This is a genomic window from Pseudomonas sp. BF-R-30 (assembly GCF_019956175.1).
Lineage (GTDB): Bacteria > Pseudomonadota > Gammaproteobacteria > Pseudomonadales > Pseudomonadaceae > Aquipseudomonas > Aquipseudomonas jessenii.
In genome coordinates this window covers 1-55,808 of the sequence record NZ_JAHBDE010000020.1, presented here as the reverse complement: position 1 = coordinate 55,808, position 55,808 = coordinate 1, and the positions used below count along the sequence as shown (strand labels likewise).

At 60.0% G+C, this 55,808-nt stretch carries 55 protein-coding genes, 2 pseudogenes and 1 riboswitch (1 of these 58 running past the window's edge); of the genes and pseudogenes, 14 read left to right on the top strand and 43 right to left on the bottom strand.

From position 1 onward, the window contains the following. Window positions 1-359: the final stretch of an OmpP1/FadL family transporter gene (locus KGB20_RS12305; protein ID WP_057715795.1), read on the top strand. 922 nt of this gene lie to the left of the window's left edge; 359 of the gene's 1,281 nt are visible here — the last part of the coding sequence; its start codon lies beyond the left edge, outside the window; it ends in the stop codon at window positions 357-359. 180 nt (window positions 360-539) lie between these two features. Here KGB20_RS12305 and KGB20_RS12300 read toward each other — a convergent pair whose 3' ends face one another. The 14 genes from KGB20_RS12300 to cobO all read right to left on the bottom strand — a co-directional run bounded on the left by KGB20_RS12300 (window position 540) and on the right by cobO (window position 12,097). Beyond that, a complete protein-coding gene (locus tag KGB20_RS12300) occupies window positions 540-1,106 on the bottom strand; it encodes a glutathione peroxidase (RefSeq protein WP_090453930.1) in 567 nt (188 codons plus the stop codon). A gap of 55 nt (window positions 1,107-1,161) precedes the next feature. Then, the gene (locus tag KGB20_RS29025; RefSeq protein WP_008051054.1) at window positions 1,162-1,284 is read right to left on the bottom strand and encodes a hypothetical protein; all 123 of its coding nucleotides are present in this window, start codon (window positions 1,282-1,284) and stop codon (window positions 1,162-1,164) included. Beyond that, a complete protein-coding gene (locus tag KGB20_RS12295; protein WP_057715797.1) occupies window positions 1,281-2,489 on the bottom strand; it encodes an MFS transporter in 1,209 nt (402 codons plus the stop codon). The genes KGB20_RS29025 and KGB20_RS12295 overlap by 4 nt, the downstream gene beginning before the upstream one ends. 52 nt (window positions 2,490-2,541) lie before the next feature. After that, window positions 2,542-2,946, bottom strand: coding sequence for a MarR family winged helix-turn-helix transcriptional regulator (locus KGB20_RS12290; protein WP_154860820.1), 405 nt, complete (start codon window positions 2,944-2,946; stop codon window positions 2,542-2,544). A gap of 173 nt (window positions 2,947-3,119) precedes the next feature. Next, a complete protein-coding gene (locus KGB20_RS12285; protein WP_154860729.1) occupies window positions 3,120-3,851 on the bottom strand; it encodes an adenosylcobinamide-GDP ribazoletransferase in 732 nt (243 codons plus the stop codon). 2 nt (window positions 3,852-3,853) lie between these two features. Further along, window positions 3,854-4,429, bottom strand: coding sequence for an alpha-ribazole phosphatase family protein (cobC, locus tag KGB20_RS12280; protein WP_154860730.1), 576 nt, complete (start codon window positions 4,427-4,429; stop codon window positions 3,854-3,856). Further along, complete coding sequence (gene cobT / locus KGB20_RS12275; protein WP_154860731.1) at window positions 4,426-5,481, bottom strand: nicotinate-nucleotide--dimethylbenzimidazole phosphoribosyltransferase; 1,056 nt, start codon at window positions 5,479-5,481, stop codon at window positions 4,426-4,428. Before cobT ends, cobC begins: the two co-directional genes overlap by 4 nt. Then, window positions 5,481-5,999, bottom strand: a complete 519-nt coding sequence (gene cobU / locus KGB20_RS12270; protein WP_154860732.1) for a bifunctional adenosylcobinamide kinase/adenosylcobinamide-phosphate guanylyltransferase — start codon at window positions 5,997-5,999, stop codon at window positions 5,481-5,483. Before cobU ends, cobT begins: the two co-directional genes overlap by 1 nt. A gap of 122 nt (window positions 6,000-6,121) precedes the next feature. Next, the gene (locus tag KGB20_RS12265; protein ID WP_154860733.1) at window positions 6,122-7,573 is read right to left on the bottom strand and encodes a cobyric acid synthase; all 1,452 of its coding nucleotides are present in this window, start codon (window positions 7,571-7,573) and stop codon (window positions 6,122-6,124) included. Then, complete coding sequence (gene cobD, locus KGB20_RS12260; protein WP_057715804.1) at window positions 7,570-8,562, bottom strand: threonine-phosphate decarboxylase CobD; 993 nt, start codon at window positions 8,560-8,562, stop codon at window positions 7,570-7,572. Before cobD ends, KGB20_RS12265 begins: the two co-directional genes overlap by 4 nt. Then, window positions 8,555-9,463, bottom strand: coding sequence for an adenosylcobinamide-phosphate synthase CbiB (gene cbiB, locus KGB20_RS12255; RefSeq protein WP_154909977.1), 909 nt, complete (start codon window positions 9,461-9,463; stop codon window positions 8,555-8,557). The genes cobD and cbiB overlap by 8 nt, the downstream gene beginning before the upstream one ends. Then, the gene (gene bluB / locus KGB20_RS12250) at window positions 9,460-10,110 is read right to left on the bottom strand and encodes a 5,6-dimethylbenzimidazole synthase (protein ID WP_154860735.1); all 651 of its coding nucleotides are present in this window, start codon (window positions 10,108-10,110) and stop codon (window positions 9,460-9,462) included. Before bluB ends, cbiB begins: the two co-directional genes overlap by 4 nt. Continuing rightward, window positions 10,107-11,489 (bottom strand): cobyrinate a,c-diamide synthase, encoded by a 1,383-nt coding sequence (locus tag KGB20_RS12245; RefSeq protein WP_154860736.1) that lies wholly within the window; start codon window positions 11,487-11,489, stop codon window positions 10,107-10,109. The genes bluB and KGB20_RS12245 overlap by 4 nt, the downstream gene beginning before the upstream one ends. Continuing rightward, complete coding sequence (gene cobO / locus KGB20_RS12240) at window positions 11,486-12,097, bottom strand: cob(I)yrinic acid a,c-diamide adenosyltransferase (protein WP_057715808.1); 612 nt, start codon at window positions 12,095-12,097, stop codon at window positions 11,486-11,488. The genes KGB20_RS12245 and cobO overlap by 4 nt, the downstream gene beginning before the upstream one ends. An 81-nt stretch (window positions 12,098-12,178) precedes the next feature. Further along, window positions 12,179-12,413, bottom strand: a riboswitch (cobalamin riboswitch). A gap of 153 nt (window positions 12,414-12,566) precedes the next feature. On the opposite strand from cobO, the gene KGB20_RS12235 reads away from it, so the two are divergent. Beyond that, complete coding sequence (locus tag KGB20_RS12235) at window positions 12,567-13,151, top strand: hypothetical protein (protein ID WP_154860737.1); 585 nt, start codon at window positions 12,567-12,569, stop codon at window positions 13,149-13,151. Between the two features lie 66 nt (window positions 13,152-13,217). After that, window positions 13,218-14,531, top strand: a complete 1,314-nt coding sequence (locus KGB20_RS12230) for a PQQ-dependent sugar dehydrogenase (RefSeq protein ID WP_154860738.1) — start codon at window positions 13,218-13,220, stop codon at window positions 14,529-14,531. Window positions 14,532-14,657: 126 nt separating this feature from the next. On the opposite strand, the gene KGB20_RS12225 is transcribed toward KGB20_RS12230, so the two are convergent. The 6 genes from KGB20_RS12225 to KGB20_RS12200 all read right to left on the bottom strand — a co-directional run bounded on the left by KGB20_RS12225 (window position 14,658) and on the right by KGB20_RS12200 (window position 19,990). After that, window positions 14,658-15,311, bottom strand: a complete 654-nt coding sequence (locus KGB20_RS12225; RefSeq protein WP_154860739.1) for an O-methyltransferase — start codon at window positions 15,309-15,311, stop codon at window positions 14,658-14,660. A gap of 18 nt (window positions 15,312-15,329) precedes the next feature. After that, window positions 15,330-15,866, bottom strand: coding sequence for a C40 family peptidase (locus KGB20_RS12220; protein ID WP_057715812.1), 537 nt, complete (start codon window positions 15,864-15,866; stop codon window positions 15,330-15,332). A 165-nt stretch (window positions 15,867-16,031) separates the two neighbouring features. Further along, a complete protein-coding gene (locus tag KGB20_RS12215) occupies window positions 16,032-16,664 on the bottom strand; it encodes a C40 family peptidase (RefSeq protein ID WP_057715813.1) in 633 nt (210 codons plus the stop codon). A 222-nt stretch (window positions 16,665-16,886) separates the two neighbouring features. Further along, a complete protein-coding gene (gene hda, locus KGB20_RS12210) occupies window positions 16,887-17,591 on the bottom strand; it encodes a DnaA regulatory inactivator Hda (RefSeq protein WP_007984552.1) in 705 nt (234 codons plus the stop codon). Between the two features lie 230 nt (window positions 17,592-17,821). Further along, window positions 17,822-18,895: an AI-2E family transporter gene (locus KGB20_RS12205; RefSeq protein ID WP_150814156.1), complete on the bottom strand. Its 1,074-nt coding sequence runs from the start codon at window positions 18,893-18,895 to the stop codon at window positions 17,822-17,824. A 36-nt stretch (window positions 18,896-18,931) separates the two neighbouring features. Then, complete coding sequence (locus KGB20_RS12200; RefSeq protein WP_154860740.1) at window positions 18,932-19,990, bottom strand: DUF2066 domain-containing protein; 1,059 nt, start codon at window positions 19,988-19,990, stop codon at window positions 18,932-18,934. Between the two features lie 383 nt (window positions 19,991-20,373). Here KGB20_RS12200 and purM point away from each other — a divergent pair, with 383 nt between their 5' ends. The 5 genes from purM to KGB20_RS12175 all read left to right on the top strand — a co-directional run bounded on the left by purM (window position 20,374) and on the right by KGB20_RS12175 (window position 24,345). Continuing rightward, window positions 20,374-21,432, top strand: a complete 1,059-nt coding sequence (gene purM, locus KGB20_RS12195; protein WP_090457782.1) for a phosphoribosylformylglycinamidine cyclo-ligase — start codon at window positions 20,374-20,376, stop codon at window positions 21,430-21,432. Further along, entirely contained in the window at window positions 21,432-22,082 is a 651-nt protein-coding gene (gene purN / locus KGB20_RS12190) for a phosphoribosylglycinamide formyltransferase (protein ID WP_102671757.1), read from the top strand. The genes purM and purN overlap by 1 nt, the downstream gene beginning before the upstream one ends. 8 nt (window positions 22,083-22,090) lie before the next feature. Beyond that, window positions 22,091-22,804, top strand: coding sequence for a DUF3108 domain-containing protein (locus tag KGB20_RS12185; protein ID WP_057715817.1), 714 nt, complete (start codon window positions 22,091-22,093; stop codon window positions 22,802-22,804). Between the two features lie 201 nt (window positions 22,805-23,005). Further along, the gene (locus tag KGB20_RS12180) at window positions 23,006-23,422 is read left to right on the top strand and encodes an OsmC family protein (RefSeq protein WP_154860741.1); all 417 of its coding nucleotides are present in this window, start codon (window positions 23,006-23,008) and stop codon (window positions 23,420-23,422) included. A 62-nt stretch (window positions 23,423-23,484) separates the two neighbouring features. Further along, the gene (locus KGB20_RS12175) at window positions 23,485-24,345 is read left to right on the top strand and encodes a pirin family protein (protein ID WP_057715819.1); all 861 of its coding nucleotides are present in this window, start codon (window positions 23,485-23,487) and stop codon (window positions 24,343-24,345) included. Window positions 24,346-24,477: 132 nt separating this feature from the next. On the opposite strand, the gene KGB20_RS12170 is transcribed toward KGB20_RS12175, so the two are convergent. From KGB20_RS12170 to KGB20_RS12155, 4 genes are all read right to left on the bottom strand, one after another. Beyond that, window positions 24,478-25,206, bottom strand: a complete 729-nt coding sequence (locus tag KGB20_RS12170) for a dienelactone hydrolase family protein (RefSeq protein ID WP_154860742.1) — start codon at window positions 25,204-25,206, stop codon at window positions 24,478-24,480. Between the two features lie 67 nt (window positions 25,207-25,273). Beyond that, window positions 25,274-27,178 (bottom strand): molecular chaperone HtpG, encoded by a 1,905-nt coding sequence (htpG, locus tag KGB20_RS12165; RefSeq protein WP_057716650.1) that lies wholly within the window; start codon window positions 27,176-27,178, stop codon window positions 25,274-25,276. An 81-nt stretch (window positions 27,179-27,259) separates the two neighbouring features. Beyond that, window positions 27,260-27,712, bottom strand: coding sequence for a PaaI family thioesterase (locus KGB20_RS12160; protein WP_090453899.1), 453 nt, complete (start codon window positions 27,710-27,712; stop codon window positions 27,260-27,262). Then, a complete protein-coding gene (locus KGB20_RS12155) occupies window positions 27,709-28,185 on the bottom strand; it encodes a PaaI family thioesterase (RefSeq protein WP_057715822.1) in 477 nt (158 codons plus the stop codon). Before KGB20_RS12155 ends, KGB20_RS12160 begins: the two co-directional genes overlap by 4 nt. A gap of 158 nt (window positions 28,186-28,343) precedes the next feature. Between KGB20_RS12155 and KGB20_RS12150 the strand changes: the two genes are divergently transcribed. Further along, the gene (locus KGB20_RS12150) at window positions 28,344-28,616 is read left to right on the top strand and encodes a hypothetical protein (protein ID WP_150814887.1); all 273 of its coding nucleotides are present in this window, start codon (window positions 28,344-28,346) and stop codon (window positions 28,614-28,616) included. A 67-nt stretch (window positions 28,617-28,683) separates the two neighbouring features. Here KGB20_RS12150 and KGB20_RS12145 read toward each other — a convergent pair whose 3' ends face one another. The 12 genes from KGB20_RS12145 to sdhC all read right to left on the bottom strand — a co-directional run bounded on the left by KGB20_RS12145 (window position 28,684) and on the right by sdhC (window position 43,155). Beyond that, window positions 28,684-29,085 carry an MAPEG family protein gene (locus tag KGB20_RS12145; RefSeq protein WP_150814888.1) on the bottom strand — a complete coding sequence of 134 codons (402 nt, stop codon included), beginning with the start codon at window positions 29,083-29,085 and terminating at the stop codon, window positions 28,684-28,686. Then, the gene (locus KGB20_RS12140) at window positions 29,085-29,822 is read right to left on the bottom strand and encodes a DUF599 domain-containing protein (protein ID WP_223532354.1); all 738 of its coding nucleotides are present in this window, start codon (window positions 29,820-29,822) and stop codon (window positions 29,085-29,087) included. Before KGB20_RS12140 ends, KGB20_RS12145 begins: the two co-directional genes overlap by 1 nt. A 272-nt stretch (window positions 29,823-30,094) precedes the next feature. Then, on the bottom strand, window positions 30,095-31,408 hold the full coding sequence (gene brnQ, locus KGB20_RS12135; protein WP_154860743.1) for a branched-chain amino acid transport system II carrier protein: 1,314 nt from the start codon (window positions 31,406-31,408) through the stop codon (window positions 30,095-30,097). 403 nt (window positions 31,409-31,811) lie between these two features. After that, a complete protein-coding gene (sucD, locus tag KGB20_RS12130; RefSeq protein ID WP_007919877.1) occupies window positions 31,812-32,693 on the bottom strand; it encodes a succinate--CoA ligase subunit alpha in 882 nt (293 codons plus the stop codon). Beyond that, window positions 32,693-33,859, bottom strand: a complete 1,167-nt coding sequence (sucC, locus tag KGB20_RS12125) for an ADP-forming succinate--CoA ligase subunit beta (RefSeq protein ID WP_007919879.1) — start codon at window positions 33,857-33,859, stop codon at window positions 32,693-32,695. Before sucC ends, sucD begins: the two co-directional genes overlap by 1 nt. A 196-nt stretch (window positions 33,860-34,055) precedes the next feature. Further along, complete coding sequence (gene lpdA / locus KGB20_RS12120; protein ID WP_007998079.1) at window positions 34,056-35,492, bottom strand: dihydrolipoyl dehydrogenase; 1,437 nt, start codon at window positions 35,490-35,492, stop codon at window positions 34,056-34,058. 98 nt (window positions 35,493-35,590) lie between these two features. After that, the gene (gene odhB / locus KGB20_RS12115) at window positions 35,591-36,799 is read right to left on the bottom strand and encodes a 2-oxoglutarate dehydrogenase complex dihydrolipoyllysine-residue succinyltransferase (protein ID WP_223532352.1); all 1,209 of its coding nucleotides are present in this window, start codon (window positions 36,797-36,799) and stop codon (window positions 35,591-35,593) included. Between the two features lie 42 nt (window positions 36,800-36,841). Beyond that, window positions 36,842-39,673 carry a 2-oxoglutarate dehydrogenase E1 component gene (locus KGB20_RS12110; protein ID WP_154860745.1) on the bottom strand — a complete coding sequence of 944 codons (2,832 nt, stop codon included), beginning with the start codon at window positions 39,671-39,673 and terminating at the stop codon, window positions 36,842-36,844. Between the two features lie 253 nt (window positions 39,674-39,926). Beyond that, window positions 39,927-40,631, bottom strand: coding sequence for a succinate dehydrogenase iron-sulfur subunit (locus KGB20_RS12105; RefSeq protein ID WP_008063297.1), 705 nt, complete (start codon window positions 40,629-40,631; stop codon window positions 39,927-39,929). Between the two features lie 11 nt (window positions 40,632-40,642). Further along, entirely contained in the window at window positions 40,643-42,415 is a 1,773-nt protein-coding gene (sdhA, locus tag KGB20_RS12100; protein WP_057715828.1) for a succinate dehydrogenase flavoprotein subunit, read from the bottom strand. Between the two features lie 3 nt (window positions 42,416-42,418). Next, on the bottom strand, window positions 42,419-42,787 hold the full coding sequence (gene sdhD, locus KGB20_RS12095; protein WP_008049683.1) for a succinate dehydrogenase, hydrophobic membrane anchor protein: 369 nt from the start codon (window positions 42,785-42,787) through the stop codon (window positions 42,419-42,421). Beyond that, on the bottom strand, window positions 42,781-43,155 hold the full coding sequence (gene sdhC, locus KGB20_RS12090; protein WP_057715829.1) for a succinate dehydrogenase, cytochrome b556 subunit: 375 nt from the start codon (window positions 43,153-43,155) through the stop codon (window positions 42,781-42,783). Before sdhC ends, sdhD begins: the two co-directional genes overlap by 7 nt. 364 nt (window positions 43,156-43,519) lie before the next feature. On the opposite strand from sdhC, the gene gltA reads away from it, so the two are divergent. After that, the gene (gene gltA / locus KGB20_RS12085) at window positions 43,520-44,809 is read left to right on the top strand and encodes a citrate synthase (protein ID WP_007977501.1); all 1,290 of its coding nucleotides are present in this window, start codon (window positions 43,520-43,522) and stop codon (window positions 44,807-44,809) included. 927 nt (window positions 44,810-45,736) lie between these two features. Here the strand turns inward: gltA and KGB20_RS12080 are convergent. The 3 genes from KGB20_RS12080 to KGB20_RS12070 form a co-directional block, all read right to left on the bottom strand. After that, window positions 45,737-47,395 carry a cation acetate symporter gene (locus KGB20_RS12080; protein ID WP_154909967.1) on the bottom strand — a complete coding sequence of 553 codons (1,659 nt, stop codon included), beginning with the start codon at window positions 47,393-47,395 and terminating at the stop codon, window positions 45,737-45,739. Continuing rightward, on the bottom strand, window positions 47,392-47,703 hold the full coding sequence (locus tag KGB20_RS12075; RefSeq protein WP_102669691.1) for a DUF485 domain-containing protein: 312 nt from the start codon (window positions 47,701-47,703) through the stop codon (window positions 47,392-47,394). The genes KGB20_RS12080 and KGB20_RS12075 overlap by 4 nt, the downstream gene beginning before the upstream one ends. 241 nt (window positions 47,704-47,944) lie before the next feature. Next, window positions 47,945-48,796, bottom strand: coding sequence for a glycine betaine ABC transporter substrate-binding protein (locus KGB20_RS12070; RefSeq protein WP_057715833.1), 852 nt, complete (start codon window positions 48,794-48,796; stop codon window positions 47,945-47,947). A gap of 287 nt (window positions 48,797-49,083) precedes the next feature. Here KGB20_RS12070 and KGB20_RS12065 point away from each other — a divergent pair, with 287 nt between their 5' ends. Next, complete coding sequence (locus tag KGB20_RS12065; RefSeq protein WP_223532350.1) at window positions 49,084-50,679, top strand: beta (1-6) glucans synthase; 1,596 nt, start codon at window positions 49,084-49,086, stop codon at window positions 50,677-50,679. 126 nt (window positions 50,680-50,805) lie between these two features. Here KGB20_RS12065 and KGB20_RS12060 read toward each other — a convergent pair whose 3' ends face one another. Continuing rightward, window positions 50,806-51,174, bottom strand: coding sequence for a hypothetical protein (locus tag KGB20_RS12060; RefSeq protein ID WP_057715835.1), 369 nt, complete (start codon window positions 51,172-51,174; stop codon window positions 50,806-50,808). A gap of 225 nt (window positions 51,175-51,399) precedes the next feature. Here KGB20_RS12060 and KGB20_RS12055 point away from each other — a divergent pair, with 225 nt between their 5' ends. Together KGB20_RS12055 and KGB20_RS12050 are read left to right on the top strand one after the other, a co-directional pair. Further along, on the top strand, window positions 51,400-52,698 hold the full coding sequence (locus tag KGB20_RS12055; protein ID WP_057715836.1) for a serine/threonine protein kinase: 1,299 nt from the start codon (window positions 51,400-51,402) through the stop codon (window positions 52,696-52,698). After that, the gene (locus tag KGB20_RS12050) at window positions 52,691-53,479 is read left to right on the top strand and encodes a VacJ family lipoprotein (RefSeq protein WP_057715837.1); all 789 of its coding nucleotides are present in this window, start codon (window positions 52,691-52,693) and stop codon (window positions 53,477-53,479) included. Before KGB20_RS12055 ends, KGB20_RS12050 begins: the two co-directional genes overlap by 8 nt. Window positions 53,480-53,606: 127 nt before the next feature. Here KGB20_RS12050 and KGB20_RS12045 read toward each other — a convergent pair whose 3' ends face one another. Next, window positions 53,607-54,521: a DUF808 domain-containing protein gene (locus KGB20_RS12045; protein ID WP_150814895.1), complete on the bottom strand. Its 915-nt coding sequence runs from the start codon at window positions 54,519-54,521 to the stop codon at window positions 53,607-53,609. A 134-nt stretch (window positions 54,522-54,655) separates the two neighbouring features. On the opposite strand from KGB20_RS12045, the gene KGB20_RS12040 reads away from it, so the two are divergent. Beyond that, on the top strand, window positions 54,656-55,264 hold the full coding sequence (locus KGB20_RS12040) for a TetR/AcrR family transcriptional regulator (protein WP_150814896.1): 609 nt from the start codon (window positions 54,656-54,658) through the stop codon (window positions 55,262-55,264). Between the two features lie 110 nt (window positions 55,265-55,374). Here the strand turns inward: KGB20_RS12040 and KGB20_RS12035 are convergent. Together KGB20_RS12035 and KGB20_RS12030 are read right to left on the bottom strand one after the other, a co-directional pair. Then, a pseudogene (locus KGB20_RS12035) lies at window positions 55,375-55,692 on the bottom strand (REP-associated tyrosine transposase); the annotation flags it as partial. Continuing rightward, a pseudogene (locus KGB20_RS12030) lies at window positions 55,681-55,808 on the bottom strand (ion transporter); the annotation flags it as partial. The pseudogenes KGB20_RS12035 and KGB20_RS12030, both read right to left, overlap by 12 nt.

Sequence of the window (55,808 nt, the reverse complement as noted above, 5' to 3'; positions counted from 1 at the left end):
TTCTGAACGGCCAGTTCGGCACCATCACCGAAGAACAGAACTGGCACGATACCTGGGCTCACGCCATCGGCGCGTCCTACCAGTTGAACAAGCAATGGGTACTGCGTACCGGCCTGTCCGTTGACCAGGCACCGACCAACAACGTCGACCGTTCCCCACGCATCCCGACTGGCGATCGCACGATTTTCAGCGTGGGCGCCGGCTGGAGCCCAACCGACGACCTGACCATCGACCTGGCGTACTCGTACCTGCGCGAGGAGTCGGTGAAGGTCAACGGCGACGACCATGGCCAGACCTACAACGCCAAGTATGACAACTACGCGAACGGCTTCGGTCTCGGTGCGACCTACCGCTTCTGATGATTCCCGGCGAGCCTGAACCGCTCGCCATCGGAATCAAAAAAGCCCCGCTCTCCTCACGGAGGCGGGGCTTTTCATTTGTAGGAACGAGCCTGCTGGCGATGAACGCGAACGATGACGCGTACTTTCAGGATTTACGAGACGCCTTGAGGTTTTCGCGAGCAAGCTCGCTCCTACAGGTCAGGGGGTCGAAACAAGTGGTGGCGAAGCCAGGGCCTTTTCCACCGCCGCAATGAACTCGGGATCGTCCGGCTTGGTCAGGCTGGAGAAATTGGCGACCACCTTGCCTTGGCGGTCCACCACATACTTGTAGAAATTCCACTTCGGCGCGCTGCTTTGACTGGCGAGGACCTTGAACAAGTGCGTCGCATCGTCGCCGCGAACCCTTTGCGGCTCGGTCATGGTGAAGGTCACACCATAGTTGACGTAGCAGACCTTGGCAGTCTCGGCGCCATCCTTCGACTCCTGCTTGAAGTCATTGGACGGAACGCCAATTACCTCCAGCCCTTGATCCTTGAAGCGCTGGTTCAGCGCCTCAAGGCCTTTGAACTGCGGAGCAAAGCCACAGAAGCTTGCGGTATTGACCACCACCAACGGTTTACCGGCGAAGCGCTGGCACAAATCGATGGATTCCTTGGCGCGCAGCTTTTGCAGTGATCCTTGCAACAGCTCCGGGCACTCGGCCGCGTAGGCCAGCCCGGTAAACGCCACCAGCAACGCGGGAACTGCAATCCAGCGCATCAGCATGTCGGTGCACCCTTGATAATTCGTCAAAAGCGACGTTACTCGCCCTCGCCGCTCGCTAGCAAGCACCCATGCCCAACTGCATCAGCGCCAGCCCGCCCTGATGCCAGCCCCACCACGACAACGCCAGCAATAAGGCGCAGACGGCGGCTACAGCGATCCGTGGCCAAAGGTTGTTCATATCGCACTCATTTGTGATTGCAGACGCTCTACCGGCCGCTCACGCACCGGCCAGTTGAGGGCAGCGGCCAACAGGCTCAAGAGAATCGCCACTTGCCAGATCAAGTCATAACTCCCGGTTCGGTCATACACCACGCCACCCAACCAGCCGCCCAGGAACGAACCGAGTTGGTGAAACAGGAAAACAATCCCGCCGAGCATGGACAGGTTTCGCACACCAAACAAGGTCGCCACCGTACCGTTGGTCAATGGCACCGTCGACAGCCACAAAAAACCCATGGCCATGCCGAACAGATAAGCCGTGGTGGTGGTCACCGGTGCCCACAGGAACAACGCAATGACCACCGCCCGCAGCAAGTACAACCCGGTGAGTAAACGCGGCTTGGACATGCGCCCGCCGAGCCATCCCGCGGTATAGGTGCCGAAGATGTTGAACAGGCCGATCAGTGCCAGCACCGTGGTGCCGACCGTCGCCGGAAGGTGTTGATCCACCAGATAGGCCGGCAGGTGCACACCGATGAACACCACCTGGAATCCGCACACGAAAAAGCCGAACGCCAGCAACCAGAAGCCGGAATGGGAGCAGGCTTCGCGCAGCGCTTCGCCAAGGGTCTGTTCGTGGCCCAGGACGGGCAGCGGCTTGTCCTTGAGCATGCCAACCAGCGGCACGATCAACGCCACCAGCAAGCCCAGCGCCAGCAGCGCCGCGGACCAGCCAAGCCATCCGATCAAACCGAGCGTGCCGGGCAACATCGCGAACTGGCCGAACGAACCGGCCGCACTCGCGATCCCCATGCCCATGCTGCGTTTTTCCGGTGGCACCGCGCGGCCGACCACCCCCAGGATCACCGAGAACGACGTACCCGACAGTCCGATGCCGATCAGCAGGCCGGCGCTCAGGGACAGGGTCATCGCCGAGTCGGAGAGCCCCATGCAAATCAGCCCGGCCGCGTACAGGACGCCACCGATCAGCACCACTTTCGCTGCGCCGAAGCGGTCGGCCAGGGCACCGGTGAATGGCTGGGCGAGGCCCCAGATCAGGTTTTGCAGGGCGATGGCGAAGGCAAAGACTTCACGGCCCCAACCGAACTCGGCGCTCATCGGCGCCAGAAACAGCCCGAAGCCATGGCGAACCCCCAGAGACAACGCAAGGATCAGCGCACTCCCCAACAGAACCCAGCCGCAAGTACGCCACATCGATGTCATTGTTGTTCTCCAATAGCGGGTATATACCCGCTTAAGATCGAAAAAACCGGCATCATGCCAGTTCGTCCAGCAGCTTCAATAAGGTTTCACGCTTCTCGGCGCCCAGGCGATCGATCATGCGTTGCTGTGCGGCTTCCCAGGCTGGCAAGGCCGCCTTGAGACGCTCTGCCCCGGCCTCGGTCAGCAGGACGATGCGATTGCGCATGTCCTCGCCCTCGACCAGCGTCACCAGGCCATCACCCTCCAGCACCCGCAAATTGCGCCCCAGGGTGCTGCGGTCCAGGCCCATGGCCTCGGCCAGGGTCGAGATGCTCGGCTGATCCAGACGCTGCAGATTGCACAGCAAAGAATACTGCGCAACGTTGATCCCGAAGCCGTCGAGAGCGCCGTCGTAGTGCCTGCTGACGCCACGGGCGGCGCGACGCAGGTTGATGCATAAACATTGGGAATCGAGCATGGTGCGTGTATATACCCGCGAGTCGGTTAAATCAAGTGGCATGGGGTTTGTTCAGTGATTGGGCGGTGTCCTGTAGATCGCCATCGCGAGCAAGCTCGCTCCCACAGTTGATCGCATTCCAATGTGGGAGCGGGCTTGCCCGCGAAGAAGCCGGAACATTCAACACAACCCGATCAGGCCAACGCCAAGCCTACCAGCACTGCAACTTCCAGCAACTCCAGCATCGCGCCCGCCGTGTCCCCTGTCGTGCCCCCCAGGCGCCGCAACATCACCTGGCGCAGCCAGACAAACCCCAGCGCCGCCAACACCACCGCCAGCGCTCCACTGACGCCGGCGATCAACACACAAGCCAATGCGCTGACCGCCAACACCTGCTTGCCCGGCGAACGCGGAAGATGATCGGCCAATGCCTGGCCCAGGCCACCGGCACGCACATAGGGCGTAGTCAGGAACAAGCCGAGCAATGCGCTGCGACCGATCAACGGCACGATGATCAAGGCCAGCGAATGCGGCTGCTCGATCAACGCCAGCAGTGCGGTGAATTTAAGCAACAACACCAGCACCAGCGTCACCACGGCGATCGGCCCGCTGCGCGGGTCTTTCATGATGGTCAGCGTGCGCTCACGGTCGCCAAAACCACCGAGCCAGGCATCGGCGCTGTCCGCCAGGCCATCGAGGTGCAAGCCGCCGCTGAGCAGCACCCAAAGGCTCAGCAACAACGCCGCGTGCAGCAACGTCGGCGTGCCCAGCAGCAGCCAGTTAACCGCCCACAGAATCGCGCCAAAGAGTAATCCCACCAGCGGATAAAACAGCAACGACCGCCCCAGTTCCCGGGGCTCAGGCATTCCGGGCAGGCGAATCGGCAGACTGCTGAGAAATTGCAGGGCGATCCAGAATGGCAGCATGGTCAGAGCACTTCCTTCAACGAGCCCGCAGGCTCCACCGTCAGCGAAAACAGCGCGCCATGCCCGACCTCAACGTTGAGCAGTTGCTCCCGTGGCAGCCCGCGCGCCTGTGCCAGCAACAGACGCATCACACCGCCATGGCTGATCAGCAGAATGCGCTCACCGGCACAGGTCGCGTGCAAACGCTCCAGCGCTGCCAGCACCCGTGCCGAAAAGTCTGCAACCGGCTCACCCTGAGGCGGCGTGAACGAATAGGGATCGGCCCAGAACAAACCCAGGGCCTGCGCGTCGGTTTCCATCAACGCCGCCGCGCTCTGTCCTTCCCAAGCGCCGAAATGCAACTCCTGCAGGTCTTTGTCCAGTTGCACCGGAATACCCAGTTGCGCAGCGAGTTCCTCGGCAAACAGCGCACAACGCTGCAACGGCGAACTGACCAGCCGGTCCCACGGACCTTGCCCGACCACGGCGACGCGCATCTGCGCCCAGCCCGTGTCGGTCAACGCATCATCGATGCTGCCGCGCAAGCCGCCGCCAAGTTCGGTTTCACCGTGACGCAACAGATCCACGCGCAAGGTCATGCCGGACGATCTGCCACGGCGGCTTCGGCAAAGGTCGCCATCTGCCCGTGCAGGTCGCAAGCCAGGCGCAGCAGCGGCACAGCCAACGCCGCACCACTGCCTTCGCCAAGCCGCAGGCCGAGATCGAGCAAGGGTTGTGCATCCAGGGTTTCCAGTACATGACGATGCCCCGGCTCGGCGCCGCGATGACCGAACAACAGCCACTGACGACACTCTGGATTCAAGCGCACCGCAACCAGTGCCGCGACGCTGCAAATGAAGCCGTCCACCAGCACCGCGACACCTGCCTGGGCACACGCAAGATAGGCACCGACCAGCGCGGCGATCTCAAAGCCGCCGAGGTTGAACAGGGTCTGCAAGGCATCGCCACGCTGCGCGCCATGCAATGCCAGGGCGCGCTCGATGACCTGGGCCTTGTGGCTGACACCTTCGGCATTGAGCCCGGTGCCAGGACCGGTCAGATGCACCACCGGACAATCGAGTAGCGCACACGCCAATGCACTGGCAGCGGTGGTGTTACCGATGCCCATTTCGCCACCGATAAACAACTGCGCACCGGTGGCAATTGCCCGCTGCACGCTGTCACGACCGGCCTGCAAGGCGAGTTGCCCCTGGGCCTGGGTCATGGCCGGTCCCTGTACAAAATTCGCCGTTCCCGGGCCGACATTCAGATGACACACGCCCGGCAGGTTCAGCGACGGCGTCACCGTGCCAAGATCCACCACCTCAAGGGAAGCGCCCAGTTGCCGCGCCAGCACGCTGATCGCCGCGCCACCGCTGACGAAGTTGAGCAGCATCTGCCCGGTGACTTCCTGGGGAAACGCCGACACGCCCTCGGCGACGACGCCATGGTCGCCGGCAAAAATCGCGATCCACACCTGCTCCAGGCTTGGCTTGACCCGCCCCTGCAATCCCGCCAGCTGCACCGCCACCGCTTCCAGCTGACCGAGGGAGCCGGCCGGCTTGGTCAGTTGCTGTTGCCGCGCCTGGGCCTGTTCGACCGCTTGGGTATCGACCGGCTTGCACGGGTTCAGCCACCAGGATTGAGTCATTACGCAGTTCCTTTCAGAGTCAGGGGCAGGCCGGCGACGGTCAGGACGACACGCTGACAACGCTCAGCCAGAGCTTGATGCAGCCAACCGGCTTCATCGACATAGCGGCGAGTCAATTCGCCCAGCGGCACGACACCCATGCCGGTCTCGTTGCTGACAAAAATGATTTCACCCGGCAGCGACGCCAGGCAGTCCAGCAAGGCATCACGCTCGGCGTGCAAGCGCTCGGTATCGTCGAGCATCAGCAGATTGGTCAGCCACAGGGTCAGGCAATCCACCAGCAGGCAGCGGTCGACACCGGCGGACTCACGCAGCACCCGGGCCAGTTCCACCGGTTCTTCGATCAAGGCCCATTCGGCAGGACGACGGGCGCGGTGATGGGCCACCCGCTCGCTCATTTCTCCGTCCAGTGGCTGGCTGGTGGCGATGTAGGTCACGGCCAGGGCGCTGTCGATGGCGAGTTTTTCAGCCAGGCGACTCTTGCCGGAACGGGCGCCGCCGAGGATCAGTTGGAGCATGGTTACATCCTTTCAAATGGGCGGTGTGGCCACTTCAGTCTTCGCGAGCAAGCCCGCTCCCACATTAGAACGCGGTCAACTGTGGGAGCGGGCTTGCTCGCGAAGAGGCCAGAGCTTTCAACTCAAAATCCACAGAGCTGCCGCAACAGCCCGGTATCCAGATGCTTCTCCACCAGATCAGCCAGCCGCTCGATATCACGCTCGCGCAAGGCGTGGTAATCCACGGCCTGCACATCCTGCAACCCGGCCCAGCGCAGCAGTGCACTGCACGCCGCCGGCGATTCGAACAGCCCGTGCAGGTAGGTGCCGAAAATCTGCCCGTCGGCACTTTGCGCACCATCACCGCGGCCGTCATCCAGATGCACGGCGGCATGTTCCAGGGCCGGTCCGGTGGTCACGCCGGCATGAATTTCATAACCCGCCACCGGCGCATCTTCCAGCGCCAGGCGACCACGCACATTGCGCAATTGCTTCTCCTGTTCGAGCTGGGTCTGGAACGCCAGCAGCCCCAAACCGGCACTGGAACCCGGCGCACCTTCGAGGCCCAGCGGGTCATGTACCTGCTCACCGAGCATCTGCAGGCCGCCACAGATCCCCAGCAGTTTCCCGCCGTAACGCAGATGCCGGGCGATGGCGGTGTCCCAGCCGTTGGCCCGCAGGTACGCGAGGTCGCTGCGCACACTTTTCGAGCCGGGAAGGATGATCAGGTCGGCGGGCGGAATCGCCTGGCCGGGGCCGATGAATTGCAGGTCCACTTGCGGATGCAGGCGCAGCGGATCGAAATCGGTGTGATTGCTGATGCGCGGCAGCACCGGCACCACCACCTTGAGCACCTGTTCGGCTTTATCGGTCTGGCGTTGATCGATGCCGTCCTCGGCCTCCAGGTGCAGATCCATCACGTATGGCAGCACGCCGATCACCGGTTTGCCGGTGCGCTCTTCAAGCCAGTCGAGACCGGGTTGCAGCAACGCGATATCGCCACGGAAACGATTGATGATGAAGCCTTTGACCCGCGCCTGCTCACTCGGCGACAGCAGTTCGAGGGTGCCTACCAGATGGGCAAAAACCCCGCCGCGATTGATATCGGCGATCAGCAGCACCGGGCAATCCACCGCTTCGGCGAAGCCCATGTTGGCGATGTCCCCGGCCCGCAGATTGATTTCCGCCGGCGAGCCCGCACCCTCGACCATCACCAGCGGATACGCCGCGCTCAAGCGCTCGTGGGAGGCCAGCACCGCTTGCATGGCGATGGTTTTGTAGTCGTGATAGGCGACCGCATTCATGGTCGTGACAGCGCGGCCATGGATGATCACCTGGGCACCGGTGTCACTGTTGGGCTTGAGCAACACCGGGTTCATGTCGGTGTGCGGTTCGAGGTGCGCGGCCTGGGCCTGTACCGCCTGGGCGCGGCCGATCTCGCCACCGTCGGCGGTCACCGCACTGTTGAGGGCCATGTTCTGTGGCTTGAACGGCACCACCCTGACGCCCTGACGCGTGACCCAGCGGCACAACGCGGTTACCAGCGTGCTCTTACCGGCATCCGATGTGGTGCCCTGCACCATCAGCGTGGTCATTGGTTTTCCTTGGCGAAATCGTCGAACGCCAGCGCCAGTCGTACCCAGGCGATTTCGTCACCGGGCAAGCCGAATCGCAGGCTGCTGTTGTGCGTGAACAACCGCAGGAGAATGCCGCGCCGGGCCATGAATTCATGCAGCTCTTCGGCGCGCTCGGTGATCAGCCACTGGAACAGCGCACAACCGCCCTGGGGCTCGAAGCCGTGCTGTTCGAGCAACGACGCAAGGCGCTCGCTGGCCTCTTCGGTGCGCACCCGTTGCCGCGTTTGTCCCTCGGTATCGCGCAGACAGGCCTGGCCCACTACCCGGGTTGCCCCGCTCACAGCCCACGGCCCCACTTGTTCTGCCAGCAACTTGAGCAGCTTGCGCTCGGCCAGCACAAACCCCAGGCGCACACCGGCCAGGCCGAAAAACTTGCCGAAGGAACGCAAGACGATCAATCCGACTTGATGGGCAAACGGCGCCAGACTCAGTTGCGGCGTGTTATCCATGAACGCTTCGTCCACCACCAGCCAGCCACCGCGCTGCGCCAGTCGCGTGTGCCAGTCGAGCAGCCGACTGGGGGTGAGGCTCAGGCCCGTGGGGTTATTCGGATTGACTACCACCAGCACGTCGAAACTGTCGATAAAGAAGTCGACTTCCTGCTCCAGCACTTCACGCACGATGTAGCCGTTGCGACGCCACGCTTCGGCGTGCTCGGCATAACACGGCGACAGTACGCCGACTTTGCCCGCCCGACGCAATCGCGGCAGCAGTTGAATCGCCATTTGCGAGCCGGCCACCGGCAATGCCTGCAAGGTGCCGTAGTAATCACAGGCGGCCTGCTCCAGACCGTCGTCCGTCTCCGGCAAACGGGCCCAGGCCCGCAGCGGAATATCCGGCACCGGAAACGGCCAGGGCGCAAGGCCGGTGGACAGGTCCAGCCAGTCGGCTTCATCTATGCCGTATTCGAGCGCCGCCTTGCGCAGTCGCCCACCGTGCTCAAGCATAAAATTCGGCCCCCAGGCAGAGAATCAGCAGCCATAACCATACCCCGCGCTGGACCAATTGCCAGCCCCGGTCAATCGAGTCGGCATCCGCCGGCACACCTTCGCCCAACTGCGGACGCTGATGCAGTTCGCCGTGATAAATCGCCGCCCCACCCAATTCGACACCAAGGGCACCCGCCCCTGCCGCCATCACCGGGCCGGCGTTCGGGCTATCCCAGGTCGGGGCCTGGGTGCGCCAGCATTTCAATGCCAGCCGGGTTTTGCCCAGCAGCGCGTATGTCAGTGCCACCAGGCGCGCAGGAATGTAATTGAGCACATCGTCGACCTTCGCCGCCGCCCAGCCGAACCGTTCGAAGCGCTCATTGCGATAACCCCACATCGCATCCAGCGTATTGCTCAGGCGGTAGAGCACCACGCCCGGCGCGCCCGCCACGGCAAACCAGAACAACGCCGCGAACACCGCATCGCTGCCGTTTTCCAGCACCGACTCGGTAGCGGCACGGGCGACTTCGGTTTCATCCAGTTCGCTGGTCTGGCGACTGACCAGATAGCCCACCCGGGTGCGCGCCGCTTCCAGGTCATTACTGCGCAGGGCCTTGGCCACAGGCGTGACGTGCTCACCGAGGCTGCGCATGCCGAGGGCGCAATAGAGCGCGAGAATCTCGACGATCCAGCCGACATAAGGCGCCCAGGAGAATGCCGTGGCCAGCAGCGTCAGTGGCAACACGGCAATCACCCACGCGGTGACGCCATGGCTGCGCCAGCCGCGACCGCCGCCGTTGAAACGTTGCTCGATGCGCTCGGCAAAACGGCCGAACGCCACCAGCGGATGCCAGCGTTTGGGTTCACCCAGCAGCGCATCCAGCGCAACCGCGGCGACACTCAACAACGCCACACTCATTGACTCACTCCCCAATAATTTTCATACAGCAATTCATGTAGCGGACGCGCCTGCGCCCAGCCTTCGAGCACCAGCATCGGCGCCGGGTAGAACTCTTTGACCGGCCCCAGGCACAGCACGGCCAATGGCTTGGCACCCGGCGGCAACCTCAACAGGTCCGCCAGTGCCTGTGGTTCGAACAGCGACACCCACCCCATGCCCAGCCCTTCGGCACGGGACGCCAGCCACAGGTTCTGGATCGCGCAGGACAACGAAGCCATGTCCATTTCCGGCAGCGTGCGGCGGCCGAAGATATGCTGCTCGCGGTCGTCCATCAGTGCGGCGACCAGCACCTCGGCGCAATCGTTGATGCCTTCCACCTTGAGCTTCATGAACTCATCGCTGCGCTCGCCAAGGGCTTCGGCGGTGCGAATGCGCTCTTCTTCTACCAGGGCCTGGATTTGCCCGCGCAAGGCGCGATCGCTGATGCGAATGAAGCGCCAGGGCTGCATCAGGCCGACACTGGGGGCCTGATGCGCGGCTTCGAGCAGACGACGGAGCAATTCGGGCTCGACGGCGCCGCCGCTGAAGTGGCGCATGTCGCGGCGCTCGGCAATGGCGCGGTACACCGCCGTGCGCTCGGCTTCGGAGAATGCGTTGTCGCTCATGGCCGCTTCGCGAGCAAGCCCGCTCCCACATTTGAAACGCAATCCCCTGTGGGAGCGGGCTTGCTCGCGAAGGCGGCTTCAAGGTCAGGCGCAAACAGCGCGGCAATCGCCGAGGGGTTCGACGGAAAATAAAAGTGCACGTAAGAGGCAGTCATCCGCCCCTCACGGTAGACCGCCTCCGCTCCACGCCCGCCGTTAGGGCTCAAGCCACGGGCAATCGGCGCCAGTTCAGTGGTGGTCAGCGAATGGTGATAGGTGTGCCCGCGCAGCGAGCCTTCCGGCAGTTCCACCGCTTGCAAAGCCAGCGCTGCCAGTCGCTTTTGCATGACCGCATCACCGGCCAGCAAGCCAACCAGTTCGGCGCGAGTGCCTTCGACATCGGTCAGGGAGTCGAGCAGATACAGCATGCCGCCACACTCGGCGAGCAACGGTTTGCCTGCCCGGTGGTGGGCGCGGATCGCATCGAGCATCGCGGTGTTTTGCGCCAGTGCAACGTGGTGCAGCTCCGGGTAGCCGCCCGGCAGATACAGGCTGTCCGCCTGCGGCAACGCACGGTCGCGGATCGGCGAGAAGAATGACAACTCGGCGCCCATCGCCCGCAGCAGATCCAGGCTCGCGCCGTAGGTGAACGCAAAGGCTTCATCGCGGGCGACGGCAATGCGTACACCGGCCAGCAGTGGTTCGGCCACGATGACATCAGGTGCGGCGAATTCGACTGCCGGTGGCAGCGCGACCTCGCAACTGCTGGCCAGGGCATCGGCTGCCGCGTCGAGGCGCAGGTCGAGATCGTTCAACTCACTGGCCTGCACCAGCCCCAGGTGCCGACTCGGCAGTTCGATCCCGGTTTCCCGGGACAGCGCGCCGTACCAGCGCAAACCCTCAGTCAGGCTACCTTCGAGCAGTTGCGCATGGCGCAGCGTGCCGACACGATTGGCCAGCACGCCGGCGAATGGCAAGTCCGGCTGATAACGCGCCAGCCCCAGGGCCAATGCGCCAAAGGTCTGGGCCATGGCGGTGCCATCGATCACCCCCAGCACCGGCACACCGAAATGCCGCGCCAGATCGGCGCTCGACGGCGTACCGTCGAACAACCCCATGACGCCTTCGATCAGGATCAAGTCGGCTTCAGCGGCGGCTTCCCACAGCAACCGGCGACTCTCCTGCTCGCCGACCATCCACATGTCCAACTGATACACCGGCGCACCGCTGGCGCGCTCGAGGATCATCGGATCGAGAAAGTCGGGCCCGCACTTGAACACTCGGACCTTGCGCCCCTGATTGCGATGCAATCGGGCCAGTGCCGCGGTGACGGTAGTCTTGCCCTGGCCAGAGGCCGGCGCGGCAATCAGTACCGCCGGACAGTGCCGAGGCTGACTCACAATTCGACGCCTTTCTGCGCTTTGATCCCGGCTTGGAAGGCGTGCTTGATCACGCCCATTTCGGTGACGGTGTCAGCCATCTCGATCATCTCCGGCTTGGCGGCACGACCGGTGACCACCACGTGTTGCATCGGCGGTCGGGCCTGCAAGTCGCTGAGCACCTGATCGAGATCGAGGTAGCCGTGCTTGAGGGCGATGTTCAGCTCATCGAGCACCACCAGACCGATGGACGGATCGCGCAGCAGTTGCTGCGACACCGCCCAGGCCGCTTCGGCGGCGGCGATGTCGCGCTGGCGGTCCTGGGTTTCCCAGGTAAAGCCTTCGCCCATCACATGAAAACGCACCTGCTCGGGAAAGCGCCGGAAGAACAACTCCTCCCCCGTACTGTTGCGGCCCTTGATGAACTGCACCACGCCGCATTGCATGCCGTGCCCCATGGCGCGGGCAAGCATGCCGAAGGCCGAACTGCTCTTGCCCTTGCCGTTGCCGGTCAGCACCAGCAGCAGGCCACACTCGTTTGGGGAATTGGCGATGCGCTCGTCGATCACGGCTTTTTTGCGCTGCATGCGCGCCAGGTGGCGTTCGTCACGATCGGGGGTATCAGTCATGGGGGAGCTCTCCGTTGAGGCAGGAATAACGGCGGGCAGGCACAAGAATAGAAGGCAACAAGCCTGGCATCGCCCACCGTGATGCCGCTGGATGAATCAGGCCGGTCTCCGGGCTCATGAGTGGCCGCGGGGCCAGACCGTGCGCCTTCCCGCATCAAATCGACACAGTGGCATCACACACAGTTTTCACTCATTTACCGTTGCGGGGGCAGCGCCGGAATTGCGGGCCTTCAACCAACAGAAGGACTCACTCACCGGCTTCCCTGTTTCACTCTGTCGACCCAAGCCACAGAGCACCTGAAACAAGCCGCGAAGGTTAGAGGGTTGGGGGTGGAGCGTCAATTAAAGCCGGGAGGCCATCGACCGAATAACTGCCATCAATCAATAAACTGACGTCAATCTTGTGCCACGCTCCCAGCAGTGATATCAAAGAGCCACAACCTCACAACACAACAACAAGGGTGAGCCCATGCAAGGCATGATCATCAGCAATCCAAAGCTGGAATTCCTGCGCCCGGTGCTCGAACGCTGGTTCGAATGCATCGACCGTTACAACGCCGTCCGCGGTGATGGCGACACACCGTACTGGCACGACGAGAAGGCCAATCTCGGACTGCTGTCTGCCGCCGCCTGGATGGCCGAGATGGTCACACTGCAACAGACGCCCACCCGCAAGCAGACCGAAGAAGGCGAACGCAACAGCCGCGCCGACCTGCTCCTGGCCTCGCCCGAAACCCGCGCCTACATCCAGACCAGCCAGCGCTGGCCACGGGTCAACGGCCTCAATCTGACCCAGGCCCTGCTCGACATCGCCAGCGATGCCAAGCGCCTGAGCCACGCCAGCGACCTGAAACTCGGCTGCCTGTTCGTCGCCCCGCAAAAAGCCCAGCAGGGCGCCACACCGGAAGAGCTCCAGGACATGGTCGACGACCTGCAAAAGGAACACAGCTGCGCTGTCGCCTGGTATTTCCCTTATGCCTACCGCAAGTTGCGCAACGAAGCCGGCAACTATCACCCCGGCATAGCAGTGCTGTTCAAGGAGGCACGTGGCTAAGGGTTGAACCATCGGACGACAACGCGCCTCTATGATTAGAACAAGGCACTCATAGGGAAGCCCCGTATGCGCACGCCCCCGCTCGTTCTCGTTATCGCGTTCTGCGGAGGGCTCGCCGCTTGTGGCGGGACCGCCCGCCTGCAAGTCTCCGACGGCACCGGTCCTTCTCCTCAACTGCCAGAACCCGACAAAACCCTGATCCCGACCGTGAACATCGCCCCGGCCATCGGCTGGCCGAAGGGTGCGAAGCCCATCGCCGCCAATGGCACTCAAGTGGCCGCTTTTGCCGAAGACCTGGATCACCCGCGCTGGCTTTATGTACTGCCCAATGGCGATGTGCTGGTCGCGGAAACCAATGCACCCCCCAAACCCGAAGACGGCAAAGGCATTCGCGGCTGGATCATGAAGAAATTCATGGGGCGTGCCGGAGCCAGGGTGCCCAGCGCCAACCGCATCACTTTGCTGCGCGACAAGGACCACGATGGGGTCGCGGAAACCCGCACGGTGTTTCTGCAAAACCTCAACTCGCCCTTCGGCATGACCCTGGTCGGCAATGACCTGTATGTGGCCGACACTGATCGGCTGCTGCGCTTTCACTATGAAAGTGGCGATACGCAGATCAAGTCAGCGCCGGCAAAAGTGGTCGACCTGCCGGGCGGCCTGCTGAATCACCACTGGACCAAAAACGTCGTCGCCAGCAAGGACGGCAGCAAGCTGTACGTCACCGTGGGTTCCAACAGCAACGTTGCGGAACACGGCATGGACAAGGAAGAAGGTCGCGCGGCGATCTGGGAAGTGGATCGCGCCACCGGCCAGCAGCGGATCTTCGCGTCCGGCCTGCGCAACCCCAATGGCATGGCCTGGGAACCGCACAGTGGCGCGCTGTGGACCGCGGTCAACGAACGGGATGAAATCGGCAGCGACCTGGTACCCGACTACATCACCTCGGTGAAAGACGGCGCATTCTATGGCTGGCCGTACAGTTACTTCGGCCAGCATGTCGATATTCGCGTCGAGCCGCAAAACCCGGACCTGGTGGCCAAGGCTATCGCCCCGGACTACGCCGTCGGCCCGCACACGGCATCACTGGGCCTGACCTTCGCTGAAAACAGCAAACTGCCGCCGCCCTTCACCCAAGGGGCATTCATCGGGCAGCACGGCTCCTGGAACCGCAAGCCGCACAGCGGCTACAAAGTGATTTTCGTGCCCTTCCGCGCCGGCAAGCCGGTCGGGAATCCGGTTGATGTGCTCAGCGGGTTTCTCAATGGCAAGGAAGAAGCCATGGGTCGCCCGGTGGGCGTGGTGATCGACCGACAGGGTGACCTGTTGGTGGCCGATGATGTGGGGAACAAGGTGTGGCGGGTGTCGGCAGCAAAATAAATTCCAACTGCCAACATATTCCCCTGTGGGAGCGGGCTTGCTCGCGAAGGCGGTGTATCAGTCAACAGATGTGGCGTCTGACATTGCGCATTCGCGAGCAAGCCCGCTCCCACAGGGTTCAGGGGTCTAGCGTTTGCGACAGAGTGTGAGCCCATCACCCAACGGCAACAACGACAGATCCACCCGCGCATCGTCCTTCAACGCCCGGTTGAGCGCCTGGATCGCCCGGGTGTCCGCGCTCTCGGGACTGATCTCGAGCACGCGCCCGCTCCATAGCGTGTTATCGAACACCGCCAGCCCGCCGACCCGCAGCAATCGCAGGGCGTGCTCCAGATAAGCCGGGTAGTTGGCCTTGTCGGCATCGATGAAAATCAGATCGAACTGGCCTGGCTGGTCCAGCTTGCCGAGGGTTTCCAGCGCAGGCGCCAGGCGCAGATCGATGCGTCCGGCCAGCCCGGCTTCCTGCCAGTAACGCAGGGCCGTGGCGTTGTAGTCACCGGGGATATCACAGCAAATCAGCGAACCCTCAGCGGGCAATGCCGCCGCCATGCACAGTGCGCTGTAACCGGTAAAGGTGCCGACTTCGAGCAAACGCCTGGCCCCCGTCAGTTTCACCAGCAAAGCAAGAAACTGCCCCTGCTCAGGCGCCACCTGCCAGCGTGCCATCGGCAGCGCCTGGGTCTCATCGCGCAAGCGCTTGAGCAGAGGCGTTTCGCGCAGGGAAACATCGAGCAGGTATTGGTACAGGGCGTCGTCGAGATTGAGCGTGCGAGCAGTCATGACCACCAGCTCCGGAGGTTACGGATTGCGCGCCAAATGTTCAGGCTGCAGAACACGCTTGGCGCTCAGGTAAGCCTTTTGCCAATAGGCCTTGGACAGGCTGTCGAGCTTCACGGTGCCGCCGGTGGCCGGCGCATGGACGAAACGCCCCTCTCCCACATAGATGCCAGCATGACTGACCTGGGAACCGCCATTGGTGGCAAAGAAAAGCAGGTCGCCGGTCTGCAAGCCGTCCTTGCCCACATTCGCCGCTTGCATGGAGATCATCTCGCGCGTGGTACGCGGCAAGGCAATACCGGCGACATCGCGGTACACATAAGCGATCAGGCCGCTGCAATCAAATCCGGAATCCGGTGTATTGCCACCCCAGCGATAAGGCGTGCCCACCAGACCGAGCGCGCGAAACAGCACGTCTTCCGCTTCGGGTGAAAAAGCCTGTGAGGAACCAAATACGATGGGAGCGCGAACCACCGGCGCAGGAGGCGGTGTGCGGCTGGCGCAGGCACTGAGCAGCGCTGCGAAGAACATGATTGCGAGGCGGGCCGACGTCGTCATAAGCAGAACATCCTGATCTGGCTGCGGCTTTTTCTGCGGGGAGCGCAGAAAAGAAAACCGCCTGCGTGGGACGCAGGCGGTTTGCCATCATTTGTAGATCAAGATTCTAGCGGCTACACGACAAACTTCAAGTAAGACTTTAAGTTCGCCTTACTAATTGTCCGCTTATTTGCGTGCAGTGACGATTGGCGACGCGTTAGGTGCCATTGCCAGGGCGCGCTTGGCTTCGATGAAGGTCTTGCTCCAGTAGCTGTCGCCCAGGCTATCGATGCGCACACCGCCGCTGCGGCGGCTGCTGGAGTGGATGAACTGGTTGTCACCCAGGTAGATCCCGGCGTGACTGACGCGACCACGACGACCGTTGGTTGCGAAGAACAGCAGGTCGCCCGGTTCAAGCTTGCTGCGCGAGACCAGCGGAGCGTCCACGTTGATCATTTCGCGGGTGGAGCGTGGCAGGTTCATGCCCGCTTCTTCGCGGAACAGGTAACCGATGAAACCACTGCAATCGAAGCCGGCTTCAGAAGTACCGCCGAAACGGTAGCGGGTACCGATCAGGGACATGCCACGTTCGAGGATGCTGTCAGCCAGGACCGGAAGCTGGTAGGACTTGCCGCCAGCGAAGTCTGCGAGTTCTTTTTCGGTAGCCAGTTCTTCCTGGAAGAGAGCGGAAGACTGGGCGGTAGCCGAGTTTTGAACCTGCTGTTGCGGAGCCTGCTGGGCCACTGGAGTGTGGGCAGCGCAACCGAACAACAGGGTAACGAGTGCGAGAGGCACGAGGGGTGCGAAGCGATTTAGCATGGGCACGACCGTGGCTGAAAGTTGTAAAGAAGCCGAGACTATGCCCGCTATCAACCTCATTTGCAAATTCAATCGATCTTTTTGTGACTTATCCGTTTCTCGTTTACATCTAAGCGCTTAAGCCCATTTTAAACACACACGCGGCCTGCAACCTTGCAGGAAAGCGGGATTTCTGGCGCCTGAAATATGCCGAAACGGCTAAACGCCCCGGTTTCAGCGGGTTTACCAGCCGAGGGTTTCTTTCAAAAACGGGATTGTCAGCTTGCGCTGAGCCTGGAGGGAGGCCTGGTCGAGGCGCTCGAGCAACTCGAACAGCGCACTCATGCTGCGGGTACCGCGAGTCAGAATGAAATGCCCGACTTCATCGGTCAGATGCAGACCGCGACGGGATGCGCGCAATTGCAGGGCACGCAGTTTGTCCTCATCGGACAGCGGACGCATCTGGAAGATCAAGGCCAGGGTCAGGCGGGATTTGAGATCCGCCAGCTTCACCGGCAGCTCCCGAGGGGATGTCGACGCGGCAATCAGCAAGCGCCGACCGCTGTCGCGCAAGCGATTGAACAGATGAAACAGCGCCTCTTCCCAATCCGCTCGTCCGGCAACCACCTGCAAATCATCCAGGCAGACCAGCTCGTACTGTTCGAGGTTGTCGAGGATTTCAATGCCGCGATCGAGCAGCTCGGCCAACGGCAGATACACCGCCGGCTCGCCCAATTGCTCGAAGCGCAGGCAGGCGGCCTGCAACAGGTGCGTACGCCCTACCCCGTCCTTGCCCCAAAGGTAAATCAGGCTTTCGGTCCAGCCGGCGTCGGCTTCGCACAGCCGCTCGACATAGCCGAGTGCAGCGGCATTGGCGCCTGGGTAGTAGTTGATAAAGGTGGCGTCGTCACGCAGACGCACACCTAGGGGCAGCTGAATCGGTTTCATGCTGACTGAACAGTTCCAAAGGAACCGTTAGTGGCCTCTGTGTAAAGTTTGCGAAGTTTATACCCGTGAAGCGGACCGCACAATGCGACAGACCACAAGCAAAATCAAAGGTTTGCGTTAATGCATTGGTTTTGTGACAGATTCTTTGGCGGTGCATGTGACAGTCGGGCGACGCCGGCAGGCTGATCCGGCACGAACCCGGGCAGCCCGCCATCGGCTATCGACGGCCCTTACAGCTGCGGCTCGTCGGCCCTCCCGTAGATTTCAGAATCCTTATACAAATCATGCACATGGCGCACCAGCACCATGATCACCGCGGCGACCGGCAATGCCAGCAACACGCCGGTAAAGCCAAACAGCTCACCACCGGCCAGGATCGAGAAAATCACCGCCACCGGGTGCAGACCAATCCGGTCACCGACCAGCAACGGCGTCAGCACCATACCCTCCAGCGCCTGGCCGACCATGAACACCGCGACAATGCCGAGCATTGGATAAAGATCACCACCGAACTGGAACAGCCCCGCAAGCAGCGCCGCGCCAATGCCGATGATAAACCCCATGTACGGCACGATCGCCGCCAGACCGGCAATCAGGCCAATCAGCAGACCCAGTTCCAACCCGACCAGCATCAGGCCTGCTGCGTAGATCACACCCAAGGCCACCATCACCAGCAGCTGTCCGCGCACGAACGCTCCGAGCACTTCATGGCATTCACCCGCCAGCGACACCGCGCGCGCTTCACGATCACGGGGCAGCAGGCTGCGGACCTTGGCCATCATCAGGTCCCAATCCCGCAACAGGTAGAAGCTCACCACCGGAATCAACACCAGGTTCGCCAGCCAGCCGATCAACGCCAGCCCCGAGGCCGTGGCATGGCTCAACACCACACCGACAACATCAGTGGTCTGACTCATATGCTCGCTGATGGCGGCCTTGAGCTTGTCGAACTTCCAGAAACCGTCCGACAGGCCGAACTTCGATTGCGCCCAGGGCAACGCCGTGTGCTGCAGCCAGTCGAGCATTTGCGGGGCCAGCTCATACAAACGAAACAACTGCCTGGCGAGCAAGGGCACCAACACCAACAGCAGCGCGGTGAAGATCAATGTAAACAGGGTAAACACCGCCACGACACCCCAGGTTCTGGACAGGCCTGCCTTCTCCAGCCGATCCACCAGCGGGTCGAACAGGTAGGCCAACAGCAGCGCCACCAGGAACGGCGTCAGGATCGGATGCAACAACCAGACAAACACACACAGCAGGACCACCCCGCCGAGCCAGAACCAACGCCGCGTATCGGCCATGAACCACTCCATTGCTTCTATATAAAGAAAGAAAAACTACCAGCGAAAACGTAGCTGCGGGATCGGGGCCGGTGCGGCGGCTGGCACCGGGCTGCCGGTGGCTGGCTGAACGGGCGCGACCGGGGCCGGGGCCGTGGCCTGACCCACCGGCGCCTCCTGCAGTCTGGCCAGCGACAGTTGCGCACGCAACTGATCGACGCTGCCATTGACCCGATAAAGAATCCGGTCACCGTCGACACTGCGCACACGCCCGCCAAACGGTTCCAGCAATCGTCCGAGCGACGCGTAGCGCTCAAGATTCATGCCTTGCACTTCCAGCAATTGCTCGCTCGAAGCACCCGGCCTGGCGACAAACCGCGGCGCCAGGCGCTCGTTGACCGCCAGCATTACCGCATCGGCCACGGCGGCCTGATCGGCGCCCTGCACACTGCCGGCCTCTTTTTTATCCCCCAGCCACAATTGCCACTTGGCTTGCCATTGCCCGCCCTCTTCCCTGGCGTGTACCGCAAGCAGGGCGTCGGCATTGTAGCGTTCCGATGCCGCATGCAAAGGTGCGGGATCTGCGCCCTCCAGGTTCGGCGCGGTTGCGACGATCTGTTCGTTCAGGTCCGCCAATGGCAAGCGCAATGGCAAGCCCCGATGCTGGGCAGCCCGACGCAGTGGCGCCGCGCTGGCCTGGCCGTCGCCCACCAGGCTCGAACCCTCGGTGGAATCATTCAACCACCAGCCGAGGATCGACGGCCGATTGGCCCCCCACATGGCCAGGCCGGCGCGGCGCAAGGCCTGCTCGGTGGTACCCGGATCGAAATCGACCTTCAGGACTTCCGGGGGCCCGGCCTCAAAGCCGTATTGGCTGATGATCTGTTGCGGGTCTTTGCGAATCGCTGCCAACCCCGGACTTTGAGCGGCTTTGGGGTCGCCGGTCAGGCGCAGTACCAATGTGTCCAACGCACGCTGAGTCGCCTGGTCGCGCTCCTCGGGCGACTGGCCATTCACCGGCTCGCGCACCAGGTAAAGGCCTTTGACGGTTTCGGCTTGACTGACCAGGCTGACCACTGACAAACAACTCACAAGCAAGAATTTACAGAAACGCATGGAGGATTCCTGACGACAAGAGCGGCTGGAACAGACCGCATGAAGACGATCGAGCAAGACTGTGACCGTTGCCCGACGCAAAACATTCACACGTTCCGGGTAAGTTTTCGCACTGTCATAACGATAGACGGTTAATGCGATACCTTATACAGCCATGCAGGATGCCACCGACACCGCGCATTAACGGTTTTTTTGAACGGATATGGCCCTGCTGTCGGCCTGAGGATGGCCGCTGCGGCTCAAGCCTGATAAAATCGCGCGCCTTCGCAGACCGGCAACAGCCGGGCACCCTGAAATTCGTGCATGGCCCTCGCCTTCGCCTGTTTCGGCGGTCCCGATGGACTCGGTCGTTACCCAGAAATCCCCCCCTAAAGGCCTGGATCATGAGCAAGCAACCCTCCCTGAGCTACAAGGACGCCGGTGTAGACATCGACGCCGGTGAAGCATTGGTCGAACGCATCAAGAGCGTCGCCAAGCGCACTGCGCGCCCGGAAGTCATGGGCGGCCTGGGCGGTTTCGGCGCCCTCTGCGAAATCCCGGCCGGCTACAAGCAGCCTGTGCTGGTTTCCGGTACTGACGGCGTCGGCACCAAGCTGCGCCTGGCACTGAATCTGAACAAGCACGACAGCATCGGCATCGACCTGGTTGCCATGTGCGTCAACGACCTGGTGGTGTGCGGTGCCGAGCCGCTGTTCTTCCTCGACTACTATGCAACCGGCAAACTGAACGTCGACACCGCTGCCCAGGTTGTGACCGGCATCGGCGCTGGCTGCGAACTGTCGGGCTGCTCGCTGGTTGGCGGCGAAACCGCTGAAATGCCGGGCATGTACGAAGGTGAAGACTACGACCTGGCCGGTTTCTGCGTCGGCGTCGTGGAAAAATCCGAAATCATCGACGGTTCCAAGGTTGCTGCCGGCGATGCCCTGCTCGCCCTGCCGTCTTCCGGCCCGCACTCCAACGGCTACTCGCTGATCCGCAAGATCATCGAAGTATCCGGCGCCGACATCGAGAACATCCAGCTCGACGGCAAGCCGCTGACCGACCTGCTGATGGCCCCGACCCGTATCTACGTGAAGCCGCTGCTCAAGCTGATCAAGGAAACCGGCGCTGTCAAAGCCATGGCCCACATCACTGGCGGCGGTCTGCTGGACAACATCCCGCGCGTTCTGCCAAAAGGCGCTCAAGCCGTGGTTGACGTGGCAAGCTGGAACCGCCCGGCAGTGTTCGACTGGCTGCAAGAGAAAGGCAACGTTGACGAGAACGAAATGCACCGCGTGCTGAACTGCGGCGTGGGCATGGTCATCTGCGTGGCTCAGGAGCACGTTGAAGCCGCCCTGAACGTTCTGCGCGAAGCTGGCGAGCAGCCTTGGGTCATCGGCCAGATCTCCACCGCTGCCGAAGGCGCAGCTCAGGTTGAACTGAAGAACCTCAAGGCTCACTGATGCCTAAGACCTGTGATGTCGTGGTGCTGTTGTCCGGCACCGGCAGTAACTTGCAGGCCCTGATCGACAGCACGCGGACCGGCGACAGCCCGGTCCGCATCGCTGCGGTGATTTCCAACCGCGCCGACGCCTACGGCCTGCAACGCGCCAGGGACGCGGGTATCGACACCCGCGCCCTGGATCACAAGGCTTTCGAAGGTCGCGAGGCCTTCGACGCCGCGCTGATCGAACTGATCGACGCCTTCAATCCCAAACTCGTGGTACTCGCCGGATTCATGCGCATTCTCAGCGCTGGTTTCGTACGCCACTATCAGGGTCGCCTGCTCAATATCCATCCCTCGCTGCTACCCAAATACAAAGGGTTACACACCCATGAGCGCGCGCTGGAGGCTGGCGACACCGAGCACGGCTGCTCCGTGCACTTCGTCACCGAGGAACTCGATGGCGGACCACTGGTCGTACAAGCTGTAATACCGGTAGAGTTACAGGATTCGCCGCAGAGTCTGGCGCAGCGGGTCCATGTTCAGGAACACCTGATCTACCCGATGGCCGTACGCTGGTTTGCCGAAGGTCGTCTAGCCCTCGGCGAGCAAGGTGCTTTACTGGATGGACAGTTACTCGCGGCCAGCGGCCACTTGATTCGAAACTAGGAGATTTTATGCGTCGCGCCCTGCTCTTCGCTTGCGCTCTGCTCGCCTTGCCCTTCGCCCAGGCGGCAGACCTTCAACCTTTCTCCGCCAGCTACACCGCCGACTGGAAACAGCTGCCCATGAGTGGCACTGCCGAGCGCAGCCTGACCAAGGAAGCCAACGGCGTCTGGAAGCTCAGCTTCAAGGCTTCGATGATGATCGCCAGCCTGTCCGAAGAAAGCACCCTGACCGTGGACAAGGACACCTTGCTGCCCCAGTCCTACCACTTCGAGCGTGGCGGTTTGGGCAAAGCCAAGAAAGCCGACCTGGATTTCGACTGGGCCGCGAAAAAGGTCACCGGCACCGATCGTGGTGACGCGGTCGATATTCCGCTGAACCGCGGCATGGTCGACAAATCCACCTATCAACTGGCGCTGCAACATGACGTGGCTGCCGGCAAAAAGAGCATGAGCTATCAGGTTGTCGATGATGGCGAAGTCGATACCTATGACTTCCGTGTGCTGGGCTCGGAAAAAGTCGACACCAAGGCTGGCCAGATCGATGCGATCAAGGTCGAGCGCGTACGCGATCCGACGCAAAGCAAGCGCATCACCGTGCTGTGGTTCGCCAAGGATTGGGACTACCTGCTGGTCCGCCTGCAACAGGTCGAAACCGACGGCAAGGAATACAACATCATGCTCCTGGACGGCACGGTCAACGGCAAGCCAGTCAAAGGCAGCTGATCCGGATCGAGACCTGTAGGAGCGAGCTTGCTCGCGATGGACTTTAACGATGACTCGCCCTGGCGGATACACGCAGTGCCAGTGAGATCATCGCAAGCAAGCTCGCTCCTACAGATTGGAACACCCGACAAACGCGATGGCTCTACACCTTCAAGGTCCTTTTTGATCGAATGAGTTTTCCTGTCGCCTGCGAGGTTTGCCATGACTGTTACCGTCAATACCGTTTCTGCCGAAGGTTTGCGCCACAGCGTCCAGATCGATGACCACGAACTCTTCGCCGACGCGCCCGTCACGGCTGGCGGAGAGGGCTCGGCGCCGGAGCCACACGATTATTTCGATGCCGCGCTGGGTGCCTGCAAAGCCCTGACCCTGAAGCTGTATGCCAGGAAGAAAGACATCCCGCTGACCGGTGTCGGCGTCGAGGTCAAGCGCGACAACAGCCTGGAACAGAAAGGCCAGTACGCGCTGCACGTCAAGCTGACCCTCAAGGGCGTACTCACCGACGCCCAGCGCGATGAACTGCACCGCGTCGCCGATCGCTGCCCGATCCACAAGCTGATGACCACCTCTGAAGTCAGCATCGAAACGCATTTGTCCGAAGGCACGTTCAGCCAATAGCGGCAAGGGTTGCCCAAGCGGGTTATGCTCGAACGCATTACCCGCTCAGCCTGGAACGCACCATGAACACTCCGCTCGTGATCCGCCCCCGCACCGAAGATGTCGAGGGCCAGCCGATTCTCCGCCCGCTGCCATCGGCCAAGTGCCGCAGCGTCGGGCCATTCGTGTTTTTCGACCACATGCTGGAAACCCGTTATCCACCGGGCAAAGGCATGAACATCCGCCAGCATCCACACATTGGCCTGTCCACCCTCACCTACTTGTTCCAGGGGCAGATCCAGCACAAGGACAGCCTTGGTTCCGATCAAGTGGTCGGGACTGGCGACGTCAGCTGGATGACGGCCGGCAGCGCCATCGCCCACGTCGAACGCACGCCCGAGGCTCTGAAGGAAAGCGGCTTCACGATGCACGGCTTGCAGATCTGGCTGGCATCACCCAAGGATAAAGAACAGGGTCCGGGGCATTACAGCCACCATCCAGCGTCCACATTGCCGGTCAGCGAAAACCTGGGGGTGAAGATTCGCATGATTGCCGGGTCAGGCTTTTGCCTGGAATCGCCAGTGCCAGTGCTTTCTCCTACGCTGTACGCGGAACTGCACCTGCAAACGGCGACGACATTGCTGATTCCCACGGAGCATGAAGAACGTGCGCTGTATGTGTTGAGTGGCGAAGTGCAACTCGATGGCGAGCCAATAGAGCCGTACTCGCTGGTGGTACTGCCTGCGGGGGAAGAGATGACACTGTTTGCCGAAAGCGACAGTCACGCCGTGTTGTTCGGCGGTGCTCCGCTGGACGGGCCACGGCGGATCAACTGGAATTTTGTCGCGAGCGATCCGGCGGCGATTGATGAAGCGCGCCGGCGTTGGGCGGCCGGGGATTGGCCGACGGTGCCGGGGGAAGTTGAGAGGATCGAACTGCCCTGAGATTTTAGTTACCTGTGGAACCGCCTTCGCGAGCAAGCCCGCTCCCACATTGGAACGCGGTTAAATGTGGGAGCGGGCTTGCTCGCGAAGAGGCCGGTTCAGGCTCTGACAAAGTCGGTGTCAGGCAACAGATCAGCCCTTGAACACTTCATCCAGCAGATTGTGCATCGACGTGAACGCCCGGGCGGCCACCTTGGCGTCATACATCATCATGCCCGGCACATTGGCGTGCGGGTCGGTGAACGAGTGGAACGCACCGCCGTAGCTCAGCAACTGCCAGTCCACACCCGCCGCGTTCATTTCGTCTTCGAACGCCGGCAACTGCTCCTTCGGCACCAATGGATCGGATGCGCCATGCAGCACCAGGACCTTACCCTTGATGTTTTTCGCATCGGCCGGATTCGGTGTGTCCAGCGTGCCGTGGAACGACACCGCGACCTTCACCGGCGCGCCGGTACGGGCAAACTCCAGGGCGCAGCAACCGCCGAAGCAGAAACCGAAAGTGGCCAGTTTCGAAGTATCGACAGCCACTTCACCCTGGCTTTGCAGCTGTTCGAACGCCACCTGCATGCGCTTGCGCAGCAATGGGCGATCATTCTTCAACGGCATCATGGCCGCGCCGGCCTCGTCATTGTTCGTCGGTCGAACCGATTGGCCGTAAAGGTCTGCAATCAACACCACATAACCCTTGGCAGCTACCGACTTGGCGATCTCCTCGGCACCGGCGCCGACGCCCATCCAGTTCGGCGCCATCAACAAACCCGGGCGCGGGCCTTTATGGTCGGCATCGAAGGCCAGACGGCTTTCGTAAGCCTGGCCGTCAATCTGATAGGCAACGGAACGTACAGTGATTTGGCTCATTTCTGACTCCTGATGTTTTAGCACCGAAATGAAAAAACCCGCCGAAGCGGGTTTTTCTACAACACCGTCAGGCCGATAGCTCGACCAACAGCTTGTTCAGACGGCGTACATAGGCCGCCGGGTCTTTCAAGCTGTCGCCGGCCGCCAGGGCCGCCTGATCGAAGAGGATGTGCGACAGGTCGCCGAAGCGCTCGTCGCTCTGCTCGTTGTCGAGCTTCTCGATCAGCGGGTGAGCCGGGTTGAATTCGAAGATCGGCTTCGAATCCGGAACCTTCTGACCGCTGGCTTCCAGGATCTGGCGCATCTGCAAGCCCAAGTCCTGCTCGCCGATGGCCAGGATTGCCGGGGAGTCGGTCAGGCGATGGGAAACCCGCACTTCAGCAACGGACTCGCCCAATGCGGTTTTCAGACGCTCGACCAGACCTTCTTTGGCCTTGGCGACTTCTTCCGCGGCCTTCTTGTCCTCTTCCGAGTCCAGGTTGCCCAGGTCCAGGTCACCGCGCGCCACGTCGACAAAGCTCTTGCCGTCGAAATCGCTGAGGTAGCTCATCAGCCACTCGTCGATACGATCGGTCAACAGCAGCACTTCGATGCCTTTCTTGCGGAAGACTTCCAGGTGCGGGCTGTTCTTGACCTGGGCGTAGGTTTCGCCGGTCAGGTAGTAGATCTTGTCCTGACCTTCCTTGGCGCGCGCCAGGTACTCGGCCAGACCAACAACCTGCTCGCCATCGTCGCCATGGGTCGATGCGAAACGCAGCAGGCCGGCGATTTTCTCCTTGTTGGCGAAATCTTCTGCCGGGCCCTCTTTCATGACCTGGCCGAAGTTCTTCCAGAAGCCCTTGTATTGCTCAGGCTCGTTCTTCGCCAGTTTTTCCAGCATGTCCAGGACGCGCTTGGTCAGCGCCGACTTCATCGAGTCGATGATCGGATCTTTCTGCAGGATTTCCCGCGACACGTTCAGCGACAGGTCGTTGGAATCGACCACGCCCTTGATGAAGCGCAGGTACAGCGGCAGGAAGGACTCGGCCTGATCCATGACGAACACGCGCTGCACGTACAGCTTCAGGCCTTTCGGCGCCTCACGCTGGTACAGGTCGAACGGCGCACGGGTCGGCACGTACAGCAATGAGCTGTATTCGAGCTTGCCTTCGACCTTGTTGTGGCTCCAGCTCAGCGGATTTTCGAAATCGTGAGCGATGTGCTTGTAGAACTCCTGGTATTCCTCGTCCTTGATCTCGGTACGCGGACGGGTCCACAGGGCGCTGGCGCGGTTGACGGTTTCCCACTCAACGGCCGGCTGCTCTTCACCTTCGGCAGCGGCCACTTCTTTCGGCAGCTCGATCGGCAAAGCGATGTGGTCGGAGTACTTCTTGATGATGTTGCGCAGACGCCAGCCATCGGCGAACTCGTCTTCACCGGACTTCAGGTGCAGGACGATGCGAGTGCCGCGCTCGGCCTTGTCGACGGTTGCGACTTCGAAATCGCCTTCGCCTTTGGACGACCAATGCACGCCTTCGCTGGCCGGGCTGCCGGCGCGACGGCTGAACACATCAACTTTGTCGGCGACGATGAAGGCGGAGTAGAAACCGACACCGAACTGGCCGATCAGGTGCGAGTCTTTCTTCTGGTCGCCGGTCAGGTGCTTCATGAAATCGGCGGTGCCGGACTTGGCGATGGTACCCAGGTGGGTGATCGCGTCTTCGCGGCTCATGCCAATACCGTTGTCTTCGAGGGTGACGGTTTTAGCGTCCTTGTCGAAGCTCACACGGATTTTCAGTTCGGCGCCACCTTCCAGCAGCTCTGGCTTGGCCAGGGCTTCGAAACGTAACTTGTCGACAGCGTCAGAGGCGTTCGAGATCAATTCGCGAAGGAAAATTTCCTTGTTGGAATACAGCGAATGGATCATGAGATGCAGCAGCTGCTTCACCTCGGTCTGGAAGCCCAGGGTTTCCTTTTGAGTTTCCACACTCATGGTCATCAAACTCCAATCAGATGGCATAAGCCGCGACCTTGAGGATCGACGGCGGGTTGTCCTCAGAGTTTGGGGCTGAGTTCAGGATTTCAAGGGCTCTTCGAGTTTGAAATGTGCACGGGCCGTGGCAATGGGCTCGGCTTCGGTGCTTTGCCAGGCGGTAATCGCCACATTGGCGACCCGGCGACCCTGGCGCCAAACCTGGCATCGGGCCCAGGTATCGCGAAACTGCCCGGCTCGCAGGTAATCCAGGGAGAAGTCGATGATCTTCGGCACCCCGGGCGTTCCGGTAAACACCAACAGGTGCAGCGCCGCGGCCAATTCCATGAAACCGGCGATCACACCGCCATGAATCGCCGGCAACAAGGGGTTACCGATGTTGTCCTGGTTCGCTGGCAGCTTGAACAGCAACTCATCTCCCACCCGGGAACATTCGACGCCGATCAGCCGGGCATAGGGAATCAAATCCAGCAACGAGGCGTAATCGCCCTGCTCATGGGCCTTTTGCAATTGCTCTTTCAGCGACTCGCTCATTGCGCACCTCCGGCAACCGCGCCACCAAAGCCCTTGGTGCCTTTGATGTTCTTTCCCATGCGCATGAAAGTGCCCATCACATGGGCAATGGGTTGCCCGGGGTCATCCTGATAGGCGAAGCCACGGGCAAAAATCACGTCGGTGGTGACCCGATAGCACTGGGCAAAGCCGTAGACATCCTTATGTGGTTCGGCGGCGTGCATGTAGTCGATGCGCAGGTCCAGGGTCGGGCAGACTTCGAATTCCGGGAGCACGCAAAGGGTCGCCATGCCACAGGCGGTGTCCATCAGCGAAGTCAGCGCTCCGCCATGAATCACGCCGGTTTCGGGATTGCCGACGATCTGCGGGCTGTACGGCAGCACAATCGTCAGCCCTTCGTTGCTGGCGCTGTGAACGCTTAGTCCAAGTACCTGGCAATGTCGCAGCGCTGACAGAAAGCGCTTCGCACGCTCAAAAACGGGGTTTTCAGTCATTTGATAAAAACTCTTGTTTATGTCTGTACAGTGCAGTGGCGGTCCGGGTAAAAGTTCCGCACTAGAACAAACTTATATATCTGAAAAAATTAAGGAACTTAACCCTGATGCGTGAGCTCTTAATGCCAGTAGATGCTTTTCATCAGGAGAAACACCCCATGCGTAAGACTTTAGCTATTGCCTTGATGTTGACCGCTTCCCTCGGTCTCGCGGCCTGCGATAAAAAATCCGAGGACAAAGCTCAAGATGCTGCCAAACATGCTGAGCAAGCTCAGCAAGACATGAGCAAAGCTCAGGATAAAGTGAACGACGCGGCGAAAGAAAACGCCGAAGCCGCCAAAGATCAGGCTGAATCGAACGCAGAAGCGGTAAAAGAGGCTGCTCCAGCCGCTCCGACTGCTCCAGCTGCCCCGGAAGCGCCTAAGAACTAATACGGTTTTTAGCGTGACAAAAGAAAACCCGCCAAGTGCGGGTTCTCTTTTGCCTTGATAAAAGTGGTTAGAGCAAAATCGTTCGAAAAGTCGGACTAATCATCAGCAACAGCGAACAGATCAATCCCACCAGCCAAACCAGACTGCGTTGCCAAGCCAGGTCCTTCCAGTAGCACACCAGGTAGATAACCCGCGTGATCACGAAGATGATCGCCAGGCAATCGATCAGCCAGCCCGCCGTCTGCGTGGTATGCGCCATCAACACACCCACCGCGAACAATATGAACGCTTCGAAACTGTTCTGATGCGCCGCCAGCGCCCGGGCTCCCAGACCTGTGAGTTGCATCTGCTGTTGGCGCGGCAGGTGGTTATCGTAACCACCCTGCTCTTTCATGGCCCTGGTCACGGGCATTCGCGCCAGATAAATCAACACCGCACTGATAAACACGCACCAGAATGGAATACTCATCAAGCTGCCTCTTTAATTGCCTCCGGCAACGGCGCCTCTGTAGGGGTATAGACCATCACGTCAAGAACGTCGGAATGAAACTCGCGGCGGTACAAAACAAACACGACGCCGGCACTCATCAACATGAACAGCCACGGGCTGACAAACCAGGCCAGCATGGTCATGCCGAAGTAGTAGGAACGCAGCCCGAAGTTGAACTGGTTGGCGGCCATGGAGATGACGCGGGCGGCGCGTGAAGCGAATGCTTTGCGCTCTTGCTCCGATACATGGCGCTCACCGACCATCGGCGCCGAACCTACCAGTACCGCCGCAAAGTTGTACTGGCGCATGCACCAGCTGAACGTGAAGAACGCATAGACAAACACCAGCGCCAGGCACAGCAACTTGATTTCCGACATGCCCTGGGACGCCTGTTGCACCATCGGAATATCCGCCAGCAAGGATACCGCCCGTTCCGAAGCCCCCAATACCGTGAGAATACCGGCCAGGATAATCAATGTACTGGAGGCGAAGAACGACGCATTGCGCTCCAGATTGCCGATCACGCTGGCATCGGCGATGCGGTTGTCGCGCAGCAGCATGCGGCGCATCCAGTCTTCACGATACAGGTGCAGCACACTGGCCAGGCACGCGGTGTCACGGTCTTTCCATGTGGCATAGCGGGTGTACCCGCCCCAGCAGATAACAAACCAGACGGCGGCAAGAATGTGGATCAGGTTGGCTTGGATGAACGACATGCAGGTCCTTGTGATGTGTTTGCGGTGTACATAAACCCTGTAGGAGCGAGCTTGCTCGCGAAGACCCTGAGAGCAACGCGTTTATCCAGAAATCACGCGCTATAGTTCACGACCTTCGCGAGCAAGCTCGCTCCTACAAGGGCCATGGCAGTATTTCGACGTTAGCGCAGAAGAAAAGACACCGCATCACCCCATAAAAAAATGCCCCGTATCGATTGATACGGGGCATTTCTGTTTTGTTCACAGGCCCGCTTGTGACGGGCCGGTAAAGCTTAAGCCAGCGCTTCTTCGCGCTTGCCCAGCAGACGGTCGCAGACCACGGCGACCACCAGCGTCATCACCGACGGCACCAACCACGCCAGGCCCTGCTCGCTAAGCGGCAGGTGGGCCATTTGTGTTGGCATCCAGTCCGCCAGGCCGGCCCCCTTCAGGGCATCGATCAGGCCGAAGATGAACGACACCAGCATCACCGGGCCGAGGATACGACCCTGCTCATGCCAGAAGTCCTTGCAGAAGCTCAACGCCACCAGAACGATGCACGGCGGGTAGATCGCGGTCAGTACCGGGATCGAGAACGCGATCAGCTTGGTCAGGCCCAGGTTGGACACCAGCAGCGAGAACGCCGCCAGGATGATTACCAGTGTCTTGTAAGACAACGGCACCACACGGCTGAAGTACTCGGCGCAGGCACAGGTCAGGCCGACCGCGGTCACCAGGCATGCCAGGGAAATCAGCACGGCCAGGAAACCGCTACCCAGCGAACCGAAGGTGTGCTGCACGTAAGCGTGCAATACCGCCGCGCCATTGGTAGCGCCAGCGGCCACTTCATGGCTGCCCGAACCGAGGCGGAACAGGCTGACATACACCAGTGCCAGACCCACGCCGGCGATCAGGCCAGCGATGATCGCATAGCGGGTGATCAGGGCTGGCGACTCGACGCCGCGGGAACGGATGGCGTTGACGATGACGATGCCGAACACCAGGGCGCCCAGGGTATCCATGGTCAGGTAACCATTGATGAAGCCTTGGGAAAACGGTGCTGCAACGTATTCAGGGGTTGCATGGCCAATGTCACCGGCCGGCAAGGCGAATGCTGCAATGCCCAGCGCGGCCAGGGCGATGATCTTCAGCGGCGCGAGGAAGCGTCCTACGGTATCCAGCAAACGGCCCGGATACAGCGAGATGAAGAACACCAGCAGGAAGTAAACCGAGCTGTAGAGGAACAGAGCCAGCGGGCTCTCGCCGGTCAGGGGCGCCAGACCCACCTCGAAGGATACCGTCGCGGTACGTGGCGTCGCGAACAGCGGGCCAACAGCGAGGTAGCAAGCCGCTGCCAGCAGGCCACCGGCCACTTTACCGATCGGGCTGCTCAAGGCATCCATTGCTCCGCCGACCTTGGCCAGCGCCACGACGGTGATCACCGGCAGACCAACTGCGGTGACCAGGAAACCCAGCGCCGCCATCCAGACATTGGGCCCGGACTGTAAACCGACGATAGGTGGGAAGATGATGTTGCCAGCCCCGACGAACAGGGCAAACGTCATAAAACCAAGTGCCAGGATGTCCTGGCCTTTCAACACTTTCATTAAGGAAATACCACACTACTGAATCGGAATTTAGAGAGGGATTTCCCTATGGGTGAGGGAAATGCTGTCAGTCCGTATAAGACCGACCCTTTTAGCGCGTTGCGCGCCTTGTGGGCCGCAGACGCAAAAATGGCGCATAGACTAACGAATTTGACCGATAAACGCACTGTTAGAGGGCGAACTATCCGATCTACGACATTTGCGTGTCGCATTTTCGCATGTAAATGGTTGGCGCCTGTAAGTCCGCCTTCGCGAGCAAGCCCGCTCCCACATTGGTACGCGTACAAAATGTGGGAGCGGGCTTGCTCGCGAAGAGGCCGGTACCGCCAACACAAATCCCGGAAACGACAAAGGCCACCCGAAGGTGGCCTTTGTTTGGTGAAGCGTCAGCTAAGCGCGAGGCTTACTTGACAGCCCAACCAGTCAGCTCGGCCAGGGCCTTGCCGATGTCTGCCAGCGAACGCACGGTTTTAACGCCTGCGTCTTGCAGAGCAGCGAATTTCTCGTCTGCAGTACCTTTGCCGCCAGAGATGATTGCGCCAGCATGGCCCATGCGCTTGCCCGGAGGAGCAGTCACACCAGCGATGTAGGAAACAACCGGCTTGGTCACGTGTGCCTTGATGTAGGCAGCCGCTTCTTCTTCAGCCGAACCGCCGATCTCACCGATCATCACGATCGCTTCGGTCTTCGGGTCTTCCTGGAACAGCTTCAGGATGTCGATGAAGTTCGAACCCGGGATCGGGTCACCACCGATGCCGACGCAAGTCGACTGACCGAAACCGGCGTCAGTAGTCTGCTTCACAGCTTCGTAGGTCAGGGTGCCGGAACGGGAAACGATACCGACCTTGCCTGGCAAGTGAATGTGACCTGGCATGATGCCGATCTTGCATTCGCCTGGGGTGATCACGCCTGGGCAGTTAGGGCCGATCAGGACTACGCCCAGCTCGTCGCACTTAACTTTAGCGTCCAGCATGTCCAGGGTAGGAATGCCTTCGGTGATGCACACGATCAGCTTGATGCCGCCGAAAGCAGCTTCCAGGATCGAATCTTTGCAGAAAGGAGCCGGAACGTAGATCACGCTGGCGGTGGCGCCAGTGGCAGCTACAGCGTCTTTAACGGTGTTGAACACTGGCAGGCCCAGGTGCTCGGTACCGCCTTTGCCTGGAGTTACACCACCAACCATCTTGGTGCCGTACTCGATGGCTTGCTGGGTGTGGAAACTACCTTGCGAACCGGTAATACCCTGGCAGATAACTTTGGTGTCTTTATTGATCAGGACGCTCATTATTTGCCCTCCGCAGCTTTGACAACTTGTTGAGCAGCGTCGGTCAGGCTGGTAGCAGCGATGATGTTCAAACCGCTTTCTGCCAGTACTTTAGCGCCCAGCTCAGCGTTGTTGCCTTCAAGGCGAACAACAACCGGGATTTTCACGCCGACTTCTTTCACTGCACCGATGATGCCTTCGGCAATCATGTCGCAGCGAACGATGCCGCCGAAGATGTTGACCAGTACTGCAGCGACGTTAGTGTCGGACAGGATGATCTTGAACGCTTCGGTAACGCGTTCCTTGGTAGCACCGCCGCCCACGTCGAGGAAGTTGGCTGGTTTGCCGCCATGCAGGTTGACGATGTCCATGGTACCCATGGCCAGGCCAGCACCGTTGACCATGCAACCGATGTTGCCTTCCAGCGCTACGTAGTTCAGTTCGAACTTGGCAGCGTGCGCTTCGCGCGGATCGTCCTGCGACGGATCGTGGAAAGTCTTCAGCTTAGGCTGACGGTACATGGCGTTGGCGTCGATGTTGATCTTGGCGTCCAGGCAGTGCAGATCGCCGTCAGCCTTGATCACCAGCGGGTTCACTTCCAGCAGGGCCAGGTCGTGATCCTTGAACAGTTTGGCCAGACCTACGAAGATCTTGGCGAACTGGGCAACTTGCTTGCCTTCCAGACCCAACTGGAATGCCAGCTCGCGACCCTGGAATGGCTGAGCGCCAACCAGTGGATCGATAGTGGCTTTCAGAATTTTTTCTGGAGTGTCGTGAGCGATTTTCTCGATGTCCACGCCACCTTCGGTGGAAGCCATGAACACGATACGACGGCTCGAACGGTCAACGACAGCGCCCAGGTACAGCTCTTTAGCGATATCAGTGCACGATTCAACCAGGATCTTGGTGACTGGCTGACCATTGGCGTCAGTCTGGTAAGTCACCAGACGCTTGCCCAGCCACTGCTGTGCGAAGGCTTTGGCGTCTTCTTTGCTGCGAACCAGCTTTACGCCGCCCGCTTTACCGCGACCACCGGCGTGGACCTGGGCTTTGACAACCCACTCGCTGCCGCCGATTTTGTCGCAAGCTTCTGCTGCTGCTTCCGGGGTGTCTACCGCGTAACCGGTGGAAACTGGCAGGCCGTACTCAGCGAACAGCTGCTTACCCTGATACTCGTGAAGATTCATGCTTATTACCGTCTTCGTTAGGTACTGCGCATTCGGTGCTGCACTCATTCAAGTGCCGCACCACCTGTGACTGCTGCTTGCATAGCCTTTCCGGATACCCGGTGCAGCTATGCAAGACTGCGTCCAGCGGATATTCCGCGGTGAGTCTTGCATGCAAGGCTCACGACGGGCCATTCCGCCGTGGTTTCTTATTGTCTTAACGCTTCTTGCGGTTGGCGATGTGGATGGCGCCGCCATTCACAGCCAAAGCAGCTTCGTGCAAGGCTTCAGACAGGGTCGGATGGGAGAAAACCATCATGCCCAGGTCTTCAGCGCTGGTGCCGAATTCCATACCGATCGCGCCCTGCTGAACCAGTTCTGCAGCGCTCGGGCCAATCACGTGGACGCCCAATACGCGGTCTGTCTTGGCATCTGCGATGACCTTGACGAAACCACCGGTGTCGTTGGCAGCCATGGCACGGCCAGAGGCTGCGAACGGGAAGGTGCCGACGTTAACTTCAACGCCTTCAGCTTTCAAGGCCTGCTCGGTTTTACCGACCCACGCGATTTCCGGGTGAGTATAAATAACCGAAGGGATCAGATCATAGTTCATCTGGGCCTTGTGGCCCTTGATGCGCTCGACAACCATGATGCCCTCTTCCGAGGCCTTGTGCGCCAGCATCATGCCGCGAACCACGTCGCCGATGGCGTAAACGCCCGGTACGGTGGTGGCGCAGTGATCGTCAACGTGCACGAAACCGCGCTCGTCCAGGGTCACGCCGCAGTCGGCAGCCAACAGATCAGTGGTCACCGGACGGCGACCAACGGCTACGATCAGCTTGTCGAAAGTGATGTTCTGTTCGCCCTTGGCATCGGTGTAGTTCACCACGACTTCGTCGCCGTTCACTTTGGAACCGGTGACGCGAGCGCCCAGCTTGATGTCCAGACCCTGCTTGGTCAGGGTTTTCAGCGCTTCCTTGGAAACAGCGGTGTCCGCTGCCATCAGGAAGGTGTCCAGGGCTTCCAGGACAGTCACTTCTGCCCCCAGACGCGACCAGACCGAACCCAGTTCCAGACCGATCACGCCAGCACCGATCACGCCCAGACGCTTGGGTACGGATTGGAATTCCAGGGCACCGGTGGAGTCGACGATCACATTCTGGTCAACCGGAGCTGGCGGAATGTCGATCGGACGCGAACCTGGAGCCAGGATGACGTTTTCGGCTTCGATGATTTCTACCGAGCCATCAGGCTTGGTGACTTCAACTTTCTTGCCGGCCAGCAGCTTGCCGTGACCCTGGATCGAGGTCACACCGTTGGCTTTGAACAGGGTCGCAACGCCGGAGGTCAGGCCTTTGACGATGTTGGCTTTACGGCCGACCATCGCTGGCACGTCCATGGTCACGCCAGCGTGATTGATACCGTGGATCGCGAAACCGTCCTGGGCTTCGTGGAATTTCCAAGAACTGTCCAGCAGGGCCTTGGATGGAATGCAGCCGACGTTCAGGCAGGTACCGCCCAGAGCCAGTTTGCCTTCCTTGTCGGTGTACTTCTCGATGCAGGCCGTCGAAAGACCAAGCTGAGCGGCCTTGATGGCAGCCACATAGCCGCCAGGGCCAGCGCCGATCACTACTACGTCAAATTTCTGCGACATTCAAAAAATCCTCTTTAGCGAAAAGCTTCAAGCCGCGAGCGGCAAGCCAGGCTGCGGGTTTTCCGACAGCCCGGGCTTGCAGCTCATGGCTGCTTCTATCAGATATCCAGCAACAGACGAGCCGGATCTTCCAGCAGGTTCTTGATGGTCACCAGGAAGGTCACAGCTTCTTTGCCATCGATCAGACGGTGATCGTAGGACAGTGCCAGGTACATCATCGGACGGATAACGACCTGGCCGTTGATGGCCATCGGACGCTGGATGATGTTGTGCATGCCCAGGATGGCTGCTTGTGGCGGGTTGACGATCGGGGTCGACATCATCGAACCGAAAGTACCACCGTTGGTGATGGTGAAAGTACCACCGGTCATTTCGTCCATCGACAGTTTGCCGTCGCGGGCTTTCTTGCCGAAGGTGGCGATGCCGCCTTCGATTTCAGCCAGGCTCATCAGTTCGGCGTTACGCAGAACCGGTACAACCAGGCCGCGATCGCTGGAAACTGCAACGCCGACGTCAGCGTAGCCGTGGTAAACGATGTCGCCGCCGTCGATCGACGCGTTGACAGCCGGGAAGCGTTTCAGCGCTTCGGTGGCTGCTTTCACGAAGAACGACATGAAGCCCAGGCGCACGCCGTTGTGGGACTTCTCGAACAGGTCCTTGTACTTCGAACGCAGCGCCATGACTTCGGTCATGTCGACTTCGTTGAAGGTGGTCAGCATCGCCATGTTCGATTGAGCTTCAACCAGACGCTTGGCCACGGTGGCACGTACGCGGGTCATCGGTACGCGCTTCTCGATGCGATCGCCAGCAGCGAATACCGGAGCGGCAGCGGCAGGTGCAGCAGCCTTGGCAGGCGCGGCAGCCGGAGCGGCTTTCTTGGCTTCGACAGCGGCAACCACGTCTTCCTTGGTTACACGACCATCTTTGCCGGTGCCTTTGACGGAAGCCAGGTTGATGCCGTTTTCTTCGGCCAGCTTGCGAGCAGCTGGAGCCGCGATAGCGTCTTCGTCAACGCCGGCAGCTGGAGCTGCGGCAGCAGCGGCCGGAGCAGCAGCAGCAGCAGCAGCGCCGCCTTCAACGATGGAGCCCAGAACTTCGTCGGACAGAACGGTTTCGCCTTCGTTCTTGACGATAGCGCCCAGCACGCCGTCAGCGGTAGCCAGCACTTCCAGCACGACTTTGTCGGTTTCGATGTCGACGATCAGTTCGTCGCGCTTGACCGCGTCGCCCGGTTGTTTGTGCCAGGTGGCAACGGTGCCATCGGCAACCGATTCCGGGAAAGTGGGGGCTTTGATCTCGATAGCCATTGTCTGTGGTTCCTTAAATTCGGTTTCAGGTGCGCGAAGGCGTTAAACAGTAAAGGCGTCTTGCAGCAGTTGTTCCTGCTGTTCGGCGTGCATCGATGCGTAACCGCATGCAGGTGCAGCAGAAGCCTCACGGCCCGCGTACTCGAGTACGAGAGACTTGTTGAGGTTGCTGATGCTGCGACGCATGTGGTGTTGGCTGCAGTACCACGCACCCTGGTTCATCGGCTCTTCCTGACACCAGACGGCATGCTTGGCGTTGGTATAAGGAGCCAGGACTTCTTTCAAGTCGTCCTCAGGGAATGGGTACAGCTGCTCGATACGCACGACAGCGATGTCGTCACGACCTTCGGCACGGCGTTTTTCCAGCAGGTCGTAGTAGACCTTGCCGCTACACAGAACAACGCGCTCGACCTTTTTCGGGTCTTGGGCATCGATTTCCGGGATAACGGTCTGGAACGAACCTTCGGCCAGATCTTCCAGCGTCGAGATGGCCAGCTTGTGGCGCAACAGCGACTTCGGAGTCAGGACTACCAGTGGCTTGCGCAGCGGGCGGATCACCTGACGGCGCAGCAAGTGGTAGATCTGAGCCGGCGTCGTCGGCATGCACACCTGAATGTTGTGCTCGGCGCACAACTGCAGGTAACGCTCCAGACGAGCCGAGGAGTGCTCCGGACCCTGACCTTCATAACCGTGCGGCAGCAGCATGGTCAGACCGCACAGGCGACCCCACTTGTGCTCGCCACTGGTGATGAACTGGTCGATAACTACCTGGGCGCCGTTGGCGAAGTCGCCGAACTGGGCTTCCCAGATAACCAGGGCATTCGGCGTGGTGGTCGAGTAACCGTACTCGAACGCCAATACCGCTTCTTCGGACAGGAACGAGTCGTACAGGTCGAAGCGTGGCTGACCGTCGTACAGGTTCTGCAGCGGGATGTAGGTGCCCGCGTCCTTCTGGTTGTGCAGGACAGCATGGCGGTGCGAGAACGTACCGCGGCCGATGTCCTGGCCAGTCATGCGAATCGGGTGACCTTCGAACGCCAGGGTCGCGTACGCCATGGTTTCGGCGTAACCCCAGTTGATCGGCAGGCCGCCGGCTTGCATCTTCTGGCGGTCTTCGTAGATCTTGGCAACCTGGCGCTGAACCACGAAGCCTTCCGGGATTTCCAGCAGCTTGGCGGACAGTTCCTGCAAGGTCTTGAGGTCGAAGCGAGTGTCGTGACGCGCGGTCCAGGCGTGGCCCAGATACGGACGCCAGTCCACGAACAACTCTTTGTTCGGCTCTTTGACCAGGCTTTTGACCACGTGCAGACCGTTGTCCAGCGCGTTGCGGTACTCGTCGACTTTCGCCTTGACACGCTCAGCATCCAGCACACCGGCCTGGGTCAGACGATCGGCATACAGCTCACGGGTGGTGCGCTGTTTGGTGATCTGCTGATACATCAGAGGCTGGGTGCCGCTTGGCTCGTCGGCCTCGTTGTGGCCGCGACGACGGTAGCAGACCAGGTCGATCACCACGTCACGCTTGAACTGCATGCGGTAGTCGATGGCCAGCTGGGTCACGAACAATACGGCTTCCGGATCATCACCATTCACATGGAGGATCGGCGCCTGGATCATTTTCGCAACGTCGGTCGCGTACTCGGTGGAACGCGAGTCCAGCGGGTTGCTGATGGTGAAACCGACCTGGTTGTTGATCACGATGTGCACGGTACCGCCGGTCTTGAAACCGCGGGTCTGCGACATCTGGAAGGTTTCCATGACCACGCCTTGACCGGCGAATGCAGCGTCACCGTGGATGGAGATCGGCAGAACCTTCTCACCGGTCGGGTCGTTGCGACGATCCTGACGGGCGCGAACCGAACCCTCGACCACCGGGGAAACGATTTCCAGGTGGGACGGGTTGAACGCCATGGCCAGGTGAACTTCACCGCCGGTGGTCATCACGTTGGACGAGAAGCCCTGGTGGTATTTCACGTCACCGGAACCCAGCTCGACCTTCTTCTTGCCTTCGAACTCGTCGAACAGCTCGCGCGGGTTCTTGCCGAAGGTGTTGACCAGCACGTTCAGACGGCCACGGTGGGCCATGCCGATGACGATTTCCTTGGTGCCGTAGGAGCCGGAACGCTGGATCAGCTCGTCGAGCATCGGAATCAGGCTTTCGCCGCCTTCCAGACCGAAACGCTTGGTACCCGGGTATTTGGTGCCCAGGTATTTTTCCAGGCCTTCGCCGGCGGTCACGCGCTCGAGCAGGTGGCTCTTGATGTCGGCGGAGTACGTCGGACGACCGCGCACGCTTTCCAGACGCTGCTGGAACCACTGGCGCTGCTCGGAATCGGTGATGTGCGTGAATTCAGCGCCGATGGTGCGGCAATATGTCTGCTGCAACGCTTCGTGAATTTCGCGTAGGCTCGCTTCCTCTTTGCCGATGAACAGGTCGCCGGCACGGAAGGTCGTATCAAGATCGGCATTGGTCAAGCCGTAATGATTGATCGACAGGTCTGCAGGTGCAGGACGCTGCCACAGCCCCAGCGGGTCAAGCTGGGCTGCCTGGTGGCCACGCATACGGTAGGCCTGGATCAATCGCAGCACTTCAACTTGCTTCTTCTCGTGCTCACTGCTCACGCTGCCGGCGGAAACCGGTTGGGCGCGGCGCTGGTTCTTTGCCAGCAAGACGAAATGATCGCGAATTGTGGAGTGCGAAACATCGGTGGCAGAGTTGCCGTCAGCAGGCAACTTCTGGAAGTAGGTGCGCCACTCTTCTGGCACAGCGTTAGGGTCGTGCAGGTAGAGCTCGTAAAGCTCTTCCACATAGGCAGCGTTACTACCGGATAGGTAGGCGCTGTTCCACATGCGCTGCATCACGCTTTCTTGCATGCTTGGTCACCCTCGGTTAGGGGAACACCATCGATGTCGACACCGAGCAAACTTGCAGAAGTCCGAATGCAGCGACCAAAACAAGCCACTAGGATCACACTGATAGTCCGGGTACCAGCCCGGATGCCCCTGCTTGTCTCATTTCTTCAAAATAAGAGCCGCAGCCTTTTAAGCTGCTGCTCAGGTTAAAACTACGGCGCCGGTTGAAGCCTGCGCCGTAGCATCTACGGGTACAGCGGGTACAGCAGCTGAATCACACGCCGCTTGAGAGCAACATGTTACGGATGTGACCGATGGCCTTAGTCGGGTTCAGGCCTTTCGGACATACGTTGACGCAGTTCATGATCCCGCGGCAGCGGAATACGCTGAACGGGTCATCCAGCGAAGCCAGGCGCTCGGACGTCTTGGTGTCACGGCTGTCTGCCAGGAAGCGGTACGCTTGCAGCAGGGCAGCTGGACCCAGGAACTTGTCCGGGTTCCACCAGAAGGACGGGCAGGAAGTCGAGCAGCAAGCGCACAGGATGCACTCGTACAGACCGTCCAGCTTTTCACGTTCTTCAGGGGACTGCAGGCGCTCGATGGCCGGAGCCGGCGTGTCGTTCTGCAGGTATGGCTTAACCTTTTCGTATTGCTTGTAGAAGATGCTCATATCGACGACCAGGTCACGGATAACCGGCAAACCTGGCAGAGGACGAACGATCAACTTGTTACCTTTTACGACAGCAGACAGCGGCGTGACGCACGCCAGGCCGTTTTTGCCGTTGATGTTCATGCCGTCGGAACCGCAAACACCTTCACGGCAAGAGCGACGATAGGAGAAACCCTCGTCCTGCTCTTTGATCAGGGCCAGCACGTCCAGCACCATCAGGTCTTTACCACCGGTATCAACCTGGAATTCCTGCATGAACGGCGCGGCGTCCTGATCAGGGTTGTAACGATAAACGCTGACTTGCAACATGGCGGCCACCCTTAATAAGTCCGAATCTTAGGTTCAAAAGTCGGAACAGTCTTCGGCGAGAAGTTCACGGCACGCTTGGTCACGCGCTTGTCACCCGGGAAGTAAAGGGTGTGGCACAGCCAGTTTTCGTCGTCACGATCTTCGAAGTCTTCACGGGCGTGAGCACCACGGGACTCTTTACGCACTTCGGCAGCGATGGCGGTGGCTTCGGCCACTTCCAGCAGGTTCTGCAGTTCCAGAGCTTCGATACGTGCAGTGTTGAACGCCTGCGACTTATCGTTGATCTTCACGTTGGCGATGCGCTTGCGCAGGTCAGCCAGCTGGGCAATACCCTTCTGCATGTATTCGCCGGTACGGAATACACCGAAGTAGTTCTGCATGCAGTTTTGCAGCTCGCGACGCAGGGTTGCCACGTCTTCGCCTTCGGTACGCTCGTTCAGGGCGGACAGGCGCGCCAGGGCAGCCTGGATGTCGGCGTCGGTGGCTTCGTCGTATTCGATACCGTCGGTCAGCGCCTTTTCCAGGTGCAGGCCGGCAGCACGGCCGAATACCACCAGGTCGAGCAGCGAGTTGCCGCCCAGACGGTTGGCACCGTGAACCGATACGCAAGCCACTTCACCTACAGCGAACAGACCAGGAATGATCTCGTCCACGCCTTCGGCGTTCTGGGTGATTGCCTGGCCATGAATGTTGGTGGCAACGCCGCCCATCATATAGTGGCAGGTCGGAACAACCGGAACCGGAGCAACAACCGGGTCAACGTGCGCAAAAGTCTTCGACAGTTCGCAGATGCCTGGCAGACGGCTGTGCAGCACTTCTTCGCCCAGGTGGTCGAGCTTGAGCATCACGTGGTCGCCGTTCGGACCGCAACCGTTGCCGGCGATGATCTCTTTAACCATCGAACGGGCAACAACGTCACGACCGGCAAGGTCTTTGGCGTTCGGAGCATAACGCTCCATGAAACGCTCGCCGTGCTTGTTGATCAGGTATCCACCTTCACCACGGCAACCTTCTGTAACCAGTACACCCGCGCCGGCGATACCGGTCGGGTGGAACTGCCACATTTCGATGTCTTGTACCGGTACGCCAGCACGCAGCGCCATGCCAACGCCGTCACCGGTGTTGATCAGGGCGTTGGTGGTCGAAGCGTAGATACGACCTGCACCGCCGGTGGCCAGTACGGTGGCCTTGGCGCGGATGTAGGTGGTTTCGCCGGTTTCGATGCAGATGGCGATCACGCCGACGAACTCGCCTTCGCCGTTCTTCACCAGATCGACAGCGTAGTACTCGTTCAGGAACACGGTACCGGCTTTCAGGTTGCCCTGATAAAGGGTGTGCAGCAGAGCGTGACCGGTACGGTCGGACGCAGCGCAAGTACGCGCAGCCTGGCCGCCTTTACCGTAGTCCTTGGACTGACCGCCGAATGGACGCTGGTAGATACGACCTTGCTCGGTACGCGAGAATGGCATACCCATGTGGTCCAGCTCGTAAACGGCAGCCGGGCCTTCCTGACACATGTATTCGATAGCGTCCTGGTCACCGATGTAGTCGGAACCCTTGACGGTATCGTACATGTGCCAGCGCCAGTCATCGTTCGGGTCAGCGGACGCGATCGCGCAGGTGATGCCGCCCTGGGCGGATACAGTGTGCGAACGGGTCGGGAAAACCTTGGTGATCACGGCAGTCTTGTGACCGCCCTGTGCCAGTTGCAGCGCTGCGCGCATGCCGGCACCGCCACCACCAATAATGATGGCGTCGAAAGAAATCGTTGGAATGTTAGCCATGACTCAGATACCCCAGAGAATCTGCACGCCCCAGACGAAGTAAGCGAACATCGCAACGCCGCAGACTGCCTGGAAAAGGAAACGTATAGCGGTCGCGGACTTGCCGAACGCCATTGGCGTCAGGTAGTCGGTCGCGATGGTCCACATGCCGACCCAGGCGTGAGCGCCGAGGGCAACAAGGGCCAGGAGGCTGAAAATACGCATTCCGTTATGGGCGAACAGTTCATGCCACTGGGCGTACTCGAGGCCAGGGTTGGCCACGATGTATCCGATCAGGAAGATGAAGTAAGCCGCGAGAACGACCGCAGACACACGTTGCGCCATCCAGTCATAGAGGCCCGAACGCGACAGGTTCGTGACGTTAGTTACCATATCCAAACTCCTGCCAGAACGATTACCACCACGGAAACGGCGATAACGATTTTCGAGCCCAGCTTGCCGCCTTCCAGCGTCTCACCGATGCCCATGTCCATCATCAAATGGCGCACACCGGCTACCAGGTGATAAAGCAGAGCGGACAGGATGCCCCATGTCACTAGCTTGGCTAGCGGACTGGTCAGACACGCTTTCACCTGACCGAAGCCTTCCTCGGAGCTCAGCGACTTGTCCAATGCGTAAAGCATGATGGCAAGGCACACGAAGAGGATGACACCGGAGATTCGGTGAAGGATGGACGTGTAAGCAGTGACTGGGAGTTTGATGGTCCTTAGGTCTAGGTTTACAGGTCGTTGGCTTTTCACGGCTTTTTTTTCACACTGAAGAGCCCCTAACAATCAGGGCAAAGTTGTTGGGGAGTGCACTGGTCAGGTAACCACCACCCAGGGATGCGACCCCCAATGAAAGCAAGCCCAAAAGCCCTTGGCGGTCGGTGGCCGAGTATAGACAGTTAGGCTACTAATGACAACGCAAACACCTAACCCAAACAGCTGATTGCGCAACTGACATAAAAGGCGTAAATGGCAGCCAATTTCGAGAAAAAAGTCCGGTTAAAGCCTTCTGGAGCAAGACTTTAGGCAAATTGACATTCGAATTTATCTCACTATAGTGGTGCGGGCCCTGCGTGGGGGGTCTGTCTGATGATTTCAAGCATAAATAGGAGGCCACATGGCTGACAAAAAAGCGCAGTTGATCATCGAGGGCGCAGCCCCCGTCGAGCTGCCCATTTTAACCGGCACCGTTGGTCCCGATGTTATCGATGTTCGGGGCCTGACGGCCACGGGCCGTTTCACCTTTGACCCTGGTTTCATGTCGACCGCCTCGTGCGAGTCGAAGATCACCTATATCGACGGCGACAACGGCATTCTGCTGCACCGCGGCTACCCGATCGAACAGCTGGCTGAAAAGTCGGACTACCTGGAAACCTGCTATCTGCTGCTCAACGGCGAACTGCCGACCGCAGAACAGAAGGCCCAGTTCGTCAGCACCGTGAAGAACCACACCATGGTTCACGAGCAGCTGAAGACCTTCTTCAACGGCTTCCGCCGCGACGCCCACCCGATGGCCGTCATGTGCGGCGTAGTCGGCGCCCTCTCGGCGTTCTACCACGACTCCCTGGACATCAATAACCCGCAGCATCGCGAAATCTCCGCGATCCGCCTGGTTGCCAAGATGCCGACCCTGGCCGCAATGGTTTACAAGTACTCCATGGGCCAACCCATGATGTACCCGCGCAACGACCTGTCGTACGCGGAAAACTTCCTGCACATGATGTTCAACACCCCGTGCGAGATCAAACCGATCAGCCCGGTACTCGCCAAGGCCATGGACCGGATCTTCATCCTCCATGCCGACCACGAGCAGAACGCCTCGACGTCCACCGTGCGCCTGGCGGGTTCTTCGGGCGCCAACCCGTTCGCCTGTATCGCCGCCGGTATCGCTGCACTGTGGGGCCCTGCCCACGGCGGTGCGAACGAAGCCGTACTGACCATGCTCGATGAAATCGGCGATGTTTCGAACATCGACAAGTTCATCGCCAAGGCCAAGGACAAGAACGATCCGTTCAAACTGATGGGCTTCGGTCACCGCGTTTACAAAAACCGCGACCCGCGCGCCACGGTCATGAAGCAGACCTGCGACGAAGTATTGAAGGAACTGGGCATCCAGAACGATCCGCAACTCGAACTGGCCATGCGCCTGGAAGAGATCGCCCTGACCGACCCGTACTTCATCGAACGCTCGCTGTACCCGAACGTCGACTTCTACTCGGGGATCATCCTCAAGGCGATCGGCATTCCAACCAGCATGTTCACCGTGATCTTCGCCCTGGCGCGGACCGTCGGCTGGATCTCCCACTGGAAAGAGATGCTCTCCAGCCCGTACAAGATCGGCCGTCCGCGCCAGTTGTACACCGGCTACGAGTCGCGTGACATCACCAAGCTGGAAGACCGCAAGTAAGATCTGTCTTGCTGTAGCGTGTTGAGTTGTACCGGGAACGGCCTCTGCTTTTTATATAAAGAGCAGGAGGCCGTTTTTGTTTGTGCGCTTTTTTGATGGTGTACATATCCGTTTCTGCGGTTACGGCCGCTATTGGTTCCGCCCTTACGGCGGGTCACTTGGAAAAGCGCCAAGTAACCAAGCGCTTTTGCCCCTGACATTCGGTGCCTCGCCCAGGCTCGGCATTCCCTCGCTCCGGTCCTGCTCCGTGGGCCCGCCGCCATCGGCCATCCATGGCCGGGGGCGGCTAACCCGAGGCGGCCTACCGGCCGGCCTGGTTGCTGGTTGAGCTCGCTGCAGAATTTCGATCGGCCGACAGGTCGCCATCGCGAGTAAGCTCGCTCCCACAGAAGAGCAGAGCAAAAGCAGGGCCGCGTACCCCCACGCTCTTCACCACTCATCAGGCCGAGCGTTAGCTCGCCTGCAGCTTTTGATCTTGATCCACCCGCCCCCTCGGCAGGCTGAGCGGAGGTGTTTATCCGGGGATTGGCGCGCAGCGCCGTTCGACGCAGTCGAACTCATCGCATGTAGGTGCCAGCGAAGCCAACCGGAGGGCGATGCCCCCGGATGAATGCCGGAGCGAAGGAACCCCGAGCCCTGGCGAGGGGCCGTACGTTCGGGGCGAGACTTTTTGGTTCCTTTTGTGTCGTTTGACAAAAGGGACTCGCCGTAAGGGCGAAACCATAAGTCGCCGTTACCGAAGGAATGGATATGTACCCCCTCAAAAAACACTCCAACTGACACAAAGTCTTCGCGAGCAGACTCGCTCCTACAGTAAAACGGGCAAATCCAAAAAACCGGGTCGATTACCGCCCAATAAAAAAATGCCCCGATCTCTCGACCGGGGCATTTCTGTTTAACCCAACTTACACAAACAATCTCGAAGCCTTAGTGTGAAACCGCCCCACTCGCCCCCAACCCCGTCTGCGAACGAACAAACTGCGGGAAGAACAACGCCCGCTCATTATCCGCAGCAGTCGACTTGTCAGTGATCGAGAAGAACCAGATCCCGACAAAGGCAATCATCATCGAGAACAGCGCCGGGTACTCATACGGGAAGATAGCTTTCTCGTGATGCAGGATCTGCACCCAGATGGTCGGACCAAGCACCATCAGGCCCACGGCACTGACCAGCCCCATCCAGCCACCGATCATCGCACCGCGAGTGGTCAGCTTTTTCCAGTACATGGAAAGCAGCAGCACCGGGAAGTTACAGCTCGCTGCGATGGAGAACGCCAGGCCCACCATGAACGCGATGTTCTGGCTTTCGAACAGAATGCCCAGACCGATCGCCAACACCGCCAGCGCGATGGTGGTGATTTTCGAGACGCGAATCTCGTCCTTCTCGTTGGCCTTGCCCTTCTTGATCACGCTGGCATACAGGTCGTGGGACACCGCCGAAGCACCGGCCAGGGTCAGGCCGGCAACCACTGCCAGAATGGTCGCAAACGCTACTGCCGAGATGAAGCCCAGGAAGATACTGCCGCCAACCGCATTGGCCAGGTGCACCGCCGCCATGTTGTTACCGCCCAGCAAGGCGCCAGCAGCGTCTTTGAAAGCCGGGTTGGTGCTGACCAGCAGGATCGCGCCGAAGCCGATGATGAAGGTCAGGATGTAGAAGTAGCCAATGAAACCGGTTGCGTACAACACGCTCTTGCGAGCTTCCTTTGCGTCACTCACGGTGAAGAAGCGCATCAGGATGTGTGGCAGGCCAGCGGTACCGAACATCAGCGCCAGACCGAGGGAGAACGCCGAGATCGGATCTTTCACCAGGCCGCCAGGGCTCATGATCGCATCAGCTTTCGGGTGGACCTTGATCGCCTCGGAGAACAGCATGTTGAAGTCGAAGTTGACGTGTTTCATCACCATCAGCGCCATGAAGGAAGCGCCGGACAGCAGCAGGACAGCCTTGATGATTTGCACCCAGGTGGTCGCCAGCATGCCGCCGAACAACACGTAAAGGCACATCAGAATACCGACCAGGATCACCGCAACGTGGTAATCGAGACCGAACAGCAGTTGGATCAGCTTGCCGGCACCGACCATTTGCGCGATCAGGTAGAACGCCACCACCACCAGCGAACCACAAGCGGACAGCGAGCGGATCTGGGTTTGCCCCAGGCGATAGGACGCCACGTCGGCAAAGGTGTATTTGCCCAGGTTACGCAGACGCTCGGCGATCAGGAACAGAATGATCGGCCAGCCCACCAGGAAGCCGATCGAGTAGATCAGGCCGTCGTAGCCAGAGGTGAACACCAGCGCGGAAATACCCAGGAAGGACGCAGCCGACATGTAGTCACCGGCAATCGCCAGACCGTTCTGGAAACCGGTGATCTTGCCGCCAGCGGCGTAGTAGTCGGCTGCCGAATTATTACGCTTGGAAGCCCAGTAGGTGATGCACAGGGTGGCACCGACGAAGGCGACAAACATCACGATCGCGGACACGTTAAGCGGTTGCTTCTGCACGGCACCGGTCAGGGCGTCAGCCGCCCAGGCGCCAGGTGCGAAAGCTGCGATGCTCAAAAGAGCCATTAGACGGCGGATCATTGCTGAGCCTCCTTGAGAATCGCATTGTTCAGGTCGTCGAACTCGCCGTTGGCGCGTCGTACGTAGATACCGGTCAGGATGAAAGCCGAAACGATCAGCCCGATACCGATCGGTATGCCCCAGGTAATCGAGGACTCAGGGCTGATTTTCGCCCCCAGCACCTGCGGCCCGTAGGCAATCAGAAGGATGAATCCGGAGTAAAGCCCTAGCATGATCGCCGAAAGAATCCAGGCGAATCGTTCCCTCTTGCTAACCAGCTCCTTGAAGCGCGGGCTGTTTTGAATCGAGAGGTAAATGCTGTCGTTCATTGTTTTTATCCTCGCAGCACAGATTTAGTTGGAACGGTATCCACTCTATGCGGCTGCGGGGCAGGTTCCAGACGACCTTAGTCTTAGAACCCCATGGGGGTTTTCGCCAAATTTCAGTACGCCATACACAAGTGTGGGAGCGGGCTTGCTCGCGAAGAGGCCATAACATTCAACATTATTGTTGACTGTTACACCGCTTTCGCGAGCAAGCCCGCTCCCACAATTTAAAGCGAGGTGCCTGTTATTTAGTCCAGTCAGCCACACGCTCAGGGTGTTTGGCGATCCAATCCTTCGCCGCGGCTTCAGGTTTGGCACCATCCTGAATCGCCAACATCACCTGGCCGATTTCATCCTTGGATTCCCACTGGAAGTTCTTCAGGAACTTGGCCACTTCCGGCGCCTTGGCTTCCAGACCCTTGCTGCCGATGCTGTTCACGGTTTCAGCCGCGCCGTACACGCCTTTCGGGTCTTCGAGGAAGCGCAGTTTCCACTTGGCGAACATCCAGTGCGGTACCCACCCGGTGACCGCGATGGATTCGTTCTTCTTCTCGGCACGGGTCAGCTCGGCGATCATGCCGGCGCCAGAACTGGCCTTGAGTTGATAACCCGTCAGGTCGTAGTCCTTGATCGCCTGATCGGTCTTGAGCATCACGCCTGAACCGGCGTCGATGCCGACAATGCGGTTCTTGAAGGTGTCATCGGTCTTGAGGTCGTCAATGGACTTGGCCTTGACGTACTCCGGCACGATCAGGCCGATTTTCGCGTCCTTGAAGTTCGGGCCGTAGTCGACGACCTGATCCTTGTTCTTCGTCCAGTACTCACCGTGGGTCACCGGCAGCCAGGCCGACAGCATGGCGTCGAGTTTGCCGGTGGCCACGCCCTGCCACATGATCCCGGTAGCGACGGCTTGCAGCTTCACGTCATAACCGAGTTTCTGCCTGATCACTTCAGCCGCCACGTTGGTCGTGGCGACACTGTCCGACCAACCGTCGACATAACCGAGCGTCACGTCCTTGCCGGCGGCGCTCGCCACGGCCGAACTGATCGCCAGCACCAAAGCCGCACCTGCGCCCAAGAGTCGTCGCATCTTCATCGTTACTTCCCCGAAAGTGCTGCGCTCGACGGATGCCGAGTCGCTTAAACGTATTGTTATGGTGCACAGCGCCCCCATCACGCCCACCGCAAACTCGTTCGAACATCAGCGGAGTACTGACACTTGCGATAATCAACCTGACGCTCATGGCGACCTGCTCTGCCAGCGACCTCAAGGCATCGAGAAACGACATCAGAAAGCCATTAATCTTCAGCGCAACAAACACCCCTGCCAATCCGCTCGAACTTTGCATGTCAAAATCATGCAGGCCACCAAGCACGCGGCAAATGCAGGTAACATGCGCCGCTTTGCTCCCACACGGCCTGACCATGTCCGCGACCTCCCGCTTCCCTTTTGCTGCTTATCTATTCGCTTGCCTGCTCGGGCTGTTTGCCCTTGGCGGCTTCTGGTACGGCCTCGGCAAACCGGTGATCCTACCGGACGTCGCCAGCGCGACGCACAAGCTGCAATGCGCCTCCTACACCCCGTTCGACAAGGATCAATCGCCGCTTGACGTGCCATTCAACTTGCGCCCCGAGCGCATGGATGCCGACCTCGCGCTGCTGTCCAAAAGCTTCGAATGCATCCGCACCTATTCCATGACCGGCCTCGAAGCCCTGCCGGACCTGGCGCGCAAGCATGGCTTGAAGCTGATGATCGGTGCCTGGGTCAACAGCAACCCGGTGGACACCGAGAAAGAAGTCGACCTGCTGATCGCCTCGGCCAATGCCAACCCGGATGTGGTGAGCGCAGTGATCGTCGGCAACGAAACCCTGCTGCGCAAGGAAGTCACTGGCGCGCAATTGGCGAAGCTGATCAACAAGGTCAAGAGCCAGGTCAAACAGCCTGTCACCTACGCCGACGTCTGGGAGTTCTGGCTCAAGCATCCGGAAATTGCCCCCGCCGTGGACTTCCTGACCATTCACTTGCTGCCCTACTGGGAAGATGATCCGTCGAACATCGACGCTGCCCTGCAACATGTGGCCGATGTACGCCAGGTGTTCGGCAACAAATTCGCACCCAAGGATGTGCTGATCGGCGAAACCGGCTGGCCAAGCGAAGGTCGCCAGCGCGAAACGGCCCTGCCGAGCCGGGTCAACGAAGCCAAGTTCATTCGCGGCTTTGTCGCCATGGCCGAGCAACAGGGTTGGCACTACAACCTGATCGAAGCCTTCGACCAGCCCTGGAAACGCGCCAGTGAAGGTGCGGTCGGTGGATATTGGGGCTTGTTCGACGCCGATCGCCAGGACAAGGACGTGCTGGCGGGGCCCGTGACAAACGTACCGTACTGGTCGCAGTGGCTGGCGGTGGGCGGCTTGATTTTCATCGGCACCTTGCTGCTCGGCGGTCGGGTCCGCACGACGCGGTCGGCACTGGTGCTGCCCCTGCTCGGTGCCTTGGCTGCGTGTTCGATTGGCGCCTGGGGCGACCTGGCACGGGTGACCACGCGTTTCACCAGTGAATGGCTATGGGTCGGATTGCTGACCGCTCTGAATCTGCTGGTGCTGGCCCATGCCGCGCTGACATTGAGCCCTCGCAACGGTTGGCGTGGGCGAGCTTTCAACCTGCTTGAGCGCCGAGCTGGCTGGCTGGTTGCAACGACAGGTTTCGCAGCAGCCGTGATGATGCTGGAACTGGTGCTCGATCCGCGTTATCGCAGCTTCCCGAGTGTCGCGTTCATCGTGCCGGCACTGGTCTATCTGTGCCGCCCGGTGAACGTGCCGCGCCGCGAGATTGCGCTGCTGACCTTCATCATCGGTGCCGGCATTGCACCGCAGCTGTACCGTGAAGGTTTGCAGAACCAGCAGGCCTGGGGTTGGGCGCTGGTGAGTGTGTTGATCGTGGCTGCGTTGTGGCGCTGCTTGCGGGTTCGCAAGGTTTAACTCTTTAGCGACCTGACTGACCTCATCGCGAGCAAGCTCGCTCCCCCAGTAGATCTTCTGTGAACACAATGTTTGCGTGCGATAAAGATCAAATGTGGGAGCGGGCTTGCTCGCGAAGACGGACTTTTAAGCGCTGCGAGAAGCCCTGACCAACCGCAACCCCGCAATCACCACCGCAAACACTGCCAGCGTGGTGTTGTACAACGCCAGTGCCGGAAAACCGAACACCAGCGCCAGCACCGCCAGCCACCAGCCTGCCCGCCCCGGCACGACAAAGCCGATGATCGCCGCACCCAGCGCAGCCCAGCCCAACACCCCGAAATGGATCATCAGCCCCAGGTTCGAACGTACCAGGCATTCCCAACGATTCGCTTCATCCACACAAATGCCAACCCACTGCGCATCCTCCATGAAGCCATAGCGCGCGCCATAACTGGCGGCCAGCCATAAAGGCAGCAAAACAAGCAGCAGAATCACGGGCAAGCGGCGAGACATGAAACACTCCAATTGGCGAAAAGCGGCGGCCAGCTTAATCGCCCTTAAGCGTTTCGCAAGCGATAACAACTGTTAACTGGTCTTTCAATCGCTGCAAAGTGTATCGTCCAGCTACTATTACTTCGAAATTAAGCCTGTTTGGTGCCGAGGGTTGGCACTTTGGCGCAAATCCGGTGGTCATAGCCTGCGAAATTCATTCGGTACCTTCCTCTAAGGGATTTAGTCATGCTCCGTTCCTTGCGCTTCGCTGCCCTGTTCGGCGGCCTTATATTGAGTGCGTCCGCACTGGCGGCCGACATTGACGCCGCCAGCTATGGCTACCCCCTGACCAACCCGTTCGAGGCGACCATCGCGACCACACCGCCGGACCTGCGTCCGGAGTTACCCCTGGACGAAGACATCGATCAGACGGTGCGCAGTGTCACCTTGCGTCCGGAACGGGCGTTCGAATTGCCGAACAACTTCTGGGCGGTCAAGACGCTCGACTATCGCATTGCCACACAGGATCACGCCGCACCGCTGATGTTCCTGATCGCCGGCACCGGCGCGCGCTATGACAGCACCCTGAACGAATACCTGAAGAAGCTCTATTACAAAGCCGGCTACCACGTGGTGCAGTTGTCATCGCCCACCAGCTATGACTTCATGAGCGCCGCATCGCGCTTCGCCACGCCGGGTGTTTCCAAGGAAGACGCCGAAGATCTGTACCGGGTGATGCAGGCCGTACGGGCACAGAATCCGAAAGTGCCGGTCACCGATTACTACCTGACCGGGTACAGCCTGGGTGCACTGGATGCCGCTTTCGTCTCTCACCTGGACGAAACCCGCCGCAGCTTCAACTTCAAGAAAGTCCTGCTGCTCAACCCGCCGGTCAACCTCTACACCTCGATCACCAACCTCGACAAGCTGGTCCAGACCGAGGTCAAGGGCATCAACACCAGCACCACATTCTATGAACTGGTACTGGACAAGCTCACCCGCTACTTCCAGCAGAAGGGCTACATCGACCTCAATGACGCCCTGCTCTACGACTTCCAGCAGTCCAAGCAGCACCTGACCAACGAGCAGATGGCCATGTTGATCGGCACCTCGTTCCGCTTTTCGGCGGCCGACATCGCCTTCACTTCGGACCTGGTCAACCGTCGCGGCCTGATCACCCCACCCAAGTTCCCGATCACCGAGGGCACCAGCCTCACGCCATTCCTCAAGCGTGCGCTGCAATGCGACTTCGACTGCTACATCACCGAACAAGTGATCCCGATGTGGCGCGCCCGCACCGACGGCGGCAGCCTGCTGCAACTGATTGACCAGGTGAGCCTGTATGCACTGAAGGACTACCTGCACGAAAGCCCGAAAATCGCGGTCATGCACAACGCCGATGACGTAATCCTCGGTCCTGGCGACCTGGGCTTCCTGCGCAAGACCTTCGGTGATCGCCTGACCGTTTACCCGTATGGCGGCCACTGCGGCAACATTAACTACCGCGTCAACAGCGACGCCATGCTGGAGTTTTTCCGTGGCTAAATATCTCCTGCTTTTCGCAGCGTTACTCTGTGCAGGCGTCGCCAATGCAGACAACAGCAAAGCCAATGCCCCCGTGGTCGTCGACAGCGATGGCTTCAAGGAGCCGCTGAGCAAACTCAAATTCAACCCGGGCCTGGATCAGCGCGAGTTCGAGCGTTCGACGCTCAACGCGCTGGCCGTCTACGATCCGCTGGAGGAGTGGAACCGGCGCGTCTATCACTTCAACTACCGCTTCGACCAATGGGTGTTCCTGCCGGTGGTCAATGGTTACCGCTACGTTACCCCGAGCTTCCTGCGCACCGGTGTCAGCAACTTCTTCAACAACCTCGGCGACGTGCCGAACCTGATGAACAGCCTGCTGCAACTCAAGGGCCAGCGCTCGCTGGAAACCACCGGGCGACTGCTGCTCAACACCACCATCGGCATCGCCGGCCTGTGGGACCCGGCCACCGCCATGGGCCTGCCGCGTCAGAGCGAAGACTTCGGCCAGACTTTAGGCTTCTACGGCGTGCCGGGCGGCGCTTACTTCGTCCTGCCGATCCTCGGTCCGTCGAACCTGCGTGACACCGGCGGCCTGCTGGTGGATTACTCGGCCGAGAATGCGATCAACTTCCTCAACGTGGCCGAAGTCAGCTCCAACCATCCGGAAGTCGTGATCCTGCGCGGCATCGACAAGCGCCACCAGACCGGCTTCCGCTATGGTCAGATGAACTCGCCATTCGAGTACGAGAAAGTGCGTTACGTGTACACCGAAGCGCGCAAGTTGCAGGTTGCCGAGTAAGCCCGGCAACCGAAAAACACTGTGGGAGCGGGCTTGCTCGCGAAAGCGGTGTGTCAGACAACCTATTTGGTGACTGACACGACCTCTTCGCGAGCAAGCCCGCTCCCACATTTGCCTTGTGTTGCTTTCAGCCTTTCAGCGCCTTCCAGATCTTGCTGACAGCCATCACGCCAACCAACACCACCGCCCCCGCCACAATCCCCGCCACGCCATTGAGCAACACCGGCACGATAAATCCGCCGCCACCCGCCGCCGCACCGACACTTTCGATCCAGTGATGCACCACCGGCACACCGTGGGTGAGAATCCCGCCGCCCACCAGAAACATCGCCGCCGTGCCGATCACCGACAGGCTCTTCATCATGTACGGTGCCGCACGCAGAATCCCGCCACCGATGCTTTTCGCCATCTGCCCGGGTTTTTGGGTCAACCACAGGCCAAGGTCGTCGAGCTTGACGATACCCGCTACCAATCCGTACACGCCGACCGTCATGACAATGGCAATGCCCGAAAGCACGATGATTTGCTGGGTCAATGGAGCGCCGGCCACGGTGCCGAGGGTGATGGCGATGATTTCCGCCGAAAGAATGAAGTCGGTGCGGATCGCGCCTTTGATCTTGTCCTTCTCGAACGCCACCAGATCGGTGGCAGGATCGGCCACCGCCTCAACCAGCTGCGCATGCTCGGCGGCGTCTTCAGCCTTGCTGTGCAGGAACTTGTGGGCGAGCTTCTCAAACCCTTCAAAGCACAGATAGGCACCGCCGACCATCAACAGCGGTGTGACCAGCCACGGAATGAACGCACTGATCGCCAGCGCCGACGGCACCAGGATCAGTTTATTGATGAACGAACCCTTGGCGACCGCCCAGACCACCGGGATTTCCCGTTCGGCACGCACGCCACTGACTTGCTGGGCGTTGAGCGCCAGGTCGTCACCGAGTACGCCGGCCGTTTTCTTGGCGGCCATTTGGGTCATCAAGGACACGTCATCCAGCACGGTCGCGATGTCGTCGATCAGCACCAGCAAACTGCTTCCTGCCATGAATCAGGTTTCCTTCTGCAATGAATGCGCAGCAGCATAGCGCGACATAAGAGCCTACGGTGCATTCTTGAGCGCCGCGCGAGGCCGGTGATACCATGCGCAACCGCCAGAACAGGCAAGGAATCACCCGGTTTATGAGCACTATCCGCGAGCGCAACAAACAACTGATCCTGCGTGCCGCCAGTGAGGAATTCGCCGACAAAGGCTTCGCTGCGACCAAAACCAGCGACATCGCAGCCAAGGCGGGATTGCCAAAGCCCAACGTCTACTACTACTTCAAGTCCAAGGAAAACCTCTACCGCGAGGTTCTGGAAAGCATCATCGAGCCCATCCTGCAGGCCTCGACACCGTTCAATCCGGACGGCGAGCCCGGTGAAGTGCTCAGCGGCTACATCCGCTCGAAAATCCGCATCTCCCGCGACCTGCCTTTCGCCTCGAAGGTGTTCGCCAGCGAAATCATGCACGGCGCCCCCCACCTGAGCAGCGATCTGGTCGAACAGCTCAATGGCCAGGCCAAACACAACATCGAGTGCATCCAGACCTGGATCGACCGCGGGCAAATCGCCCCCATCGATCCCAACCACCTGATGTTCAGCATCTGGGCCGCGACCCAGACCTACGCCGACTTCGACTGGCAAATCACCGCCATCACCGGCAAGGCCAAGCTGGATGAAGTGGACTATGAAGCGGCGGCGCAGACGATTATCCGGTTGGTGCTCAAGGGGTGTGAGCCCGAGCGGTAGACTGCGGCGCGGCCTTCGCCAGCAGGCCCGCTCCCACAGCGGATTGGTGGGCGCTGAAAATCCAGTGTGGGAGCGGGCTTGCTCGCGAATGGCAACAACTCGGTTTTAGATCAAACCCAGATCGCATCCCACAATGGATAGTCGCCAAGCTTCTCGACCAGCCCTGCCCGCAACGGGTTAGCCACAACATATCGAGCCAGTTTCACTAGATCCTCTTCTTTTCGCAGCGCATGATCATGAAAGCCTTGCTGCCAAAGGCTGCCTGTTCTACCAGTCGCTGCATTAACCGCTCGGGTGCTCAAGGATTTTGTTTGGCACATCAGTTGCCCCAGTGAGCCCTTGTTCAATTGGATCAACCAGTGGAAATGATCGGGCATGACCACCCAGGCCAAGGAATCGGCAAATCCCTCACTCTGCGCTTGCCTGAAGTACGGGCCGAGCTTGAGCACGCGGAAGATCCGCAGCATCCGGATCACCCGGATGATCAGCAGGTACTGGGCATCGCTGTAGTACAGCGCGAGGATGCCGGGCACGATGGCCAGCA

Excerpts from the sequence above, each read along its gene's own strand:
- KGB20_RS12300 (WP_090453930.1), bottom strand. The coding sequence starts at position 1,106 with ATGCTGATGCGCTGGATTGCAGTTCCCGCGTTGCTGGTGGCGTTTACC.
- KGB20_RS29025 (WP_008051054.1), bottom strand. The coding sequence starts at position 1,284 with ATGAACAACCTTTGGCCACGGATCGCTGTAGCCGCCGTCTGCGCCTTA.
- KGB20_RS12295 (WP_057715797.1), bottom strand. The coding sequence starts at position 2,489 with ATGACATCGATGTGGCGTACTTGCGGCTGGGTTCTGTTGGGGAGTGCG.
- KGB20_RS12290 (WP_154860820.1), bottom strand. The coding sequence starts at position 2,946 with ATGCTCGATTCCCAATGTTTATGCATCAACCTGCGTCGCGCCGCCCGT.
- KGB20_RS12285 (WP_154860729.1), bottom strand. The coding sequence starts at position 3,851 with ATGCTGCCATTCTGGATCGCCCTGCAATTTCTCAGCAGTCTGCCGATT.
- cobC (WP_154860730.1), bottom strand. The coding sequence starts at position 4,429 with ATGACCTTGCGCGTGGATCTGTTGCGTCACGGTGAAACCGAACTTGGC.
- cobT (WP_154860731.1), bottom strand. The coding sequence starts at position 5,481 with ATGACTCAATCCTGGTGGCTGAACCCGTGCAAGCCGGTCGATACCCAA.
- cobU (WP_154860732.1), bottom strand. The coding sequence starts at position 5,999 with ATGCTCCAACTGATCCTCGGCGGCGCCCGTTCCGGCAAGAGTCGCCTG.
- KGB20_RS12265 (WP_154860733.1), bottom strand. The coding sequence starts at position 7,573 with ATGACCACGCTGATGGTGCAGGGCACCACATCGGATGCCGGTAAGAGC.
- cobD (WP_057715804.1), bottom strand. The coding sequence starts at position 8,562 with ATGCTTGAGCACGGTGGGCGACTGCGCAAGGCGGCGCTCGAATACGGC.
- cbiB (WP_154909977.1), bottom strand. The coding sequence starts at position 9,463 with ATGAGTGTGGCGTTGTTGAGTGTCGCCGCGGTTGCGCTGGATGCGCTG.
- bluB (WP_154860735.1), bottom strand. The coding sequence starts at position 10,110 with ATGAGCGACAACGCATTCTCCGAAGCCGAGCGCACGGCGGTGTACCGC.
- cobO (WP_057715808.1), bottom strand. The coding sequence starts at position 12,097 with ATGACTGATACCCCCGATCGTGACGAACGCCACCTGGCGCGCATGCAG.
- KGB20_RS12235 (WP_154860737.1), top strand. The coding sequence starts at position 12,567 with ATGCAAGGCATGATCATCAGCAATCCAAAGCTGGAATTCCTGCGCCCG.
- KGB20_RS12230 (WP_154860738.1), top strand. The coding sequence starts at position 13,218 with ATGCGCACGCCCCCGCTCGTTCTCGTTATCGCGTTCTGCGGAGGGCTC.
- KGB20_RS12225 (WP_154860739.1), bottom strand. The coding sequence starts at position 15,311 with ATGACTGCTCGCACGCTCAATCTCGACGACGCCCTGTACCAATACCTG.
- KGB20_RS12220 (WP_057715812.1), bottom strand. The coding sequence starts at position 15,866 with ATGACGACGTCGGCCCGCCTCGCAATCATGTTCTTCGCAGCGCTGCTC.
- KGB20_RS12215 (WP_057715813.1), bottom strand. The coding sequence starts at position 16,664 with ATGCTAAATCGCTTCGCACCCCTCGTGCCTCTCGCACTCGTTACCCTG.
- hda (WP_007984552.1), bottom strand. The coding sequence starts at position 17,591 with ATGAAACCGATTCAGCTGCCCCTAGGTGTGCGTCTGCGTGACGACGCC.
- KGB20_RS12205 (WP_150814156.1), bottom strand. The coding sequence starts at position 18,895 with ATGGCCGATACGCGGCGTTGGTTCTGGCTCGGCGGGGTGGTCCTGCTG.
- KGB20_RS12200 (WP_154860740.1), bottom strand. The coding sequence starts at position 19,990 with ATGCGTTTCTGTAAATTCTTGCTTGTGAGTTGTTTGTCAGTGGTCAGC.
- purM (WP_090457782.1), top strand. The coding sequence starts at position 20,374 with ATGAGCAAGCAACCCTCCCTGAGCTACAAGGACGCCGGTGTAGACATC.
- purN (WP_102671757.1), top strand. The coding sequence starts at position 21,432 with ATGCCTAAGACCTGTGATGTCGTGGTGCTGTTGTCCGGCACCGGCAGT.
- KGB20_RS12185 (WP_057715817.1), top strand. The coding sequence starts at position 22,091 with ATGCGTCGCGCCCTGCTCTTCGCTTGCGCTCTGCTCGCCTTGCCCTTC.
- KGB20_RS12180 (WP_154860741.1), top strand. The coding sequence starts at position 23,006 with ATGACTGTTACCGTCAATACCGTTTCTGCCGAAGGTTTGCGCCACAGC.
- KGB20_RS12175 (WP_057715819.1), top strand. The coding sequence starts at position 23,485 with ATGAACACTCCGCTCGTGATCCGCCCCCGCACCGAAGATGTCGAGGGC.
- KGB20_RS12170 (WP_154860742.1), bottom strand. The coding sequence starts at position 25,206 with ATGAGCCAAATCACTGTACGTTCCGTTGCCTATCAGATTGACGGCCAG.
- htpG (WP_057716650.1), bottom strand. The coding sequence starts at position 27,178 with ATGAGTGTGGAAACTCAAAAGGAAACCCTGGGCTTCCAGACCGAGGTG.
- KGB20_RS12160 (WP_090453899.1), bottom strand. The coding sequence starts at position 27,712 with ATGAGCGAGTCGCTGAAAGAGCAATTGCAAAAGGCCCATGAGCAGGGC.
- KGB20_RS12155 (WP_057715822.1), bottom strand. The coding sequence starts at position 28,185 with ATGACTGAAAACCCCGTTTTTGAGCGTGCGAAGCGCTTTCTGTCAGCG.
- KGB20_RS12150 (WP_150814887.1), top strand. The coding sequence starts at position 28,344 with ATGCGTAAGACTTTAGCTATTGCCTTGATGTTGACCGCTTCCCTCGGT.
- KGB20_RS12145 (WP_150814888.1), bottom strand. The coding sequence starts at position 29,085 with ATGAGTATTCCATTCTGGTGCGTGTTTATCAGTGCGGTGTTGATTTAT.
- KGB20_RS12140 (WP_223532354.1), bottom strand. The coding sequence starts at position 29,822 with ATGTCGTTCATCCAAGCCAACCTGATCCACATTCTTGCCGCCGTCTGG.
- brnQ (WP_154860743.1), bottom strand. The coding sequence starts at position 31,408 with ATGAAAGTGTTGAAAGGCCAGGACATCCTGGCACTTGGTTTTATGACG.
- sucD (WP_007919877.1), bottom strand. The coding sequence starts at position 32,693 with ATGAGCGTCCTGATCAATAAAGACACCAAAGTTATCTGCCAGGGTATT.
- sucC (WP_007919879.1), bottom strand. The coding sequence starts at position 33,859 with ATGAATCTTCACGAGTATCAGGGTAAGCAGCTGTTCGCTGAGTACGGC.
- lpdA (WP_007998079.1), bottom strand. The coding sequence starts at position 35,492 with ATGTCGCAGAAATTTGACGTAGTAGTGATCGGCGCTGGCCCTGGCGGC.
- odhB (WP_223532352.1), bottom strand. The coding sequence starts at position 36,799 with ATGGCTATCGAGATCAAAGCCCCCACTTTCCCGGAATCGGTTGCCGAT.
- KGB20_RS12110 (WP_154860745.1), bottom strand. The coding sequence starts at position 39,673 with ATGCAAGAAAGCGTGATGCAGCGCATGTGGAACAGCGCCTACCTATCC.
- KGB20_RS12105 (WP_008063297.1), bottom strand. The coding sequence starts at position 40,631 with ATGTTGCAAGTCAGCGTTTATCGTTACAACCCTGATCAGGACGCCGCG.
- sdhA (WP_057715828.1), bottom strand. The coding sequence starts at position 42,415 with ATGGCTAACATTCCAACGATTTCTTTCGACGCCATCATTATTGGTGGT.
- sdhD (WP_008049683.1), bottom strand. The coding sequence starts at position 42,787 with ATGGTAACTAACGTCACGAACCTGTCGCGTTCGGGCCTCTATGACTGG.
- gltA (WP_007977501.1), top strand. The coding sequence starts at position 43,520 with ATGGCTGACAAAAAAGCGCAGTTGATCATCGAGGGCGCAGCCCCCGTC.
- KGB20_RS12080 (WP_154909967.1), bottom strand. The coding sequence starts at position 47,395 with ATGATCCGCCGTCTAATGGCTCTTTTGAGCATCGCAGCTTTCGCACCT.
- KGB20_RS12075 (WP_102669691.1), bottom strand. The coding sequence starts at position 47,703 with ATGAACGACAGCATTTACCTCTCGATTCAAAACAGCCCGCGCTTCAAG.
- KGB20_RS12070 (WP_057715833.1), bottom strand. The coding sequence starts at position 48,796 with ATGAAGATGCGACGACTCTTGGGCGCAGGTGCGGCTTTGGTGCTGGCG.
- KGB20_RS12065 (WP_223532350.1), top strand. The coding sequence starts at position 49,084 with ATGCAGGTAACATGCGCCGCTTTGCTCCCACACGGCCTGACCATGTCC.
- KGB20_RS12060 (WP_057715835.1), bottom strand. The coding sequence starts at position 51,174 with ATGTCTCGCCGCTTGCCCGTGATTCTGCTGCTTGTTTTGCTGCCTTTA.
- KGB20_RS12055 (WP_057715836.1), top strand. The coding sequence starts at position 51,400 with ATGCTCCGTTCCTTGCGCTTCGCTGCCCTGTTCGGCGGCCTTATATTG.
- KGB20_RS12045 (WP_150814895.1), bottom strand. The coding sequence starts at position 54,521 with ATGGCAGGAAGCAGTTTGCTGGTGCTGATCGACGACATCGCGACCGTG.
- KGB20_RS12040 (WP_150814896.1), top strand. The coding sequence starts at position 54,656 with ATGAGCACTATCCGCGAGCGCAACAAACAACTGATCCTGCGTGCCGCC.